This is a genomic window from Frankia alni ACN14a (assembly GCF_000058485.1).
Classification (GTDB): Bacteria; Actinomycetota; Actinomycetes; order Frankiales; family Frankiaceae; genus Frankia; species Frankia alni.
Window position 1 is genome coordinate 4013808 of the sequence record NC_008278.1, and the last position, 56951, is coordinate 4070758.

The window sequence follows — 56951 nt, forward strand, 5'->3', positions numbered from 1 at the left end:
TGCCACGCAGCCCATCCAACGACGCAGCCCCTCCACGGCCCCCGCACTGCCCGCGCTCCCTCGGCGGCGTCGACGGCGCACACTGAGCGGGCGGGCCTACTGCCGTTGCTCCCCACCCGCCGTCACCAGCGCAGACCCCGACCGGCATCTCGCCGCCGGGGCCCGTCCCACCAGGGAGACACATGGCCACCCCGCAGGAGCGCCGCGCCGCCGACCAGCAGGACCGCTACGCCGAGCACCGTCGCGCCCAGGTGACGATCCTCGCCGCCGCCGAGCACCTGGACCCCGCCGACCTCAGCCTGCGCGCCCGCCAACTGCGCGACACCGCCCAGGCGATCCTGCGTCGCCGCCTCAGCGTCAGACTCCCCGTCGACGCCGTCCCGGGCACGTAGGCCGCGTAGGTGCACGCGACCGTGGGAGCCTGCGGCGTTCCTTGATCCTCACCGTCGAGGTGGGGCAGGATCGTGGAGGTCGAGGTCCTGCCCGGCGCCCTGGCGCGGTTCCGCGGAACCGCGCCGCGTCGGCCTCGGTCCCAGTCCCGGTACCCACAGGCCATGGTGCCTTCGTGTCTTTCTGTGCCTGCCTGCGTTCGGCGGATCGCCGCCGGTCATCGCGACGGCGTCAGCGGTACCCGATCGCGCTGGCGGGCGTTCGAGGCGGCCAGCGGCGGTGCGCCGGCCGGTCTGGACATCGCCGCCACCCTGGAGTGACCGTGCTCGCGGGTGGTGTCGGGGGCGGGGACGGCGGGTCCGGGGTCCAGGGCGCCGAGCGCCGCCGGGTCGCAGGCGTCGGCGAGCAGGTCCAGGGACAGGCCGAGGACCCCGGCAAGTGCGGCGACGGTGAAGAACGCCGGCGTCGCGATGCGGCCGGCCTCGATCTTGCGCAGCGTCTCCGGGGACACCCCGGCCGCGGCGGCGACCTCGACCATGCTGCGCTCGCCGCGCGCGGCCCGCAGCAGCCCGCCCAGCCGCTCGCCACGTTCCCGTTCCGCCCTCGTCAACGGCGCCCGTACCATACCCGTGATACTAATACCGTTATAGTTATTGGGTTCGGTGGGTGCCGACGCGGCGCAGGCGCGGCGTCGGCGCACGCGGGGAAAGGATGGTCGGGATGGTGGAGCTGAAGTCGGCCGCTGCGATCGAGGCGATGGCCGCGGCCGGGGAGGTCGTCGCCCGTGCGCTGGGCGCCACCCGCGACGCTGCCGCCGTCGGGGTCACCCCCCGCGAGCTGGACGCGGTCGCGCACGCGGTCATCCGCGACGCCGGGGCCATCCCGGTCTTCCTGGACTACCAGCCCGGTTTCGCCCCGACGCCGTTCCCCGCGGTCATCTGCGCCTCGGTCAACGACGTCATCGTCCACGGCATCCCCGGCGACACCCCGCTGCGCGACGGCGACCTGGTCAGCATCGACTGCGGCGCCGAGCTCGACGGCTGGGTCGGCGACGCCGCGATCAGCTTCACCGTCGGCGCCGGACGCCCCGACGACGCCGCTCTCATCGACACCACCGCCGCGGCGCTGGCCGCCGGCATCGCCGCCGCCGTCCCCGGCGGCCGCCTCGGCGACATCGCCGCCGCCATCGGCGCCGTCGGGCGCGCCGCCGGCTACGGCATCCCCCGCGACTTCGGCGGGCACGGCATCGGCCGGCACATGCACGAGGATCCCAGCGTGCCCAACGACGGCCGGCCCGGACGGGGCATGCCGCTGCGCGCCGGGCTGGTCCTCGCGCTGGAACCGATGTTCTGCGCCGGGGGCCGCGACAGCTACCGCACCGCCGCCGACGGCTGGGCCCTGCACACCATCGACGGCAGCCGCGCCGCCCACGTCGAGCACACCGTCGCCATCACCGCCGACGGTCCGCGCATCCTCACCACCACCGCCTCGGCCACCACCGCCTCGGCCACCACCGTCTGAGCACCAGCGTCGGAGCCAGCGCTGCCAACCGCCACCGGTCGGCAGCACCTCGCGTCGCTCCGCCCGCACCCCGAGCGGATCGCGCCCCTGCTCGGCGCGGGTGGCGCCCGGTCCGTTGCGGGTCGCCGCCGCGGCGGTCGATAGTCGGAGCTGACCGTCCCGGCACCCGCCGCCGGGCTGGTGGCCACCCCAACCCGACCCCGGACCCCTCGGAGCGTGCCGTGACGTCGCCGTCAACCGCCCTGCAGCCCTTCACGATCGACGTCCCCGACGCGGTCCTCGACGATCTGCGCCACCGGCTGCGCCGGACCCGGTGGACCGAGCAGATCCCCGGCACGGGCTGGGACCTGGGCACCGACGTGGACTACCTGCGCGGGCTGTGCGCCTACTGGGCGGACGGGTACGACTGGCGCGCCGCCGAGGCCCGCCTCAACCGCTGGCCGCACCTGCGCACCGTCATCGACGGCACCACCGTGCACGCCCTGCACGCCCGCTCGCCGCACCCGGGAGCCGTGCCGCTGCTGCTCACCCACGGCTGGCCCGGGTCGATCGTGGAGTTCGGCGGGGTCATCGACCGCCTCGTCGACCCGCCGTCCTACGGCGGCGACGCCGCCGACGCCTTCCACGTCATCTGCCCGTCCCTGCCCGGCTACGGCTGGTCCGGGCCGACGGTCGAACGCGGCTGGCACGTGCGGCGCATCGCCGACGCCTGGGCGCAGCTCATGACCCGCCTGGGCTACGACCGCTTCGCCGCCCAGGGCGGCGACTGGGGCGGGGCCATCACCGCCCACCTGGGCGCCTACCACCCCGACCGACTGATCGGCATCCACCTCAACCTGGTCCCGCCGCCGCCGATGACCCGCGAGGAACGCGCCAACCTCACCCCCGAGGAGATCGCCGACCTCGACTTCGCCCGCCACTTCGCCCAGTACGAGACCGGCTACCAGGCCATCCAGGGCACCAAGCCGCAGACGCTCGCCCACGCCCTGGCCGACTCCCCGGCGGGGCTGGCGGGCTGGATCGTGGAGAAGTTCCGCACCTGGTCGGACTGCGACGGCGACGTGGAGAAGGCGATCAGCCGCGACGACATCCTCACCAACATCACGACCTACTGGGTGACGGAGACGATCGGCTCGTCGATCCGGCTGTACTACGAAACCCGCGCCGCGGGCCTGCTCGGCGCCCCCGAACGGCAGATCAGCACCCCCACCGGTGCGGCGATCTTCCCGAAGGAGATCTACCGGCCGGCACGCGCCGTCATCGCCCGCCACTACAACCTGCGGCGCTGGACCGTGCAACCCCACGGCGGCCACTTCGCCGCCCTCGAACAGCCCGAGCTGTTCACCGCCGACGTCACCGCCTTCTTCCGCACCCTGCGCCCCTGACCCACACCCCCAGGCCGACCGACGACGCGGTTCCGCGGAACACCATGATCGTCGAAGTCGCAGCGTGGCCGGATGCGGCGGCGGAAAAGGGGGTGACGGATCGCGGCGGGGCCGGCAGCCTGACCGGATGATCCGCACCCCCGACGGCCCCGACCCGGCGCCGACCCCCAGCCCCGACCACCCCGCCTCGTCCGATCACCCCGCCTCGTCCGACCACCCCGCGCTGCCCGGCGAGTTGCGTTGGCGGCGGCCGGGCGGCGCCGACCAGGCGCGGGTGCTCGCCGTGCTGGACGACTGGTGGGGCGCCCTCGGCGGTGAGGCCGGTTCCCGGCAGCGGGCCCTGCTGCTGCCCCGGCTGTTCTTCCAGCACTTCGCCGACACCTCCCTGCTCGGCGAGGCCACCGACGGCCGGCTGACGGCCTTCCTGATCGGTTTCCGTTCCGCCGCGCAGCCCGACGCCGCCTACATCCACTTCGTCGGCGTCGACCCGGCCCTGCGCCGCCGCGGCGTGGCCGCCGGACTGTACCGGTGGTTCTTCGCCCAGGCCGCCGCCGGCGGCGCCCGGCGCGTCGATGCGATCACCAGCCCGGGCAACGCCACCTCCGTGGCCTTCCACACCGCGATCGGCTTCCGGATCATCCCGGGGCGGCGCACGGTCGACGGCGTCGACGTCCAGGTCGACTACGACGGGCCGGGGCTGCACCGCATCGCCTTCACCCGCCCCCTCACTCCCGCCGACACGGCACGGGCGTCGGAGTCCTGAACCGCTGCGCGCGGCTGCGGGGGTCGACGGGGGCCGCCGGGTGCGGTTGCGCCGACGACCCCACTGTCCACGGCCACGACCGAAAACCGGCGGCGGTCCCTCGGTCACAGCGGACGAGCCGCGTGTACCCCGGGCGGACGGACCGGGGTTCTGTCAGGACAGGCGGCGGGTCCGCCAGAAGCAGGACCCGGTCAGGAGCAGGGCGAGGGCGAGGAAGAGGCGCTGTTTCGGATCCTTGCAGGGCCCAGTCACGAGGTCTTCCAGGATGAGCAGGCGGGGCGTTCGGCGATCCCGAGGGTGAGGGCGAGCTGGGCCCGTTGGCCACCCGAGAGGGTCGCGGCCCGCGCAGTCGGGTCCAGCCCGAGCTGGCGAATCCGCGCGCGGGCCAGCTCGTCGTCCCAGCCCGGGTTGAGCCGGGCGCCCAGGCGCAGATGATCGGCGACGCTCAGCCCGGCGTACACCGGGGGCCTGCAGGACGGCGCTCACGCTATGTCCTGCGCCGCGGCGGACCGGAAGGTGGTCGTGAACAGGGCCTCGATGCTCTCGTCGTCGAGGCCGGCCCGGCGGGCCCTGGCCAGCCAGCGTTGCAGGTCCGCCCGCAGCAGCCCGTGCGCGGCGAGCGTGGAGTCGGTCAGCGTCCGCGTCACGAACGTGCCGATCCCGGGCCGGGCGGCCACCAGACCGTCGCGCTCCAGTTCCCGTCGATGCATCCCCAGCCGCAGCGTCCCGCCTTGACGGGCACAACTTCCTCGGTACATTAGTCAAGTAACTAACCGACGAACATGGGTCGCCGACGATGGGGGAGTCAATGTGCTCGATGACGCCACACCACTGTTCACCCAGATCGCCCAACGACTCACCGAGGAGATCGCCGACGGCACCCTCGCCGAGGGTGCACGGGTGCCCTCGACCAACGAGCTGGCCGCCTACTACCGGATCAACCCGGCCACCGCGGCCAGGGGCCTGGGCGTGCTGACCGACGACGGGCTGCTGGAGAAGCGCCGCGGCATCGGCATGTTCGTCGCGCCCGGCGCCCGGGCGCGGCTGCTCGACGAGCGCCGCCGCCAGTTCGCCGAGCGCTACGTGCAGCCGCTGGTCGCCGAGGCCGGCCGGCTCGGCATCGACCCCGACGAGCTGGTGGCACTGATCCGCCAGGCCAGCCCCACCCAGACAGGCATCGCCCGGTGACCGCCACGATCTCGGTGCGCGGCCTGACCCGCCGCTACCGCCACCACCTCGCCCTCGACGATGTCGGACTCACCGTCGACGGGCCGTCCATCACCGGCCTGGTCGGCCGCAACGGCGCCGGCAAGACCACACTGCTGCGCATCCTCGCCGCCCACGAGCTGCCCACCGCCGGGCAGGTGCGCGTGCTCGGCGCCAACCCGATCGAGAACGACGCCGTCCTGCGCCGCATGGTCTTCGTGCGCGAGGACCAGAGCTTCCCCGACATCCGGGTCCGCGACGCGCTGAAGGCGGCGTCGTGGTCGCATCCGGGCTGGTGCGCCGAGCTGGCCGAGACCCTCGTCGGCGAGTTCGAGCTGCCGACCGACCGGCCGATCAAACGGCTGTCCCGGGGCATGCGTTCGGCCCTGAGCATCGTCATCGGCCTGGCCGCCCGCGCCGAGGTCACCCTGTTCGACGAGCCCTACGCCGGCCTCGACGCCGTCGCCCGCCAGCTGTTCTACGACCGGCTGCTCGCCGAGTACGCCGAACACCCCCGCACGATGCTGCTGTCCACCCACCTCGTCGACGAGGTCGCCGGGCTGCTGGAACGGGTGGTGATGATCGACCGCGGACGGATCGTGCTCGACTGCGCCGCCGACGACATCCGCGGCGGCTGGACGATGGTCAGCGGCCCGAGCGCCGCCGTGCAGCGCCTCGTCGCCGGACGCCCCACCCGCGGCCGGCGCACGATCGCCTCCCAGGAGTCCGTCGTCGTCGCGCAGGCCCTCGACGACACCGACCGCCTGCGCGCCCGCGAGCTGCGCCTGCGGGTGGAACCCCTGTCGCTGCAGCAGGTCGTCGTCCAGGCCTCGGCGCTGGCCACCGAGCAACCGACCGAGGAGAGCCGCCCATGACCACCGGGCGCACCATGCTCACCATCGCCCGCTTCCATCTGCTGCAGCGTTTCCTCTACCTGGTGCTGCCCTGGGCGATCCTGGCGTTCAGCTTCGCCGTGAACCTCGTCGTCTCCGCCGAGCTGCCGGCGGATGCCAACCACTCCGGCGGGCTGGCCACGATCTACATCTACGTGTTCGCCGGCGGGCTGCTGGCGACCTTCCGCTCCCTGCCGTTCGGGCTCGCGCTCGGGGTCAGCCGCCGCTCCTACTACCTGGGGACCGCCGGGCTGGGGATCGCGCTGGCCGCCGTGTTCGCCCTCGCCCTCACCGCGGCGCAGGCCGTCGAGCGGGCCACCGGCGGCTGGGGGGTCACCCTGCACTTCTTCGACCTGGCCTACCTGCTCACCGGGCCGTGGTACCAGACCTGGCTGACGTCGTTCGTGGGCCTGGTGCTGATGTTCGTCTACGGGATGTGGTGGGGGCTGGTGTACCGGCGCTGGAATCTGCCCGGCCTGGTCGCCTTCCTCGCCGGGCACCTGGTCGGGCTGCTCGCCGCCGCGCTCGCCGTCACCTGGACCCACACCTGGGCCGGTGTCGGGGACTTCTTCACCGCCCTGAGCGCCGTGGGTCTCACCGGGGTGCTCGCCGTCCTCGCCGCCGCGCTGCTCGCCGGCGGGTTCACCACGATCCGCCGGGTCACCGTCTGAGAAACCCGGGGGCCCCGACGGCGCTGTCGCGGGTCCCGACGACGTCGAAGAACGGCGTCTCGGTGGCACCCGGGCACAGCGCCAGCACCCGCACTCCCGCCGGGCGCGTCTGCGCCCACGACGGTGACGCCGGCCGCCTCCCCGGCCTCGCCCGGGGCCCGAAGCCGGGGTAGCTTTCTGCGATGTACGTACCGGTGCCCTTCTCGGCCGACGCCGCGACCATCGCCGAGATCCTCGCGCACCCCGGGGCGGCCGACCTCGTCACCGTCACCGACACCGGGCCACTCGCCTCGGTCGTGCCGTTCGTCCTGGACCCCACCCGGGGTCCGCGCGGAGCGCTGCTGGGCCACCTCGCCCGCGGCAACGACCAGTGGCGCACCGGCCGCGACGGGCCGGCCCTGGTCATCGTGGGCGGCCCCGACGCCTACATCTCCCCGTCCTGGTATGCGGCCAAGGCCGAGCACGGCCGCGTCGTACCCACCTGGGACTACATCCGGGTTCACGTCCACGGCCGGCTGCGCGTGCACGACGACCCCACCTGGCTCGCCGACGTGCTGCGCCGGCTCACCGACACCCACGAGGCCGCCCACGCCGAGCCCTGGTCCGTCGACGACGCCCCACCCGACTACCTCGCCGGGATGCTGCGCGCGGTCGTCGGCGTCGAGGTGGTCATCGACCGGGTCGAGGCGGCGGTGAAACTCAGCCAGAACCGCCCGCCCGCCGACGTCGAGGGGATCCTCGCCGGGCTGCGCGCCCGCGGGGAGCACGCCACCGCCGACGCCGTCGCCCACCACCGCCCCCCGACCCCGCCCACCGGGCCACGCCAGCCAGGCCAGCCACGCCAGCCACGCCAGCCACGCCGGCCAGACCGGTCAATCCAGCCAAGCCAGGCGACTGCGCAGGACGCCCAGGACGCGCCCATCACGCCGACGCCGCCGGCCGCCGACGGGTGACCCCCACGCGGGGGAGGCGCCGGGCGCCCACCGCCGCCGGTAGGCCCACGCGGCCGGGTCCGCCCCCGCGCCCCGCCGACCCCGCAGGCCCGCGCGGCCCCGAGACGCCCCGAGACGCCCTCGGCGCGCCCCCCACCCGGACTCCCGCCCGCCCTGACCAGGCCCGCGGCACGGGCCCGCCCGGCAGCGGGGCACCCGGCCCGATCGGGCCATCAGGGCCCATTACACGCCTCACGTTCCACCTACAAGAGGAGGAATGTCCCGAATGGACAACGCGGGGGCGGTGTGGAGTTCGTCGAACCTCTGTACAGACCCCCCCGGGGGCGCGGTAGCGTGCCCACCGTCACGTCGTCCACCGATCCGGCTACACACCGGTAGGACCGTCGCCGTGGACGGCTCGCCGCGTACCCGACGTCAAAGCCCAGCTCCGGCACCCGCAGCGGGCCCGCCGGGGCGAGGCGGGCGCGGCGGGCGGCAGCCCACGACCACCCGACGGTGACACGACGTGACGGACAGGGGTGGGCGTGCCCGCGGCCCGCGCCGCCGCGGCAGCCGGCCGCGCCGACGCCGGTGCGCCCGGCCCGCCCGGGCCCCGGTCCAGCCCGGACGTGACAGCGGGCGCGAAAACGGGCGGTCCGGCCGGCGGTGTGCGCCGCCGGCCGGGAGGTGGAGGGGATGCAGGGCATGGACGCGGTGGAACTGCCGGGCGCGCAGGTGCCGGACCGCTTCGGCCTGTCCGCCGCCGCCCGCGCCGCGGCGATGATCTCCCGGGAGATCGCCTACGCCGACCCCGACCCGCTCGCACTCAGCGAGTTCGACGACCGCCTCTACCGCTACGCCACCACCCTGCTCAGCGTGTCCCCCACCAGCCTGCTCGGCCCGATCGTCGGCGACTGGCGCCGCGTGCAGGCCGCCCTGGCGCGGCGGCTGTCGCCCGCGGTGCACATCGAGCTGACCCGCGTCGCCGGCTACCTGTCGTTCTACCTGGGGGTGCTGTCCGCGGACACCGGCGCGGACACCTCCGCCCGCCGCTTCGCCACCCTCACCGAACAGTTCGCCGCCCAGCTCGACGACCGGCTGCTCACCGGCACCTCCCGCAGCCTGGACGCCGCGATCGCCTTCGCCGACGGACGCCTCGACGCCGCCCGCGCCGCCGCCGCCCGGGCCGCCGCCGTCGAGCATCCCTACCTGCACGGCTGGGCCGCGGCCGCCGAGGTCACCCTCGCCGCGGCCGCCGGGGACGAATCCGGCGTCGACGCCGCGCTGACCCGCCTGCGCGACCGCCCGGTCGTGCGCGGCCTGCGTCATCCGGGCTGGCCCGCCTTCGACGACGTCCGCGAGGCGTGCGTCGTCGCCGACGCGATGGCCCGGCTGCAGGTGCCCGGAGCCCGTTCCGCGGCGTGGCGTGCCGTGGCGATCACCACCCCGGGCACCCTCGAACGCGGCTGGGCGCTGGCCGCGCTGGCCACCACGCTGGTCAACCACGACCCCGCCACCGCCGGCGGTGTCCTCGACGAGATGGTCGCCATCCTCGACGCCCGCCCGTCGCGGCTGCTGGCCACCCGGGTGCACGAGGTCCTGCTGCTGATCTCCTCGCCCCCGGTCGACCGCGCCCCCCGCACCGCCGGCGCCTCCTGAGGGGAGCCCGGCCGGGTCGGGTCAGCGCGGCGGGGTCGGATCAGTCAGCGACGTCGGCGAGGGCGACGACCTGGGCGGGGGACAGGCGCACGAGCAGCTCGCCGGGCACGCCGTTGCGCGCGCCGTACTCCTCGGCCCGCTGCGCACCCATGTAGCGGGCGGCGATGCGCGTGGCCCAGTGGCGCACCTCGGCCAGGTCCTCGGACAGCGCCACCGGCCCGGTCAGGGTGACGAACGAGTACGGCGGCCGCTCGTCGTCGACGCAGAGCGTCGCGACCCCGGTGCGCCGCAGCGCCCGGCCCTTCACCGACTCCGCCCCGGTGTTGAACACGATGTCGCCGCCGTCGAGGAGGAACCAGATCGGCACCACATGCGGCCGCCCGTCGGCACGGACGGTGCCGAGCTTGCCGGTACGCGTGCCCGCCGAGACGAACTCCCGCCACTGCACCTCGGTCATCGTCGCCATACGGGCACCCTATGCCGCCCACGACGCCGCCCGGCCAGGCCACGCCCGCCGCGGACTCCACGGTGCCCAGGGCACCTGTCGCCGGAGGGTCTCGACGCTTCCCGGCGCCGCCGGGGCGCGCACAACCTGCGGCAGCGGGCCCGCCGACTGCCGGCAACGGGCCCGCCGACTGCGGCAACCCGCATGCCGAGCCCGACCGGTGGGCGGTCCCGGCTTCGGCCGTCTCAGGCCGACGCCCGGTACGCCTGCTCGCCCGACCCGCTGGGATCCACGACGAACGAGTCCGCCGAGTCCGCGGCGGTCCCAGCGCTGCGGCCCGAGCCACCGCGAGGCAGACCACCGCCAGGCAGACCACCGCCAGGCAGAGCGCTGCCGGCCAGGGCGCTGCCGGCCAGACCGGTCGTGCTCGAAACGGCGGTGCCCGGGGCAGCGCCGGTCTGCGCGCCACGCGCACCGGTGGCGCGCAGACGACGGCCTCGACGGACCAGCAGCCGCTCGGCGAGGGCGTCGGCCCGTTCGATGTCGTCCAGGGTGGCGCGGGTCCGCCGTTCGACCTCCAGGATCGCGGCGAGCAGCTCGGCGGACAGCCGGGTGCGTGCGGCAACCCGGGCCACACTCGGTGGCAGCGACGCCGTCGCACCCCCCGGCCCGGCCGTCCCCCCCGGTGACCCGCCCGCGCCCCCCGCCTCCGAACGGTCAGCGTCGAACCGGCCAGCGTCGGGATCGGCACGGCCCGGACCCGGCCCGCCCGGACGGCCGCTGTCCAGCCGCGCCCGGGCGGGCGAACGGCCGTGCGCTCGGCCGGGCGCGGGGGGAGCCCCGACCTGGACGGGCCGCGCCGCCGTCGATCGCGCCGCCGTCGGGCGGGCGGACTCGGGCTGGCGGGCGGGTGCCGGCGGGCGGGCGGACGGAGTGGACCGGGCGGTGAGGTGCAGCAGAGCCATGCCTCAGTGATACCGCGCCAGATACGCACCGCAACGCCTTGACTTCTCCGCGCCGCGCGGGATCACCCTTTTCCCACAGGACATCCACAGGGTCACGTCGAGTTACCCACCGGCCCGTCGACAGGGTTGTCCACATCCCGATCATCGTGTGATGAACATCACAGATCGCCGGGTCGGGCGAGGATCCGCCGACGCTCGGCGCCGTCCACCCGCGACGGGGGGTCGGATCGGCGAGCATGGACCCATGACCCGGACACGCCGATGACCGGTGACGCGGAGGACCGGTGACGCGGTGGACCGACGGGGCGGACCGACGGGCGGATGACCCTGGCACGCCCATGACAGCGACACCGCTGCCCGGGGGGCGCGTCAACACGGTCGTCCGGATCGGGGACACCGTGCGTCGATGCATGCCGGACCGCGCCGAGTTCGTCCACCGTCTCCTTCGCCTGCTGGCGGACCGCGGCTTCGAGGCAGCGCCGCGGCTGCTCGGCGTCGACGGCCAGGGCCGCGAGATCCTCACCTACCTGCCCGGCCATGTCGCCTGGCAGGACGACCAGCCGGCCGCCGTCACCGCCGACGACAGCCTTGCCCGCCTCGCCGAGCTGGTTCGCCGGCTCCACGACCTGACCGCGTCGACGGCGCTGGCGCACGGCGGCGAGGTCGTCTGCCACAACGACCTGGCGCCGCGCAACACCGTCTACCGGCCGGTGGCCGGGGCGCTGCGCCCGGTGGCACTGCTGGACTGGGATCTGGCGGCGCCCGGCCGACGCATCGACGACGTCGCCCACGTCTGCTGGCAGTTCCTCGGACTCGGCCCGTCGGCGACCGACCTGACCGAGGTGATCCGGCGGATCGCGGTGATCTGCGACGCCTACGGGCTGCGTCACCGTGACCGCCTGATCGCGACGATCCTGTGGTGGCAGGACCGATGCTGGCGCGGCATCGAGCGCGGTGCGCGGGCCGGGCAGCCCGGCGCCCTGCGCCTGCGCGAGGCCGGCGCCGTCGAGGAGGTGCGCGCCGCGCACCGCTGGGTCGCCGCCCATCGCGGCCGCCTGCAGGCCGGGCTCGTCGGGCGCCGCCCGCCCGGGGACGGCGGCGGTGGGGGCAGGCACCGGGGCCGGGAGGGTGACGCGGTTGCGCGGAACCCGGGTCACGTACACGGAAAGGATATCGATCACGACGTAGGGTGGTGATGATCTTCCGGGGTGGTGGTGCGCAGGAGCTGGAGCCGCGGCGGGAAGGCCGGCCGCGGCCTGTCACCAAGCCGTTCACGAAGCCGAAGCACCCTGTTACAGTGTGCCCCAACGATCGGGGGATCGCATGACGGAACGGGATGACCCGCGCGCCCAGCCGGACGGCGGCGACCCACAGCCACAGCCCTTCTACGGTCAGCCGCAACCTCCCTACCCTGCGTACGGGGACGCCGGCGCGCCGGGCGGCTACGACGGCCCCTACGGCCAGCCGGCCGGCGGGCCGGTCGCACCCTGGCAGGGCCAGCCCTACGGCGGGGCGTATCCGCCCACCGGCGGCGCCTATCCACCACCGGGCGGCTACCCGATCGGCCCGCCGCAGCCGTTCCCCACCACCGGCGCCCCGGGGCCGCTCGCCCCGCAGAAGTCCGTCGCCGTCGCGCTGCTGCTGACCTTCCTGTGGTTGGGCGCGGGGCACCTCTACGCGGGCCGGACCACCACCGGCGTCATCCTCCTCGTCGTCGACCTGTTCCTGTGGATGCTGTCGTTCTTCATCATCACGTTGATCCTCACCATCCCGGTGTGGCTCATCCTGTGGGTAATCGCCATGGTCACCTCGGCGACGGCGGTCAACGACTACAACACCAGGATCGGCTACCCGCGGGCCTGAGCGACGCCCACCGCCGCGGGCGGTCGGGCCCGGCGCGCGGCCGGGGTGGCGGCGCAGGTCAGCCGGCCGGGTGCGCGCCGCTCGGCGCGGGTGCGCGGGCGAGGTCGCCTCGACGAGGCGGGTGGCGTCGGCGTCACCCTGCTCGGCGGCATGTTGTGCACGGTCCATCAGCTCAGACCGTGCACAACGTGCCGCCCTGCAAACGTGCCGCCCTGCAAAGAGGTCTACTCCGGCAGAACAGTGCGTGGCGGTGGGTCGACACCGATACCGCGCAGCGCCTCGTCGACGAAGGCGCCCTTGGCGTTGGTGTAGGCGTTGCGGTTGTCGCGGTGCGCCATGGCCAGGCGCTGTTTGAGCCGGGCGTACCGCCCGCGCAGGTCCGCGTCGGCGCGCAGCGCGTCGCGGAAGGCGAGCAGCGCGCGAGCGTGCGGATCGGCAGCGGCGAGCACGTGCAGGTGATGGGTGCGCGCGGCCGGACGGGGGCGCAGCAACCACAGGCGGTAGCGGCCGGCCGGATCCTGCGGCCAGTACAGCCAGCCGTCGACGGCCAGCGCCGGCAGCGCGCCACGCGCGGCGTCGAGGTCGTGCACCGGGGCGAGCAGGTCGACGACCGGCTTCGCCGGCAGGTCCGCCACCGCGGTGGAGCCGATGTGCTCCACCGCGCCGGCGAGCAGATCCCCGAGGATGTCGGTGACCCGGTCGCGCTGCTCGGCGAACCGGCCGGCCCATCCCGGGTCGTGGGCGACGAGGTCGACCGGCTCGTCGGTGCCATCCCCCCGCCCGCGCACGGCGCTCAGCGACGCCAGGGAGAGCGCGACGTGCTGCGCGGCAGCGGTTCGGTGGCCGCCCAGATGCGTCGCCAGCGCGCCGTCGGGGTGTCCGGGGCGCCGCGCAGCCGCGCGGAGATCGACACCGGGCCGGTCCCGCTGCGCGCCGCGGCGCGGGGACGGTGGCGGCCCAGGGCGCGTGCCTCGCCGACGGCCGGCGTCACCGTCCCGTCGGCACCCTCACGGTCGGCCGCGGTCGGCTGGCGCGGTGGCGCGCCGGACCCGCCCGGCGCGTCCGCGGCGCCGGCCGCCTCGGCCGTCCCGGCCGCCTCGGCCGTCCCGGCCGCCTCGGTCGTCCCAGCCGACTCGGTCGTCCCGGTCGTCTCCGCGCCGGCCGGGGCGGCAGTCTCGGCGACCGGCGGGATCGAGGCGGACGCGGGTGAGGCGAGGGAGCCGCAGGGCGAACCGAGGGAGTCACCGGGCTGCTCGGCCAGTGCCGCCCGGGTGGCGTCCCACCAGCTGGTGGCATCCTCGGCGCACAGCCGGTCGACCTCGGCGGCCAGCCGGGCGGTGAACGTCCGCACATCCTCACCGGGCAGCGGACGCAACGGCCGACCGAAGCGCACCGTCACCTGCGGGCGGCCCGGCAGCGGCCACGACCGCCCCCGCGGCATCGCCGCGAACGCCCCCCGCACCCCCACCGGCACCACCGGCACCCCGGCGTTGATCGCCAGATAGGCCGCGCCCAGCCGGAACCGGCCCCGCGCCCCGTCCCGCGACCGCGTCCCCTCCGGGAAGATCACCAGGTTCCAGCCGTCGCGCAACAGATCCATCGGCGTCGACGACGGCGCCCCACCGCTGCGATCGATCGGCACCGTGGCGAACGCCAACGCGCTGGACGCCCCCCGCCACACACTGTCGAAGAAGTAGTCCGCCGCCGCCGTCACCGCGGTCCGCGCACGCACCCGCCCGGGCAGCGCACACAGCAGCATGGGCGCGTCGAGATGACTGGTGTGGTTCGACACGATGATCACCGGGGTGTCGCGGACCTCGTCGAACACCTCCGCGCCATGCGCGTGCGCGGTCAGCGAGGCGTGCAGCAACGGATTCATCACCCCGCTGAGGAACGCCGCCCGCGTCGTGCGCGCCGCACCACTGCGCGCCCACCCCGTGGGGAACTCCCGCGACGCCGGACGCGCCGCGCGGCCCGCGTCCCCGACCGGCGCCCACGGCGGGCCACCCCGACGAACACCCCGCGCGGCCTCGCGCAGCCCCACACCCCGTCGCGGCCTACCCATCCCGATCACCCATCCGTCCCGAGCACCCTCGTCCTACCGGTCCATCCACCACGACCCGCAACCGGCCGCCGCGCGGCCCCCGCCGGCGCACCGCACCCCGCGTGCCTCGCCGCGGTGCCGCTCACCGCACGTCGGCGATGAGCTGCGGCGGGCTGTGCAGATAGGTGATCGACGGGTCGCGGCCCACCGCACCCGCCACGATCTCCAACGCATCCGCCAACGTCGACGCCGCCCGGTACCCCAGCCGCGCGCACGCCGCCCGATCCCCACCCACGAAGACCACCTCGGCCAGATGCGCCCGCGCCGGCGCCGTCTCATACCAGCGGTGGAACGGATGCACCCCGTGATGCGCCAGCGACGTCCGGTACAACGACGCATACCACGGGTCCGTGGCGTACTGCCGCTCGAACTTCGCCTCGATCGTCGCCGGATCACTCGACTCGGCGAGCACCTCCTCGTAGAAATCCACATACGACGGCTGATGCAACTGGGAGAACCGCGCCGCCACCGGATGGTAGACGATCATCGCTCCGTTCTCCCGGACGACGGGCCGCCCCCGATGGCGGGCGAAGACGTCGCCGAGCGCACCGTGCGCGGCGAGCACCGGATCCGCCGGCGCCCCACCCTGATACGCCCCGAACGGGGGCAGCCCCACGACGACGACGTCGCTCTGCCCGTCGACGTCGACCCGCTGCTGGGCGTCGAGCGCCTCCCACGCCGCCACCGCCACCGCCTGCGGCGCACCGGCCGTCACCGAGGTGATCGCATAGTCGGCGGCCAGATCGCGCAGCACCCGCGCCCGCCCCCGCCCCCCGAGCAGCTCCAGGCCCCGGCCCACCCCGAACGCCAACGCCGAATCAGCCGGCGACCATTCCCACTCCCGGCGGGTCAGAAACGGCGCCGGCCCGAGCGCGGCGTTCACCGTCGCCGTGACCGCGAACACCGGCACCGCCGCGCCCAGCACCGCCCCCACCCGCTGCGCCGCCGCGCCCTGCACGACTGCGCCGTCCACCGTCCCGCCGCCGCCCGCACCCGCCGCGGCGGCCTGCGTCACCGCCGCCACCGCATGCACCGCGCGCAGCGACGCATACGACGACAACCCCTCGACCAGCGCACCGAGCCCACCCTGCCCGGGGCCCTGCACGATCCCGACGGCGACGAGCAGATCGGCCTCGGCCACCGCCCGAGCGACCTCGACCGGCTCGCCGGCGTCGCTGCGACCGACCTCGACGAGGTTCGCCGCGTCCTCGGCGTCGTGGCAGGCCAGCTGCGTCGGCCAGAACGACCGGAACACCCGCTCCCCGACGATCCCCGCCACCTCGGCGGCACCCAGACGCCGGTGCAGCCCGTTGGCCACCACCAGCGTCACCTCGTCGACACCGGCCGCCGCCGCCACGGTCAGCACCTGCTCCAGGATCCGCCCGCGTACGTCCACCCCCCGCACCCGCGGCTGCGGAGTACGCAGATCGTCCACGCTGATCGCCAGACGCATCCCCGGGCGCAGCAGCGCCGACAGCGGCGCGCTGCCCACCGGCTCGGCCAGCGCCGCGCCGATCGCCGCGTCGACGTCACCGACCCCCGGGCGCGGCTGCGGCGGATACACCACCCGCGTGCCCAGCGGGAACCGTTCCAGCAGCACCCCGGCGCCGGAATGGACCAGCAGCGGGGGAGTCCGCTCGTCGACCTCGAGCACGAACCCCGGTCTCACTGTCGCGATCCTCTCCACGTCCGCCCCGATGAGCCACACCCTGCGTGCGCCCAGTCCACCCCCGCCGCCCCCGCCATCCCGATCATCCCGGGCATCCCGGCCCTGGGCGTCCGCCCGGCCGCGGTCATGACGGCGCCGCCGGATCGAACGCCACCCGCACCGCACCGAGGCGCCCCGCGTCCCACGCATGGGCCAGCGCGTCACGCCACCGGGTCAGCGGATAACCACCGGTGACCAGCCCGTCCAGCGGCGCGGTCGCGGCCAGCTCCCACGCCCGCGCCAGCACGTCGCCCGCCCCCGGATCGGCGCTGGTCCGCGCCGCCCCGACCAGCTCCAGCCCCCGCGCCCACAGCGGCGTCAGATCCACCCGGTCCGACGGGGTACCGGCCACCACCACCCGCCCACCCGCCCGGGTCGTGCGCAGCGCCGTCGCCAGCGCCTGGGCGCTGCCCGCCGCGTCCACCGCCACATCCACCCCGCCGAGCAGGAACGACCCGCCCGACGACGGGGTCACCCGCAGCGCATGCGTGCCGCGGCGCACCCCGGCGACCGCCCCGGCCGGGTCGAACACCGCGTCCGCGCCGAACCGGCCGGCCACCTGCGCCTGACGCGGATGACGCGCCACGACGGCCACCGACCCGGCGTCGGTGAACGCCCGCAACGCCAGCACCGTGCACAACCCGACCGCCCCCGCGCCGACGACCAGCACCCGCGCCCCGGGCGCCACCCGGGCCCGATCGGCGGCGTGCACGGCGCGAGCCAGCGCGTCGAGGAGCACCGCACGCTCGTCGGGCAGACCCTCGGGCACCGCGTGCAGCTGACCACGATGGGCCAGCGTGACCCGGCTCCATCCGCCGCCACCGACCCCGACCTCAGCCGCCCGCGCCCCCACGCCCGCCCCCGCCTCGGACGGCGAACCTGCCCCCGACAGCGACACGGATCCGGCCGGCGGCGCCACCGGATCGACGACGACCCGGGCACCCGCGGCCAGCACCCGGCCGTCGGGAAGGGCCACCTGCTGCTCCACCCGGCCGACGACCTCCCGTCCCGGCACGAACGGCAACCCGACCACCGCCGTCAGATACGCCGACGCCCGACCGGTCACCAGCGCCAGATCCGCCCCGCCGATCCCCGCCAGCGACGGCCGCACCCGCACCCAGCGCTCATCCGGCGGCCGCGGATCATCACGGTCCACATACCGCAACGGCACCGCCCGCCCCAGCCCGCCCAGCGCCCCGGCACCCGCCTGGGCGACCAGCCGGGCGGCGACGTGGCGCGCCGGGGAGTCATACAGCTCCAACCCGCGCGTCACCACCCACCCCCCGCACCGCCCACGCCACCGCCAGCACCGACGGCACCGCCAGCACCGACGGCGGCACGGGCCCGCGTCGCCGCGGCCTGCCAGCCCCGCTCCACCCGACTGCCCACCACCAGCCGCGGTTCCCCCGCCGCCGCCGCCCACTCCTCGATCGGCCAGCCCGCACCGCGCGCCACCTGGTGCAACGCCACATCCGGGTTCACCGCCACCGGATTACCCACCGCGCGCAACAACGGCAGATCCGACTGACTGTCCGCATACGCCCACGACGCGGCCAGATCCGCCCCCGTGCTGCGCGCATGATGGCCCAGATACGCCGCACGCGCATCCCCGACCAGCGGCGAGGACGCCAACCGGCCGGTGAGCAGCCCATCGCCGCCCACCTCCAGCCGGGCCGCGACGATCTCGTCGAACAGCGGCGCGAACGGCCGGGTCAGCACCTCCACCGCCCCGGTCAGCAGCACCGTGCGATGCCCCGCCGCCCGATGCTCCCGCACGCGGCGAATCCCCGCCGGCTTCACCCGCCGCAGCAGAATGTCCCCGGCCACCTCGGCGACCAGCCGCTCCAGCTCCTCCGGATCGGCCCCCGCATAACGGGCATACACCGCGCGCATCAGATGCCCCCGGTCACGGCGCTCCGCGCGCACATACCCCGGCAGCGCCGCCGCCAGCCCCGCCAGCTCCCGGGCCCGCCGCCGCGGCCCGGCGTCGGCCAACCGCATCCACAGATACGACTCGATCACCGTCGCGCTCGCCACCGCACCGTCGAGGTCGAACACCGCCAGCACCCCGTCGCCGGCAGCCAGATGCCCCGACAGCCGCCGGCGCGGCGCGGCCTCACGCGGACGACGCAGCACCGCCGTCACCGCCGGGCAGTGCACCTGCTGCAGGTAGTGCCGCCAGTCGAAACACGCCGGGTCGAACCCGAACTCCACCTGGTCGGCCGGATCCAACGCCGCGTGCAACGCCGCCGTCGCATCGTCGACGTAGACCAGCTCCGCCTTCGTGTACGCCCGGTACACATCCGAATAGCGGCGCAGGAACGCCACCCGGCTCTGCGCCCGTTCCAGCTCCCCGGCCAACGCCCGCGTCCGCGCCGACGCCGGGACCTGCGCCAACGCCCGCCCGGCCAACCCCACCAGCCGCTCGGAATGACGCAGCCGCGCCTCCACCGCCGCCGCCCCCGCAAACGGCCACGACGGCACCGCGATCGCCCCCCGGCCCCGCTGCGGCAGCGGATCGGCCAGGAAGTACTCCCGCACATGGGCGTACAGATCACGGAACAGCAGCGGGTTACGAAACCCCGAACACACCGTGTAGTAGGCCGGCCGCTCCACCGGCGGCACCGTGGCCGCCGCGGCCAGCGTCGCGTTGACGACCAGGTCCACCGGGATGATGTCGACGACCGCGTCCGGGGAGGCGGGGAAGTCCGGCAGCTCCCCGCGGCCGTAGGCCAGGATCAGCGGCTCGGCCATCTTGAACCCCTCGATCCACCCGGGGAACGGCCGCGCCAACGCACTTTCGATGATCGAGGGCCGCAGGATCGTCAACGGCAACGCGCCGTGATGCTCCTCCAGGAACCGTTCCCCCAACGCCTTGGTGAACGTGTACGCATCGGTCCAGCCCAGCACCTGCGCCCGCTGCCCACCGGCCTCGACCAGCCGGCGCGCCACCCACGCCCGGCGCAGCTTCTCCGCCTCCGCCGACACCGTCTGCGCCCCGGCCGCGGCGAAGCGCCGCTGCGCCTGCGTGCGAAAACGCGCCGAGTTCTCCGGCGAGCGCGAGGCGTCCTCGGTCTGCTGACGCACCCGCGACGCCGAATCCTGCTCCACCCGCCAGTCCACGTCATGGACCAGCGGACCCTCGGCGATGTGCCCCGAACGCAACCCCGCCACATACGCCGTCGACACGTGCACCAGATGCGGACGCGCCCCCGCCGCGGCCAACGCCCGCAGCAGCTCCTGCAGCCCGCCGACGTTGATCCGGAACCCGTCGTCGATCGGCGGGTCGAACGACACCTCCCCGGCACAGTGGATGACGACGTCGATGTCGCCGGGCAACGCCGGCAGCCGCGACAGGTCACCCTCGACGACCTCGACGCGGCGCGCCACCAGCTCGGCGAGCCCCGCCGCCCCGAGCCGCTCACGCAGCTGGCGAAACGCCGGCTTGCGCGTCATCCGCGCCAGCCGCGCCACCCCCGTGTGACTGCCCCGCGGCCGCACCAGCGCCACCACCGAGGTGTCGGGGAAGTCCGACAGCAACCGTTCCAGCAGCGCCTCGCCCATGAACCCGGTCACCCCGGTCACGAACACCCGCCTACCCGCGAGCCGCTCGCGCAGCCCCACCCTGACCTCCGCTGCCGTCACCGCCGACACCCTCATCCGGGTACCCGCACCCGCCGTAAGTCCGGATGGGCGGGTGCACATCCGGTGGGCAACCCTAGGCGACGCCTCGCCCCCGCGGCGCCAACCTGCTCATCACGGGTGCGTGCCCAGGCCGCGGTACGCAGGGAAACCTACCGTCCGCACCTCTGCGCGGTGACGGGCAGCCCCACGATCCGGCCAGCCGAGTGGACAACCACCCCACCCGTCTGCTTCCCCAGCGCGGGGCCACCACCGGGCCACCCCACGGTGGGGGTACCCCCGTGGACCCCCCGAACGGGGGCAGCCGACCCGCAGCAGAGAAGACGACCCGCCGCGGCCCGGGGACCCGAGACAGGGGCCGACGCCCCGCCCCGGCGCGGCGGGTGACCGCCCGCTCAACGGGTGGGCGCCCGCTCAACGGGTGGGCGCCCGCTCAACGGGTGGGCGCCCGCTCAACGGGTGGGCGCCCGCTCAACGGGTGGGCGCCCGCTCAGCGGGTGGGCGCCCGCTCAGCGGGTGGGCGCCCGCTCAACGGGTGGGCGCCCGCTCAGCGGGTGGGCGTCCGCTCAGCCGGCGGCGACCGCGCCCAGGGCGGACACCAGCCGCGTGCACGGCCCCGCCAGCCCCCACCGTTCGCTCAGCGCCAGCACCGCCTGCGGATCGGCCGGGCTGACCGGCAGCCGCCCGTCGACGTCGCCGACGTCGCAGTCACGCACCACCGCGACCACCCCGACCGCGGCGTCGAGATAGTCACGGGCGGCCAGCAGCCGCCGCCGCGCCGCCACCGGCACCCCCTGCACCTGCCCGCCACCCCGCCCACCCGGCGCCACCGCAGCAGAAGCAACCGAAGCCGGGGGAGTCGAAGCCGGGGGAGTCGGGGGAGCGGCCGCCGGCGGTGGCGTGTCGAGCGCGGCGAGGATCGCCGCCAGCGACCCGAACCGGTTCAACAGCGCCGCCGCGGTCTTCGCGCCGATCCCGGCGACGCCGGGCAGCCCGTCGCTGGGATCGCCGCGCAGCACCGCGAAATCGGCGTAGGCCCGCCCCGGGATGTCGTAGCGGGCGCGCACCGACGCCTCGTCGACCACGGCGAACTTCTCCACCGCGTACCGCACCCGCACCCCGGCGGCGTCGTCGACGAGCTGGAACAGATCCCGGTCCCCGGTGAGGATGTCCACCCCACCGCCCCGAGCGCCGCCGCCGTGGCGGGTCGCGAGGGTGGCGATGACATCGTCGGCCTCGAAACCCGCCGCGGCCGCCCGCGCGATCCCGAACGCGTCCAGCACCGCATCGATGATCGGAAGCTGGACGGTCAGCTCGTCGGCGACCTCCTCGACCTCCCCGCCCGCCGCACCGTCTCCGCCCGCCCCCACCCGGCCCGCCGCCGCGTCCCCGACCACGGCGCCACCAGGCGCCGAGACGCCGGCCCGCCCGGCGGGCACAGCCACCCGGTGCGCTTTGTACGACGCCAGCAGCGCCACCCGGAACGCCGGACGCCAGTCGGCGTCGAAGCAGGCCACCAGCCCCCGCGGGCGAACCTCGACGATCTGACGGGCCAGCACGTCGAGCAGACCCCGCACCGCGTTGACCGGCGTCCCGTCCGGCGCCCGCACCGACCGCGGCACCCCGTAGAACGCCCGGAAGTACAACGACGGGGCGTCGGCAAGCAGCAACCCGCCGCCCGGCGCACGCGCCGCGCCGGTCGCCACCGGATCCACCGCCGGGCCTCCCGCCATCACCGACCCCCTACCGTCCAGCCCCCCACCGTCCGCGCCGCCCCACGCCGCCCGACGGCCGTATCACCACCATCACGACGGCAGCGCCGCGCCACCGCGCCCCACCCACACCTGATCCCGACCGTACCGGCTGTCCCACCGGGACCAGGCAACGGACCAGAAACAGCTCCCTCGCCCCGCGCCGACCTGCGTACGCTCCGGATCGTGCTGGAAGATCTCGACCGTCGAATCGTGCAGATGCTGTGCCGAGATGGGCGCATGAGCTTCACCGACCTCGGCCGGGCCACCGGCCTGTCGGTCTCCGCCGTCCATCAGCGCGTACGACGCCTGGAACAACGTGGAGTGATCACGTCCTACACGGCGCTGGTCGACCCCTCCCAGGTGGGTCTGCCCCTGACCGCCTTCGTCTCGATCACCCCGATCGACCCGAGCCAACCCGACGACGCCGCCGACCGGCTCGCCCACATCGTCGAGATCGAGGCCTGTCACAGCGTCGCCGGGGAGGAAAGCTACCTGCTCAAGGTGCGCGTCGCCAGCCCCGGCGACCTGGAGGTCCTGCTCCAGCGCATCCGCGCCGCGGCCAACGTGTCCACCCGCACCATGGTCGTGCTCTCCACCCCCTACGAGGGCCGCCCCCCCGCCCTGTAGCGCGGCGCCCGCTTATCCAGAGGGATAAATCGGGCACGAAGCCCTCTGGATAAGCAGGACCTCAGGTCGGGGGATGCCGGTCAGCCGGTCAGTCGGGACGGCCGGTGAGCGCGACGCCGGTGGCCGCATCGAACAGGTGCAGCCGCCCCGGGTCGAACCACAGCTCGACCTGCGCCCCGCGCACCGCCGTGCTCGCCGCCGCCAGGCGCGCCACGACCTGCTCCCCGACGCCGGGCACAAGGGCGGCGCCGGCCTCGCGTAGCACCCGGGCGAGACCGGCGGCCTGCCCCGACCCCACGGGCAGCGCAGCGTAGACGTACTTGTCCGACCCGACCGACTCCACCACCTCTGCGACCACGCTCACCCGACCGCCGGGCCGATCGGCCCCGACGACCGCGACGTCCTCGAAATGCTCCGGACGGATCCCGAGCACCAGCGACGCACCCCCCGCCCCCGCGGCCGGCGGCGCCGACCCCACCGCACCCTCCCCACCCACATCCACCGCCGCCGGCCGCGCCGCACCGGCGGACAACGCCCGACGCAGCCGATCGTCCAGCGCCACCGCGCCCAACGGCGAGCGCAGCACATCGCCCTCCACCGACGCCGGCAGGAAGTTCATCGCCGGGGAACCGATGAACCCGGCCACGAACAGGTTCACCGGCCGCTCGTAGAGCTCCACCGGCGCCGCGACCTGCTGCACCCGCCCCGCCCGCAGCACCGCCACCCGATCCCCGAGCGTCATCGCCTCGACCTGATCATGCGTGACGTACACCATCGTCGTACCCAGCCGCCGCTGCAGCCGCGCCACCTGCGTCCGCGTCGCCACCCGCAGCGTCGCATCCAGGTTCGACAACGGCTCGTCCATCAGGAACACCGCCGGCGACCGCACGATCGCCCGCCCCATCGCCACCCGCTGACGCTGACCCCCCGACAGCATCCCCGGCTTACGGTCCAACCACGGCGTCAGATCCAGCAGCTCCGCCACCTCGCGGACCCGCTGCTCGATCCGCGCCCGCGGCACCTTCGCCAACGACAACGGAAACCCGATGTTACGCCGCACCGTCATATGCGGATACAGCGCGTAACTCTGGAACACCATCGCGACATCCCGCTCGGCCGGCCCCAGCCCGTTGACGACCCGACCCCCGATCCGCAGCTCCCCGTCGCTGATGTCCTCCAACCCGGCGATCATGTTCAGCGTCGTCGACTTCCCGCACCCCGACGGCCCCACCAGGATCAGCAACTCCCCGTCGGCGACCCGCAGACTCACATCGTCGACCGCCACCTGCCCGTCGGCGAACCACTTGCTCACATGCGCCAGCTCGACCTCCGCCATGACCGCCCGCCTATCCCTTCACCGCACCGGACGTCAGCCCGGCGACGATCCGACGCTGGAACACCAGCACGAACACGATGATCGGAATCGTGATCACCACCGCCGCCGCCGCGATCGACCCGATCGGCTGGGTGAACTGCGACGCCCCGGTGAAGAACGCGATCGCCGCCGGCACCGTCCGCGACGACTCCGTCGACGTCAACGAGATCGCGAACAGGAAGTCGTTCCAACAGAAGATGAACACCAGAATCGCCGTCGTCACCAGCCCCGGCGCCGCCAGCGGCACGATCACCCGCGTGAACGCCTGCCACGGCGACGCCCCGTCCACCGCCGCCGCCCGCTCCAGATCCCGCGGAATCTCCCGGAAGAACGCCGACAACGTGTAGATCGCCAGCGGCAGCGAAAACGTCAGATACGGCACGATCAACCCGATCCACGTATCGAAGATGCCGATCTGACGCCACAGGTTGAACAGCGGACTGACCAGCGAGATCTGCGGAAACATCGCGATCAGCAACGCCAGGCCCACCAGCAGCCGCCGCCCCGGAAACACCAGCCGCGCCACCGCATAGGCCGCCATCGCCCCCACCACCACCGCCAGCACCGTCGAGATCAACGCGATCCCCACCGAGTTCACCAACGCCCGGGTGAACAGCGACGCGTCAAAAATCCCCCGGTAGTTCTCCCACGTCCAGTGCCGCGGCACGAAACGCCCGTCCCCGACCGACGCCGGCGTCTTGAACGACAACGACACCAGCCACGCCAAGGGCACCAGCGACACCACCACGATCACCGTGTTCACCGCCACCCACCCCGACACCACCGACCCCCGCCGCCCACCACCGCCACGCCCCCGACCACCCCGACGCCCCCGCACACCGAAACGCCCCCGCACACCGGCCGCCCCCTCGGACGCCATCCCGCCCGCTGCGCCGGCCCCGTCACCCGCCACGGTCGTCACCGGCCCGCCTCCTGCTCCCCGCCGGGCGCGGCGGTCCCGAACCCCTTCACGAACACGAACGCCACCAGCGCCACCACCAGAAAGATCAGCACGCTCAACGACGACCCGACCCCCAGATTCAGCGCCGTGAACAGGTTGTCGTACCCGAGAATCGACACCGACCGGGTGTCATACGACCCGCCCGTCAGCACGTAGATGTTGTCGAAGATCCGGAAGGCGTCCAGAACCCGGAACAGCAACGCCACCAGAATCGCCGGCTTCATCAACGGCACCATCACCCGGACGAACCGCGCCCACGGCCCCGCCCCGTCCACCCGCGCCGCCCGCAGCAACTCCTCGGGCACCAACGCCAACCCCGCCAGCAGCAACAACGCCATGAACGGCGTCGTCTTCCACACCTCCGCAACGATGATCACCGCGATGCCCCACGTCTGCGACGTCAACGGCGCCGCATCCCCGAACAACCCCGACAGATACCCCGTCCCCGGCGTCCAGGCGTACTGCCAGCCGAACGCCGCGACCACCGTCACGATCCCGTACGGAATCAGGATCACCGTACGCACCAACCCCCGACCCACCACCGCCCGATGCATCACCAACGCCAACGCCATCCCCAGCACGAACTCGACCGCCACCGACACCACCGTGATCACCACCGTGACCGCCAGCGCCTTCCACCACAGCGACGACCCCAGCACCGTGGCGTAGTTCCCCAGCCCCACGAACGACGACTGCGCCGGGAAACGCAGGTCATAGCGCCGCAACGACAGATAGACCGCATAGCCGATCGGATAGCCCGCCGCCGCCACGATCACCACCACCGCAGGCGCACACAGCAGCCACCCCAGCCGCCGCTGCGCCCGCTGCTGCGCCGTGAGCCCCACCCGACCGGCCATCACGGCACCAACCCCTTCGACTCCAACGCATCCTCGATCGCCCCCCGCAACCCGCCCAGCGCCGACACCGACACCGAACGCGGCGGGGACAACCGGTCGGCGATCTGCAACGACACGCTCTGATACGCCGGCGTCTGCGGCCGCACACTGGCGTTGCGCAACGCCGCGTAGATCGCCGCCGCGAACGGATACCCCCCCTCGACGAACGCCCGATCCGAATACAACGCCTCCAACGTCGGCGCCAACCCCCCGTCGACCGCCGTACGGATCTGGTTCGCCCGACCCCGCAGGCACCCGATCGCCGCCCGCGCCTGACCCGGATGCCGGCTGTACGACGACACCGCCAGGTTGTAACCCCCCACCGTCGTGTGCGACGGCTGACCGGCCACCAGACTCGGCCACTGCGCCCACCCGATCCGACCCACCAGATCCGGCGCGTTCGCCCGCGCCGACGGATAGACGAACGGATAGTTCAACTGGAACGCCGCCGACCCCGTCTCGAACGCCAACCGGTTGTCGTCCTCCCGCTGGTTCGACCACGACGGATCCGCCGCCCCCGAATGCGCCAACGCCGCAATCGCCTCCACCGCACGCCGCGCCGGCTCACCCAACGCCACCCGCGTCCCGTCCGCCGACAGAACCGACCCACCCGCCGAGGCCACCAGCGAGTTGAACAACACCGTGTACCCCTCGTACTGGGCGCCCTGCACCTCCACCAGATGCGGCTTTCCCGCCGCCGCCAACGCCTTCGCCTGCGCCAGCATCTGCGCCCACGTCGCCGGCGGCCGCGCCACCAGATCCTTGCGATACCACAACAACTGCGCATTGGTGTTCAACGGCGCCGCATACAACCGCCCCCGCCAGCTGCCCGTGCGCACCGCCACCGGCAGCGTCCCCGCCGTGATCGCCCGCGCCGACGCCGCGTCGAACGGCACGATCCACCCCGCCTCGGCGAACTCCGCCGTCCACGTCACGTCCAACGCCAGAACATCCATCGAGGAGTCCTGCGCCGCCAGCCGGCGCACCAGCTGCTCCCGCTGCCCGTCGGCATCGTTGGGCAACACACTGATCGCGACCCGGTAGGCGCCGCGCGACCCGGCCGAACAGTCCGCCGCCGCCTTCGCGAACGACCCCGACGACTCGTTGTACACATACCAGCGCACCGTCACCGGCCCCCGCGCCGAACCCGACGCCCCACACCCCACCAACGCCACCACCGCACACACCGCCACCACCAGCCCGACCCGGCCCCGCACCACGCAGCGTCGCACCGCCCGACACCCACCCCGGCTCGCGACCCTCGGCACCGGCCCGACCTCCCTTCCGGCCTTCTGGCGAACATGCGGAAGTCCACACCCCGCCCCGCGACGAGGCGACCACCACTCATCCCGCCACACCCGACCACCCACGGCGCAGCTGCCGTGCCCCATCTCACGCACCGTAAAACCCCTATGACAGCAATACGCACCAACCCGGCCACCAAGAAAACCGAACACACCCACCGCGTCCCACCCCTCACACCCCTCACACCCCGCCCAACCCGCCACCCCGACACGCCCCCGACCGCCCACCCCACAGCCGACCACCCCCACACCGCCCCGGCGACCAGCCGACCCGACCACCGGGCAGACTCACCAGCGTGACCGGCCCCCACACCCCCCGCCGCACCGTGCTCTACCGGGGCGGCCACATCCACACCCCCACCAGCCCCACCGCCACCGCCATGCTCACCGACCACGCCACCATCGCCTGGATCGGCTCCGACGACACCGCCGCCACCCTCGACGCCGACACCGTCATCGACCTGCACGGCGCACTGATCACCCCCGCCTTCGTCGACGCCCACATCCACACCACCGCCACCGGCCTCGCCCTGACCGGCCTCGACCTCACCGCCACCCCCACCCGCACCGCCGCCCTCGACGCCCTGGCCGCCCACGCCCGCCACCACCGGCACACCACCGTCTTCGGCACCGGCTGGGACGAGACCACCTGGGCCGACCCCACACCCCCCACCGCCGGCGAACTCGACCGCGCCACCGGCGGCGCCACCGTCTACCTCGCCCGCGTCGACGGACACACCGCCGTGATCTCCACCGCCCTGGCCGCCGCCGCCGACGCCGCCACCCACCCCGGCTGGCACCCCGACGGCCTCGTCACCGGCCCCGCCCACCACGCCGCCCGCCGCACCGCCGACACCACCCTGACCCCCAGCCAACGCCGCCACGCCTGGCAGACCACCCGCACCCACGCCGCCGCCCTCGGCATCGCCGCCCTGCACGAGATGGCCGGACCCGACGTCTCCTCCGCCGACGACCTCGCCGGCCTGCTCGCCCACGCCCGCACCGTCACCGGACCCGACATCGTCGGCTACTGGGCCGGCGACCTGCCCACCGCCGTCGAACTCGGCGCCGCCTGGGGCGGCGACGCCTTCGTCGACGGATCCCTGGGCTCCCACACCGCCGCCCTGCACACCCCCTACGCCGACCACCCCCACACCCACGGCACCCTGCACCTCGACGCCGACGCCATCCGCGACGCCGTCTGCGACGCCACCGACGTCGGCCTGCAGACCGGTTTCCACGCCATCGGCGACGCCGCCATCACCACCGTGCTCACCGGCCTCGAAGCCGCCGCCGCCAAGATCGGCCTCGCCCGCCTCGCCGCCGCCCGCCACCGCCTCGAACACGCCGAGATGACCACCACCGACCACCTCCCACGCCTGGCCGCCCTCGGCCTCATCGTCAGCGCCCAACCCGCCTTCGACGCCCGCTGGGGCGGCAAACACGGCATGTACGCCACCCGCCTCGGCCCCACCCGCGCCGCCACCATGAACCCCTACGCCGCCATGACCCGCGCCGGCATCACCCTGGCCTTCTCCTCCGACGCCCCCGTCACCCCCCTGGACCCCTGGGGCGCCATCCGCGCCGCCGCACACCACCACACCCCCACCGCCCGCATCTCCGCCCGCGCCGCCTTCACCGCCGCCAGCCGCGGCGGCTGGCGCGCCGCCCGCGCCGACGCCGACGGCCACGGCATCCTCGCCCCCGGCCACCCCGCCACCTACGCCGTCTGGGACCACCACGGCGACCTCGTCGTCCAGGCCCCCGACACCCGCATCGCCGCCTGGTCCACCGACCCCCGCGGTGCCGTCGCCGGCCTGCCCGACCTCACCGGCCCCACCCCCCACTGCCGGCGCACCGTGCTGCGCGGCCGCATCCTGCACGACGCCCCGCGCTGACCCACCGCGAAACCATCCCCATAGTCGCACACATGTTCGATATCGTCGAGGGGTGAACCACCGCCGCCCGCCCCGCAGCGGCCCACCGGCGCACCCCCACCGCACCGCGAGGCCACATCGTCACCACACGTCGCGCCCCCTTCGGGTCAGGGGCGGCGTGGTCAGCGCGGCCCGCGTGACAGAAACTGGTCGGGTGACCCCCACGCCGGCCACCCCCAGCCCCACGGCCCAGGCGGCCGGCGACACCGCCGCCACGCCGACGCCGCCCGCCACCGTCCCCGCCCAACCCCGCACCGGCGTCGAGCCGCCACGGGGGAGCGACCCCCCACCCCTCGCACCCGCCGCAACCTCCACCGAACCCGGCCAGCCCGGGGGAGAGCAGCCCGCGCAGGACCGGGCCACGGGGGACCGGGCCGCCCGCCGCACCCGCCGGCGCGCCACCCTGCGCCGACGCACCCCACCGGCCCTGGCCGCCCTGCTCGGCGGCGCCCTGCTCTACCTCGCCACCCCACCGGTCGGCGCCTGGCCCCTGGCACCGGTCGCCGTCACCGTGCTCACCCTCACCGTCCGCGGCCGCCGCCTACGCGCCTCCTACGCCCTGGGCCTGCTGTTCGGCCTCGCGTTCTGCCTGCCACTGCTGCGCTTCGTCTCCTTCGTCGGCGCCGACGCCTGGATCGCCCTCGCCGTCGCCGAAGCCGCCATCCTCGCCCTCGTCGCCCCCGCCACCACCCTCGCCTGGCGCCTGCCCGCACCCTGGCTGTGGACCGGCGCCGTCTGGGTCGCCCAGGAGGCCCTGCGCGGACGCGCCCCCTTCGGCGGCTTCCCCTGGGGCCGGCTCGCCTTCACCCAGTCCGCCAGCCCGCTGACCGGACTCGCCGCCCTCGGCGGCGCACCCCTGCTCACCGCCGTCGTCGCCACCACCGGCGCCCTACTCGCCCTCGCCTGCCTGCACGCCCACACCCTCACCCGCACCACCACCACCCGCCGGCGCAGCGCACCACGACGCCTCGCCCCACCCCTGCTCGGCGCCACCGCCCTCACCCTCGCCGGCCTGCTCGTCCCCCTGCCCACAACCGCCGAACACGGCACCCTCACCATCGCCGCCATCCAGGGCAACGTCCCCGCCGACGGCGGCATCCACGCCCTCGGCCGCGCCTTCCAGGTCACCGCCAACCACGTCGCCGGCACCCGCCAACTCGCCGCCGACGTCGCCGCCGGCCGCCGCCCCGCCCCCGACCTCGTCCTGTGGCCCGAGAACTCCTCCGACCTCGACCCCCAGCGCGACCCCACCGTCGCCGCCGCCCTGCGCGGCGCCGCCCGCACCGCCCGCGCCCCCCTGCTCGTCGGCGCCGTCCTCGACGGCCCCGGCGCCGGCCACGTCCGCAACGCCGGCATGATCTGGACCGCCGACGGCTTCACCGGCCAGATGTACGTCAAGCAACACCCCGTGCCCTTCGCCGAATACCTCCCCGGCCGCGCCCTGCTCACCCGCCTCATCGGCCGCTTCGCCGACGACATGCCCAGCGACTTCCTCGCCGGCCACAACCCAGGCGCCCTGCACGTCGCCGGCACCACCATCGGCGACGTCATCTGCTTCGAAGTCGCCTACGACGACCTCGTCCGCGACACCGTCGACCACGGCGCACAGATCCTCGTCATCCAGACCAACAACGCCTCTTTCGGCCGCAAGGGCGAAAGCCAGCAGCAACTCGCCATGTCCCGGCTGCGCGCCGTCGAACACGGCCGCGCCACCGTCCAGGTCTCCACCAGCGGCGAAAGCGCCCTCATCGCCCCCGACGGCACCCTGCTGGCCAAGACCGGCCTCTACGAACCCGGCATCCTCACCGCAGCCCTGCCCCGACGCACCAGCCGAACCCTCGCCGACCGTGCCGGAATCCTCCCCGAGGCGGTGCTGCTCACCCTCGGCCTGGGCGCCATGATGGCGGGAGTGATCCGCCGCCGAACCCGCCCCACCGGCGACCCGGACCACACCGGCACCACCCCGCAGGCACCACGACCCCACGAGACGACACCCACGGTGACGCCCGCCGGGCCGGCCTGACGGATATGGCCCCCGATCAGGAAAGGAACCGCGTGGATCTCCACCGCGTTGTCGTCTGCGTCCCCACCTACAACGAGCGGGACAACCTCCCGGACACCGCCCGCCGCCTGCGCGCGGCGAACCCGACGGTCGACCTGCTCGTCATCGACGACGCCAGCCCCGACGGCACCGGGAAGATCGCCGACGAACTCGCCGACAACGACGACCACATCCACGTCCTGCACCGCGACGGCAAAGCCGGCCTCGGCACCGCCTACATCGCCGGCTTCACCTGGGCCCTCGACCACGGCTACGACGTCATCGTCGAAATGGACGCCGACGGCTCCCACCAACCCGAACAGCTACCCCGCCTGCTCGCCGCCCTCGCCCACGCCGACCTCGTCATCGGCTCCCGCTGGGTACCCGGGGGAGAGGTCCGCAACTGGCCCCGCACCCGCCTGCTGCTCTCCCGCGGCGGAAACATCTACGTCCGCGCCGCCCTCGGCATGCCGCTGCGCGACGCCACCGCCGGCTACCGCGCCTACCGCGCCGACGTCCTACGCGACCGCGACCTGACCGGCGTCTCCTCCCAGGGCTACTGCTTCCAGGTCGACCTCGCCTGGCAGGCCTGGCGCGCCGGCTACCGCGTCACCGAAGTCCCCATCACCTTCGTCGAACGCGAACGCGGCACCTCCAAGATGAGCAACGCCATCGTCGCCGAAGCCTTCTGGCGCGTCGCCTGGTGGGCCGCCACCACCCGGCGGCGCCGACCAACCCCCCGCACCCCCCACCTCGCGGCCAACCCCACCCCGCGCCAACCCACCACCGACCCCGACGTCCCCGCCGGCCACCCCGACAACGTCACCACCAGCCGCGGCGCCTGACCACCACCCACACCCTCACCCCTCACCCACCGCAACCACCACATCACCCCCGAACCATCACCTCAGGCATGCCAAAGGGTCGGGCACGTACATCCCGTGCCCGACCCCGCAACCGCCGCCAAACAGCCCCGCTACGCGGTACGCCGACCCTCACCGGTCCCGCGCAGCACCGCCAACCGCTCCGCCAGAACCTCCTCCAGATCATCGGTGGTCCGGCGCTCCATCAACATGTCCCAGTGCGTACGCGGCGGCTTCGACTTCTTCGGCTCAGGCCGCTCACCATCGACGATCACCGACGCCCCACCGCAGACCTTGCACTCCCACACCGACGGCACCTCCGCCTCAGCCGCGAAAGGCATGGTGAACTGGTGGCCGTTGGGGCAGTCGTAGGACGCCGACTGCCGTGGGGCAAGCTCGGTGCTGCGGTCAGTCTCGTAGGACACTGCACCGAGACGGCTTCCCCGCAGGATGCGCTCGCCCATATAACTCCTCCGAGCGTCGAGACGTGTGCAACTACCCCTCGACAACGTTCTGGCCAGCCGAGACGTTCCCGCCGAGGAAGGACCCGTAACACAATCATGAACGCGCAGCGTCCCCACCCCACAGCGAAACGCCCCACCCGCCCCATCCGCACCCTGCACACCGCCACCCTCGGCATCACCCGCGCCACCGTCGGCGCCCTCGTGCTCACCCGCGCCGTGGACACCCTGCGCATCACCGGCGTCGACCGACTCACCGCCACCCGCCTGGCCTGGGTCGCCCGCCTCGCCGGCATCCGCGATCTCGCCCTCGGCGCCGGCCTGCTCGCCGCGATGACCACCGGCCGCGACACCACCACCTGGCTGTGGGCCGGAATGATCGCCGACGCCGCCGACGTTTCCGTCTTCGCGACCTCCACCGCCCGCGGCCACCTGCCACCCGCCATCGGCACGATCATGGCCACCGCAGCCCTCGGCGGGGTCGTCGCCGCGGCCCCCCTGACCCGCACCGGACCAGGGGAGTGACCCACCCCACCAGCCCAGCCCGCCGCACCAGCCCACCGGCCGAACCACCCCAGAGAGGACCCCGTGACGCCATGACCACCAGCGACCACGCCACCGGCACCACCCCCACCGGCCCCAACCCCGCCGACACCGTCAAGACCGACGAGCAGTGGCGCGCCGAACTCTCCCCCCAGCGCTACGCCATCCTGCGCCAGGCCGCCACCGAACCCCCCTTCACCGGCGCCTACACCTACAGCAAGGAAACCGGCACCTACCGCTGCGGCGGCTGCGGCGCGGCACTGTTCACCTCCGACACCAAGTACGACTCCGGCTCCGGCTGGCCCAGCTTCACCGAACCCGCCGTCGCCGACGCCGTCGAACTCGTCGAAGACCGCTCCCACGGCATGGTCCGCACCGAGGTCCGCTGCGCCCGCTGCGGGGGACACCTCGGCCACGTCTTCGACGACGGCCCCGGCCCCACCGGCCAGCGCTACTGCATGAACAGCCTCGCCCTCGACCTCGACCCACACTGACCCACCCCGTGGACCGGGTCGCCGCCGGTGCCCCCAACGCACCGGCCGGCCCACCCACCGACCCTCAGCGCCGCGCCAACCCCGCAGACACACCGCCGGCAACGGCGACGGTCCCGGCTCGGCCAGACAGAAACCCTGCACCAACCGCACCCCGGCCGCCGCCAGGTAGCGCACCCGCTGCGCCGTCCCCACCCCCTCGGCGACCACCTCACCACCGAGTCATCTCCAGCAACCGCACCAGCGCCCGAACCCGCCAGCTCCACGTCCAACCCGACCAGCATCGCATCGACGAACCACCACCCCGGCCCACCCGACCCCACCGGAAACCGGGCCAGCGCCCGCGCGCCCCGCAACCACCCACCCGGCTACAGCCTCACCGGGACGACCCACACCCCCGAAAAACTGTCGGTGCCCCCGCCTACCCTCACCCCCATCCCACCACCGACCCCGGGGGAGGCACACCATGGAAACCGAACTACAGTTCGACGGGCACCGGCGGCACACCGCCTGGATCCGCGACACCATCCACCGCCACGGCTGGGCCGTCCAGGCCGTCCTCGCCGAACCCGACACCGGCGAACCCGACCACGCCTACACCATCGGCCTCACCGCGCTGCACCACCCCGAACTGCTCATCGCCGGCCTGCACCCGCACGACGCAGCCGCCCTGCTCAACCAGCTCGCCACCCGCATCCGCGCCGGCGACCCCCCGCCAGCCGACACCACCCTCGACGACCTCGCACCCCCCAGACGCCACCACCTGCTCACCCTCGACGCCGCCGCCAGTGACGAGCTGCTCCTCCACGCCAACGCCCTCTACCAGCACCCCGACGGCCCACCCGTCGCCGCCCTCCAGATCATCTGGAGTGACCCCACCGGCAGGCTGCCCTGGGAAGCCGGCTGCACCGGCGACGCCACCCACCAGCCCCTCGCCGGCCCACCCCCCGACCCGCCCCACCGCACCACGGGGGACAGGCCCCACCCCTGACACCACCCCACCAGCACCGCCGCGGCGCCCTGTCCCCATCGCACCGCCGCCGAGCACGTGCCCACCCAGACCACGCCGGGAGAGTCAGACGGCGGGGGAGTCAGACGACCGCCATGCCAGCCCCCCGCCGGCGCACCGCGAGCACACTGTCCCGCCGCACCCCCACCGACCCGTCCGGCCAGCGCGCCGACCGCTCGAACTCCTCACACGCCACCACCTCCCACCCACCCACCGCCAACGCCAACGACGCCAGCACCTCACCCGCCGACGGCAACACCAGCCCCGAATCACCACAACCCGCATGATCACCATGACCCGCAGGGCCCGCCGCATGCCCAGCCACCAGCAGCATCCCACCCACCACCACCGCACCCGCCGCCGCCCGCAGAATCTCCACCCGCGGCAACTCCACCTCCGAATGCAGAAACTGCGCCGACACAAGCTCGAACACCCCCACCGGAAACACCACCCCCAGATCCATCCGCCGCCACACCACCCGCCCGTCCACCCCGGCCGCAGCCGCCGACGCCGCCGCCCGGCCCAACGCCACCGCCGACACATCCACCCCCGTCACCCGCCACCCACGCCGCGCCAGCCACACCGCATCCCCACCCTCACCACAGCCAAGATCCAACGCACGCCCCGGCGTCAACCCACCCACCACCCGCACCAACGCCACATTCGGCTCACCACTCCAGATCTGCGGCGCACCGGCGTACCGCGCATCCCAGAACTCCGCCGCCGACCTCCCACCCGACGCACCCAACCCCGCCTCCACCATCACGACCACCCTTCACAGCGAACCGGCCGAACGAGACACACCGACCCGCACACCCTCACCCACCACCCCCAGCCACCCCAACAAACCTTGCCGACCCGGCAAAACCGACAAGCCAGGGAAGCGACCTCCCAGCAGCCAAAAACCCCACCAACCACTACCCCACCAACCACGCCGATAATGCACATTATGTCAAGTAGAGCCGAGCCGACCTCCCCCTCGATCGCATCGCTTCAAATCCGGGACGACAGGCGGCCTCGGCAACGGGATCTTCACTGGGCCCCGGAACTTCGCCGGCCCGCACAGCCGGCCAGTTTTCCCACGTCCGAGATCCATGATCCATTTTGATCAACTTAGGGCGGCCGCAGTCGAGCACTCACATGTCGATCATGCGATCGCTCCCCCGCGCCTCAGGTGCGTGTGGATGTTGTGTTTTTGATCTTGATCGTCCGGCATCGTCAACATCGTTGATTATCTTGATGAAGAGCAATCGGTCGGAAGGTGTCGGGCTCGAGCCAGCGACTCGTTTTCACCTCCCGCCGTCTCGTGTACGCGAGGATCCTGGGGTGGGTAGCGAAGAGGAGCCGTTGCCGGGGAATGTCACGATCGGCGTGGTGCGGGTGGGTGGGACCGTGCGCCGCCCGGTCGGGCCGTGGACGGACGCGGTGGATGCGCTGCTGGAGTATCTGCACGCGGTGGGATTCGCCGGTGCCCCGCGCCCGCTGGGGCGAGATGGGCAGGGACGTCAGGTGGTGGAGTACATCCCCGGAGAGGTCGGGGCCGCAGCCGGCACGTACTCGGCTGTGGAACTGGTCTCGATCGGACGGATGCTGGCGGACCTGCACCGGGCCCTCGCCGGCTTCGTGCCGCCGGCCGGGGCGGTGTGGAACAGGATCATCCCGCCAGACTCGGAGGACGTCGTCTGCCACAACGACGTCGCGCCGTGGAATCTCGTCAGGTCCGCCCGGGGCTGGACGCTGATCGACTGGGACGGGGCCGCGCCCAGTTCCAGGTTGTGGGATCTCGCCTACGCTGCCCAGGCCATGGCCGGCCTGCGCGCCGATCGACCGCAGGCGGAATCGGCTGTACGGCTGCGTGCCTTCGTCGACGGCTACGGCCTGGAGGAGGCGGCCCGGCCGGCGTTGGCGAGCATGCTGGGCCGGCGCGCCCGGGCGATGTACGACCTGCTGCGCGACGGCGCCCGACGGCAGCTCCAACCATGGGCCAGGATCTGGACCGAGGACGGCCCCTACTGGCTTGCCAGCGCCGACTACCTGGACGCCCGAGCCGACCTATCGGCAGCCGCCCTGCGATGAAGCCAGGTGCCGGGTGCCGGGTGCCGGGTGCCGCGACGAGAATCCCCCACCCTCGGGTGCGTTCCTGTCAGGTTGATGGAGAATGATCTTGACGGTGGAATCACGTCAACGACGTTGATTATCTTGATGGGATCGGCTCGGATGCTGTGGGGTCGACGCGCTTCCTGCGGGGTGCTCACCGCTCCCCGAAGGCGTAGATCACCTCTGCGGTGAGGAGGCGGTCCGCGTCGGTGCGGAGCCGATCGGCCAGGGCGTCGGTGTAGTCGCGCCGGAACGTTTCCGCCTGTTCCGCGCTGAGGGTGGCGATCGCGTCGTGGTGCGGTCCGCGGGTGTGGGCCTCCCAGGCGTGCTCCAGATCACGGGAGGAAAAGCGGATGGTCTCCCCCACCTGCTTCGCCGAGGTGAACCCGGCGTCCCGCAGCGCCTGACGGCATCGCGCCTGCGTTCCCAGCGCGCTGGCCGGGTCGGTGAGGGCCAGGCCGTGGCGGCGGGCATGGTTGCGAAAGAGCCTGGCCGCGACCGGGAAGCCCGCCGCCATCGTCGAGAAGCCGATCTGCCCACCTGGTCTCAGCAGCCGGCGCCATTCCCTCAGCGCCGCCTGGACCGGCAGGTAGAGCAGACCGGCGGAGCAGAGGACCAGGTCGAACGAGCCGTCTGCGAACTGGGGCAGAGTGGTGGCGTCCGCCCTGACCAGCTCGATGGTCAGGAGTCCCGCCGCGTCGACAGCCTGCCGCGCTCGGGTGAGCATGCCCGCGGAGACGTCGACGCCCACCACGTGTCCGGTCGGCCCCGTGGCGCGGGCGGCGGCGATCGCGGCGAGCCCGGTACCGGTCGCGGCATCCAGGATGCGCATGCCGGCCATGGGGGCGGCGAGCGCGACGAGCCGCTCGGCGTAGCGGACGTGCCAGGTGTGGTTGCTGTATGTCGCGGCGCGCCGGTCGAAGACGGTCTCGACGCTGTCCCGGGGGTTCGGCGCTGTCACAGAAGATGGTTATGGCACAGGGCGCGCAGCCGGGCCGGTCGATTTCCATCACTGCTGCGACGAAGCGAGATCCCGGGCCAGGTCGGGGTGTGACCTTTCCGCGGTGGTCGGTGGGCAGGCTCGGTGGGCAGCTCAGTGGGCGGCGTCAGACCAGCGTTGCAGGATCGACACCTCGGCGACGAACCGGACCCCGCTGGCGGTCGCCCAGTAGGCGGCCGTGGCGGCGAGGGCGGTTCGCAGCAGGTCGGCGGCGGCCTCGGCGTGCGCGGCGGGGACGTGCAGGAGCAGTTCGTCGTGCAGGCACAGCACGATCTCGCCGCCGAGGGCGGGCAGTTCGGCGCGGACGGTCACCGCCCAGGCCTTGAACAGTTCGGCGGCGGGGCCCTGGATGACGGCGTTGCGGGCGAAGCGGCCGCGGGCCTGCTCGGTGACCCCGCCGACGGCCGGGGAGGCCTCGTCGGGTGGCGCGGGATCGGTCAGGCCCCGGGGTGGGCCTGCCGCGCGGTCGGGTGGGCCTGCCGCGGGGGCGAGGCGGACGAGCCGGCCGCCGTAGGTGCGCAGGTCACGGCCGGAGCGGCCGGCGGCGTCGGCGGCGTCGAGATAGGCCAGCGCGGTCGGGTAGGCCCGGCGCATCCGGCGCAGGGCTTCCCCGGCCGCGCCGGTGGTCTGGCCGTACATGGCGGCGAGCATGGCGACCTTGGCGTGCGCCCGGTCGCGGCCGAGCTGCGCGGCGACGGGGGCGTACATGTCGTCGGCCTGGGTGGCCGCGGCGAGGGCGGGGTCGGCGGAGACGACGGCGAGTACCCGGGGTTCGATCTGGCCGAGGTCGGCGCGGACGAACACCCGGCCCGGTTCGGCGACGACGGCGCAGCGCAGGTCGGCGGGCAGGTTGTGCAGGCCGGCCTGGGCGGTCATCCGCCCGGCGGCGCCGTCGCTGCCGTGCCAGGCGCCGCGCAGCCGGCCGTCCGGGCCGACGTGGGTGTCGAGCCAGCGGTGGCCGTAGGTCGTGGCGATCCGCTCGGTGCGCCGCCAGGCCAGGAGCGCGGCGACGGCGGGGTGGGCGTCGCGCAGCGGTTCGAGGCGGCCCGAGCGGGTGTCGGGGACGTCGACGCCGACCGTGCGCAGCGCGGCCCGCACGGCGGCGGGATTGCGCAGGTCGACGGGTCCGCGCAGGTGGGCGAGGACGGGGGCGTCGCGGCGGCGGCGGGCGGCGAGTTCGTCGGCGTCGGTGCGCGGCGGCGGGCCGACGAGGTCGGCGAGCAGCGTCTCGGCGGTGGCGCGGTCGACGGGCAGGCCGTCGCGTTCGAGTTCGCGGGCGAGCAGCTCCGCGGCGGACTCGGCGCGGGCGGTCAGCACGGCGAGGCTGATCCGGCCGGGACGGGCGCGTCGGTCGGCCAGGTCGCCCAGCGCCGCCAGCTGACGGTGCTGGGCCTGCAGCGCGAGCGCGGCGAGGGCGGCGGCGCGGCGCAGCGCCTCGGCCGGCCCGGCGGCGCGGCGCAGCCAGCCCGCGTCGAGCTGGCCGTCCCCCGCCAGTGGACCATCCTCTCCCCCACCGATGCCGACTCCCCCACCGATGCCGACTCCCGCGGGGCCGGCGCTGATCTCCTCGGGGCCGGTGGGGTCGGGGCCGCGGCGGGTGGGGGGGTCCTCGCCGGTGCCCTCCCACAGGCCGAGCTGGCCCGGCGCGACCCTGGTGGTGGGGCCGGGGGGTCGGGCCTGCGGGGGTGCCGGCAGCCCGGCGACGGCGGCCCACACGGCGGGCGGGTCGTCACGGCGCCCACCGTGCAGCAGCCGGTGGACGGCGGCGAGGTCCCAGCAGGCGGCGAGGCGCACCTGGGTGGCCAGCGGCGCCACCGCCGACGCCGACCACCACACCCAGCGCGGGGCGCGGCGGCGCTCGATCTCGGCGAGCAGGCCGGCGGCCTCTGCCGACTCGGGCGCGGACACCACCACGGTGACGGGTGCAGGCAGATCCGTGCCGCCGGGTGGATCCCCGCCGTGGCCGGCGGGCGGCTGGTGGGCCAGCGCGAATCCCACCGTCGGAAGGACCACGAGCGCCAGGGGCTGGCGCGGGACGAACTCCCCCGACCACAGGCCCGCGAGCGGTCCCGCGGCCGCGTGCGGCGGGCTGGCCGGCGTCATCGTTCGATTCTGACCGCCGGGTCCGACAGTTCGCGCCGGCCGGTGCCGAGGGCTGGCGGGCAGCCCCGCGCTGCCGGGCGGGCGAGCCTGGCCGGTGCGGGCGGTGCGGGCGGTGCGGGCGGTGCGGGCGGTGCCGTGGTCAGATGGACCGGCATGGTGGCCGGGAAAGCGGAAATGCCCCCGTTGGAAACGTGGAGCGGTAAGAATCCCCGTCGACGAGGGATGGGCGTACCACGGGGGAAGGGTGGATTCATGGCGGGGCGGGACAACGAGTACGAACGTCCCATCCTGCTCGACTGCGGTGGGTGCGACGCTCGGTGGACGGCGCTGACCGCGGCGCACTGCCCGACCTGTCATGCCACGTTCGCGGGGGCCACGACCGGTTTCGACGCCCACCGGGTCAACGGGGTCTGCCAGCCCCCGCAACGGGTCGGTCTGCGCCAGGACCGGGGCTACTGGCTGGTCGCGGGCGAGCAGCCGCCGGGCCGCGTCCTGTACCGCTCCCGGGAGAGGGCCGGCGGGCACGGTGATCCAGGCGGATCGGCCGGGCCCCCCGGCGGCGAGGTTCGGATGGCCGGCTGACGGTCGCCCGCGTCAGCGAGCAGGCTCGGCCGGGCGAGCAGGCTCGGCGGGGCGGGCCTGGCGGGCGGCGATACGTTCGGCGGTCGGCCAGCGCACGTCGTGGGCCCAGCCCAGGCGTTCGAACCAGCGGATGAGCGCAGCGCTCGGGTCGAGCTGACCGGGCAGGACGCCGTGGCGGGCGCTGGTGGGGTCGGCGTGGTGCAGGTTGTGCCAGGACTCCCCCAGCGACGGCACGGCCAGCCACCAGACGTTGCGCGACTGGTCGCGGGCGGTGAAGGGCCGTTCGCCGATGAGGTGGCAGATCGAGTTGATCGAGAACGTGACGTGGTGAAGCAGGGCGATGCGTACCAGGGAGCCCCAGAACAGGGCGGTGAGCGCGCCCTCCCACGACATGCTCCACAGTCCGCCGGCGATCGGCGGGATCAGGACCGAGGCGGCGACGCACCAGGGGAACGCGGTCGCGACGGCGGCGACGTCGCGGTCGGCGAGCAGATCGGGGCAGAAGCGTTTCGGGCAGGTGCGGTGGCGGTTGAACAGCCAGCCGACATGGGCGTGCAGGAAGCCCCTGGTCACACCGACGGCGCTGCGGCCGAAACGCCACGGTGAATGGGGATCGGCGGCGGAGTCGGAGTACTTGTGGTGGCGGCGGTGGGCGGCGACCCAGTCGGTGACGCTCATCTCGACGGCGAGGCTGCCGGCCAGGGCGAGGCCGATGCGCAGCGGCCGGCTGGCCTTGAACGAGCCGTGGGTGAACAGGCGGTGGTAGCCCACGGTGATCCCGAAGCCGGAGACCAGGTACATCACCGCGGCGATGACGACGTCGTGCCAGCCCAGTCCGTGTCCCCAGGCCACGGGCACCGCCAGGGCGACGGCGAGCAGCGGGACGACGAGGAACAGCAGGAGCAGGATCTGCTCGAGGGGGGTCTTCAGGCCGGGGGCGATGTCGGGGCGGGCGGGCGGGCCCGCGTCGACACGCTGGATTGTCGATTCGATCGATTCGGAGGACACATATTTCCTCTCACGAGGGTCGTCGGATACCCGGCAACCCTCGTCGGTTCTCCGAGCCGGGTCACGGGTGCTGGCCACCGGAAAGCCGGTTCGGGTCCGCCTCAACAGTAGACGGGGGCGTGCCCGCCGGTCGGCGGCGGCGCGCGTCAGGCACGATCGGGGGACCATGACACTCACCGACCACCTTCCCGCGTCCTCACCTCCGGTCGCCGGCGCCGCCGTCGATGTACCCGGCGAGCCGGACCCGGACACCCTCTACGACGCCTTCACCGCCTGGGTCGCCGAGCAGGGCCTGGAGCTCTATCCCGCCCAGTCCGAGGCGCTCATCGAGATCGTTTCGGGGTCGAACGTCATCCTGGCGACGCCGACGGGGTCGGGGAAGAGTCTGGTGGCGGCCGGGGCGCACTTCGCGGCGCTGGCCGCGGGGCGCCGCACGTTCTACACCGCGCCGATCAAGGCGCTGGTGTCGGAGAAGTTCTTCGCGCTGTGCGCGATGTTCGGGGCGGCGAACGTCGGGATGATGACCGGTGACGCCTCCGTCAACGACACGGCGCCGATCGTCTGCTGCACGGCGGAGGTGCTGGCGAACATCGCGCTGCGCGACGGGGTGGACGCCGACGTCGGTCAGGTCGTCATGGACGAGTTCCACTACTACGCCGATCCGGAGCGGGGGTGGGCGTGGCAGGTGCCGCTGCTGGAGCTGCCGCGCACCCAGTTCGTGCTGATGTCGGCGACGCTCGGCGACGTGTCGATGTTCGAGGCGGACCTGACGCGGCGCACCGGGCGGCCCACGGCGGTGGTCCGCTCGGCGCAGCGGCCGGTGCCGCTGTTCTACCGGTTCGTCACGACGCCGCTGCACGAGACGATCGGGGAGCTGCTGGAGACCCATCAGGCTCCGGTGTACGTCGTGCACTTCACCCAGGCGCAGGCGTTGGAGCGGGCGCAGGCGCTGATGAGCGTGAACGTGTCGTCGCGGGCGGAGAAGGAGCAGATCGCGGCGATGATCGGAAGGTTCCGGTTCGCCGCGGGGTTCGGCAAGGTGCTGTCCCGGCTGGTGCGACACGGCATCGGGGTGCACCACGCGGGGATGCTGCCGAAGTACCGCCGTCTCGTCGAGCAGCTCGCGCAGGCGGGGCTGCTCAAGGTGATCTGCGGGACGGACACGCTCGGGGTGGGGATCAACGTTCCGATCCGCACGGTGGTGTTCACGTCGCTGTCGAAGTACGACGGGACGCGGGTGCGGCTGCTCTCGGCGCGGGAGTTCCACCAGATCGCCGGGCGGGCGGGGCGGGCCGGCTACGACTCGGTGGGCAACGTCGTCGTGCAGGCCCCGGATCATGTGGTGGAGAACATGCGGGCGTTGGCGAAGGCCGGCGACGATCCGAAGAAGCGGCGCAAGGTGGTGCGCAAGAAGCCGCCGGAGGGCACCGTCGGCTACGGGGAGCCGACGTTCGAGCGCCTCGTCGCCGCCGAGCCGGAACCGTTGACGTCGCAGTTCACGGTGACACACGCGATGCTGCTCAACGTCGTCAACCGGCCCGGGGACGCGTTCGCGTCGATGCGTCACCTGCTCACCGACAACCATTCGGACTCCGCGACGCAGCGCCGGCTGATCCACCGGGCGATCGCGATCTACCGGGCGCTGCTGGCCGCCGGCGTGGTGGAGAGGCTGGACTCCCCCGACGAGCTGGGCCGCACCGTGCGGGTGACCGGGGATCTGCAGCTCGACTTCGCGCTCAACCAGCCGCTGTCGCCGTTCGCGCTGGCCGCGTTGGAACTGCTCGACCCGGCGTCGCCGACGTACGCCCTCGACGTGCTGTCGGTGCTGGAGGCGACGTTGGACAACCCCCGCCAGGTGCTGCACGCGCAGCTGAGCAAGGCGCGCGGCGAGGCGGTGGCGGCGATGAAGGCCGAGGGCATCGAGTACGACCGGCGGATGGAGCTGCTGGAGGAGGTGACCTACCCGCAGCCGCTCGGTGAGCTGCTCGGCGCGGCGTTCGCGACGTACCGGCGGGGTCATCCGTGGGTCGACGACTACGAGCTGGCGCCGAAGTCGGTGGCCCGGGAGCTGTTCGAGCGGGCGATGACGTTCGCCGAGTACGTGGCGTTCTACGGGTTGGCCCGCTCCGAGGGGCTGTTGCTGCGCTACTTCGCCGACGCCTACAAGGCGTTGCGCCAGACGGTGCCGGAGGACGCGCGCACGGACGAGATCGTCGACCTCACCGAGTGGCTCGGGGAGCTGGTGCGCCAGACCGACTCGAGCCTGCTCGACGAGTGGGAGCGGCTGAGCAATCCCGATCCCGACGCGGCCGCCGGGGCGGGCCTGGGGGCGGTCGACGAACGGCCGCCGGCGGTGACGGGCAATGTCCGGGCGTTTCGGGTGCTGGTCCGCAACGCGTTGTTCCGCCGGGTGGAGCTGGCCGCGCTGCGCCGCTACGACCTGCTCGGCGAGCTCGACGGCCCGGGGGCCGGCGTCGGTCTGGGAGCCGGCGTCGGCCTGGGGGCCGGCGTCGGTCTGGGGGTGGGATCGGCCGGGGGGGACGGTCCGGTGTTCGACGCGGCGGGTTGGGAGCAGGCGCTGGCCGGCTACTACGCCGAGCACGACGAGATCGGCACCGGCCCGGACGCGCGCGGGCCGGGGCTGCTGCTGCTCGACGAGCGGCCCGGGATGTGGACGGCGCGGCAGATCTTCGACGATCCGGCCGGGGATCACGACTGGGGCATCAGCGCGGAGATCGACCTCGCCGCCTCCGACGAGGCCGGGGTGGCGATGGTGCGGGTGACCGCCGTCGACCGGCTCTGACGCGGCGGCGGCGGGCACACCGTCGGGCCCCTTTCGACCGGAGTCACCCCGCGATCCGGGCCGGGGTGCGCAACCTGGGCGGTATCGTCACCGTGTGAGTACCGTACGGGTCTTCCTCCTGGATGACCACGAGATCGTCCGCCGGGGAATTCGGGAGATGCTCTCGGAGACCGGTGACGTCGACGTCGTCGGCGAGGCGTCCACCGCGGCCGAGGCGCTGCGCCGGATCCCCGCCACCAGACCGAACGTGGCGGTGCTCGACGCGCGACTGGAGGACGGCAACGGCATCGACGTCTGCCGTGACCTGCGCTCGGCGCATCCCGAGATCGGTTGTCTGATCCTCACCTCCTACGACGACGACGACGCGCTGTTCGCGGCGATCATGGCCGGCGCCGCCGGCTATCTGCTCAAGCAGATCAAGGGCACGGATCTGGTCGGCGCGATCCGCACGATCGCCGCCGGCCGCTCCCTGCTCGACCCGGCGGTCACCCAGCGGGTGCTGACCCGGCTGCGGGAGGGCCCGGCGGAGGACCGCAAGCTCGCGGCGCTGGGCGAGCGGGAGCGCCAGATCCTCGTGCTCATCGCCGAGGGTCTGACCAACCGTCAGATCGCCGGGCGGATCCACCTGTCGGAGAAGACGGTCAAGAACTACGTCTCGGCGATCCTGGAGAAGCTGGAGCTGTCCAGCCGCACCCAGGCCGCCGTCTACGCGACCCGCATCGACAAGTAGCGCCCGGCCCGACGCCGGGCCGGGCGCTACCGGGCCGGGTGGCCCAGGCCGGTGCGGCCCATCCCGGCGCGGCCCAGTCCCGGCCAGCGCGCCCCACGGCCCCACTCCGGCCCCATCCCCCACGTCGACGACGACCCACGCGCCGCGGCGCGTCGGTCGCTGGTCGTCGGTCGCTGGTCGTCGCGCCCACGGGCCGCGCAGGGGGTCTGCCGGGCAGGGGGCCGTGCCGTGCGGGGCGCCGTGCCGAGCGGGGCGGCCGGTCAGTCGAGGTGGCTCTGGACGGCCTGCAACGCCTCGGCGACGGTGACGGCGGTGCGGATCACCGCGGCGCGCGGCCACGGGTCGGCGCGCGCGGCCATCGCCCGGTGGATGGCCACCGTGGCCTCGGACGGGTCGGGGCCGGCGGCCATGCGCCGGGCGATGCGGGCCGCGGCGACCTCGGGCGCGGTCACGCAGTGCAGCTCCACCAGGTCCGCGCAGACGTCGGCGGCGACCGCCGCGGCGGCGTCGCGGTGGCGCGCGCTCGACCAGGAGGCATCGAGGACCACGCTCTCCCCCCGGCACAGCGCCGCGCGGGCCCGGCGCAGCATCTCGGCGTAGGTCGCGTCGGTGATCTCCGGGGCGTAGCGGCCGACGCCGAACTGGGCGTCGAACCCCCCGGCATCGGCGTCGGCACCGGCATCGGCGGCCGGCGGCGCCGTGTCGGCGGCGGGCTGCTGGTGCGGGGCTTCGGCGGGCGGCTCGCCCACGAGCTCCTGGCGGATGATGTCCGAGCGCAGCAGCACCCAGCCGTCGCCGACCTCGGCCAGCCGACTGGCCAGTGTCGTCTTGCCGGTGCCGGGCAGCCCGCCGACGACGACCAGGCGGACGCGCCCGGCCCGCAGGTGGCGGTGGGCGACGGCGAGCAGCCGGCGGGCGTTCTCCGCGGCGTCGGGATCCCCCTGGCCGCCGCGGATGCAGGCCACCTTCGCCCGCACGAACGCCCGGTAGGCCACGTAGAAGTGCTGCAGGGACCGGGGATGCACCTCGCCGCTGAACTCGCGGTAGGCCTCCAGGAACTCGGCGGCCTCCTCGGGGGCGCCGAGCCGCTCCAGGTCCATGGCGAGGAAGGCGACGTCGCCGAGGACGTCGCCGAAGCGCAGCCGCGGGTCGAACTCGATGCAGTCGAGGATGCGGGGGCCGTCGTCGAGGCAGAAGATGTCGTCGGCGAGCAGATCGCCGTGGCCGTCGCGGATCCAGCCGGCCCGGGTGCGTTCGGCGAGCAGCTCGGCGCGGCCGGCGAGGTAGCGCAGCGCCAGGCGGCCGATGTCGTCGACGACCGCGGCGTCGAGCTGGGTGCCGCGGTAGGCGGCGATGCCAGCCATCCCCTCGCGCCACAGGTCCTCCAGGGTGGCCTGTTCCCCCGCGGTGGCGATCAGCGGGGACGTCTCGCACCGCTGGTGGAACACCGCCAGCGCCCGGGCGACCGAACGCAGCGCCGGGCCGAGCAGGTGGCCGCGGCGCACCAGGGTCGACAGCCGACGGCTGGTCGGCATCCGCCGCATGACGACGAGATGGTCGATCACCTCGCCGGAGTCGTCGCGCAGGTCGGCGACGCCGAGGTAGACGTCGGGGGCGAGGCGGCGGTTGAGCGCCACCTCCGCCAGGCACACCGCCTCCCGGGTCCGCCGGTCGGTGAAGTCGAGGAATCCCAGGTTGACGGGCTTCTTGCGCTTGTAGACCCGGTCGGCGGTCAGATACAGCACGGCGCTGTGCGTCTCGCGGGTCTCGGTGGCGGCGAGTTCGGCCAGTGACGGGGCCGGTAGTCGGGGGGGCACGGACGCGCCGGCGGAGGGCCCCGGCCAGGTCGGCGCCGTCTCGCCGCCCGGCCTGGTGTCGCCCGGCCTGGTCGCGGCCGATGGGGCGCCGGCCGGGGAGGCGCCCGGCGCGGCGATGCCGGCTGACGCGATACCGGCTGACTCGATACCGGCTGACTCGATACCGGCTGACTCGATACCGGCTGACTCGATACCGGCTGAGGAGATGCCGGCTGGGGAGGTGTCGGCCGAGGAGGCGCCCGGCGGCGAGCTGCCGGGCGGTGAGCTACCGGCCGACGACGTGCCGGTCGGCGACGGGCTGGCGGCGTCGCGACTGTCGCCGGCCCCTGCGCCGGGCAGGGCATCCCGCACATACTGGACGGTCATGGCCTCTCCCGGAGTTGCGTGAAAGTCTCACGATCCTGACGGTCGACGCCCCGTTCCACCGTCGAACAGTCGAACACAGGCGTTCGATGGTTCTCCTTCGTCATGCTCGCCGTCCGTAGGCGATCTCACGACCGCCAGAGGTTGCCTACCCGGGGGACGTTCGGACCACCCTCGGTGGACATCCGTCCCGGATCAGGGCCGTGCCCTGCACGCCCGGCCACACCGGCCGAGTCTGGGGGCCCCTCGGCCGGCAGGCGGGGCGACCCTCAGCGGTCCTCGAACTGGCGCAGGAACGCCACCCGCTCGGCGCTCGCCCGGTCGACCGCGGCCTCGGCCCGGGCGAAGGCGTCGTCGTCGACTAACAGCTCCCCGCAGTACCGGTCGACGAGTCCGGCGAGGGTCAGCAGGATCGTGCGCAGCTCGGCCGGGGTCGCCGCGATCCACGGCCAGGTATTCTCCCGCATTCCGTGAACCGCGTGCAGAATGTCCTGGACGCTGAGCGCGCGTGGCCGGGGTGCCAGCAGGCCGTGGACTGCCGGCGGGGAATCGGCCGACCACATCCCGATCCTGGCGCCGAGCGCCCAGGACGTCCACGGATCGCAGGCGACGTCGAACATTCGTCGGCCGCCCCGGAACTGTACGTGCCAACAGGTCCGTTTGGCGAGGAAAAGGCCGTACTTCTCGGCCAGCGGCTCCAGAATCTCCATCGCCGCCAGGTCGAACTCGGCGCCGGCTCGCCCGCCGGCTCGCCCGCCGGCGCCGTCGTCGCCGTGCTCGTGTCGCATCGCCAGCCACCTCAGCCTTCCGGTCCGAGCCCCCGCCGATCGGTTGCGCGGGCCGGCGGGGCACGCCTGCGTCGCCGGGCCGCGCCAGCGACGCCGACGGCTTTGAGAACCCGCGCTGAACTGTAGAAGACAACCGGGGATCGTGTAACGGAAACCGAGCCGCTTGTCCCCGGGATCGTAGATTGTTGGCCCGTCCGACCAGGGCCGCGCAGGTCAGCCGCTCCCGGAAATCCGAAACGGGACGACAAACAGGTCACGAGTCGACGGGGTTGACCTCTGAACGACAAAGAGAACCGCAGGTCAGCCGATCGAAGCAGTACCACGAAAACCGACGGTGACCCAGCGGGGACGCATCGCCGGCGACAGGACAACCCGACGGTTCCACCACGGACGGGCCATCTGGAGACCACGAAGGACCCACAGACCATCTCGACCGGGCGGGCATCCCTGCCGAGCGCCGCGCGCGGGCAACCAGCCCGGCGACCGACGGCGGGCCGCAGGTCACGCCCCCGACAGTCGCAGGTCGTGCACCGGACAGCGGACGGGGGGCAAACGGTGGTCACGCGCCGGGGCGACCTCGGTAGCATCGCCGCAATCACCGCGCCGGCGCGCCTGCGGGCGAGCCGCCGACCAGGTCCGCGGCCCGCCTCGGACGGGCCGGGCGCGGCGCCCGGCCGGAGAGCCGGACCCGCACACCCTGGGAGCACCGATGACCTCGCCATGGCAACCGCAGGACCAGCCGCACGGCTACCAGGGGCAGCCTGAGCACCCCGACCAGAAGCCCGCCGCCCAGGGCCAGCCCGGATACCCCGAGCAGCCGCCACCCGGCTACCAGCAGGGCTATCCGCATCAGCAGGGCTACCCGGGCCAGGACGGCTATCCGAGCCCGCCTCCCGGCTACCAGGGGCAGCCCGGCTACGAGGGACAGCCCGGCTACCAGAACCAGCCCGGCTATCAGGGGCCTGCCGGTTACCAGGGACAGCCCGGCTACGAGGGACAGCCCGGTTACCAGGGACAGCCGGGCCAGCCCGGTTATCCCGGGCAGATGGGCTACGGTCCGCCCCCCGGCTACGGACCGCCCCCCGGGTACGGCGGCGCGGCGCCCTACGACCCGTCCGCCCCCTTCGGCCGGCATCCGCTGACCGGGGAGGCCTACTCGGACAAGCAGAAACTCACCGCCGGGCTGCTGCAGATCCTGCTCGGCGGCGTCGGTGCCGGCCGCTGGTACCTCGGCAACACCGGCATCGCGCTGGCGCAGCTGTTCACCTGCGGCGGGCTGGGCGTCTGGGCGTTGATCGACGGCGTGATGATGCTGACGGGCAACGTCCGCGACCGACACGGCCGGCCGTTGCGTGACTGAGCCGCCTCCGGCCACGGACCCCGCCGACGCCGACGCCGAGGCCCGACCCGAGTCGCCGCCGGCGGCAACCGGGCCGGGCCGGCGCCGCGCCGCGGTCTGGGGGGTCGTCGCGGCGGCCGTGGCCGGCCTGACGTACCTGGCAGGCCATGATCCGCACGACCCGTCGACGGTGATGCCCGGCTGCCCCATCCACCGTGCGACGGGCCTGGACTGCCCGGCCTGCGGAACCCTGCGCGCCACCTACGACGTGCTGCATGGACGGTGGGCGGCGGCCGGCCACGACAACGTGTTCGTGCTGGCCTGCGCCCCGCTGCTCGCCGGCCTGCTGGCTCGCCAGGCCCGGGCGGTGCGCGACGACCGGTACGCCCCCCTGCCCGCGCCGCTGGCCTACGGGCTCGGCGGCGCGGCGCTGGTCTGGATGGTCGTGCGCAACCTGCCCGGCTGGCCGCTCACCCCCGGCTCGCACGGCTGAGCGCCGTCCGCCCGTCTGTCGGCCGATGACGGACCCCGATTTGGATGATCATCTTGGCGCCCCGCACCGTCAACACCGTTGATTATCTTGACGTCGGCATGACGGTTCGGTCGTCAGAGGGGGGTCGGGGTCGCGTCCGGCGGCGCGGCGTGGTTCCGCGGAACCGCGCACGGATCAGAAGTGGCTGCGCACCCTAGCGACGGTCGGGCTCGGAGCCGACCAGGCCGGAACCGGCCTGCGCCGGCTGATCCGGGATCCCGACGGCTCCGGCGTCGACCGCGGTGCCCGCGGCGGCCTCGATCCCGGCCTCGGCCTCGGCCGGCGCGTCAGCCCCCGCGCGTACCGGGAAGGCCAGCGCCTCCATCTGCGCGCGACGGTCGGGCGGGATGACCGTCGGGCGGCCCTCGACGAGGTGGACCAGGATGCTGTCGCACAGGCCGAGGCAGACGCCGTCGCGGAACAGGCCGGCGCTGTGCACGAACGACGTCGTGCCGATCCGGCCGACCCCGCAGCCGACGACGTACGTCGCGGGATAGCGCGCCTCGGCCAGGTAGTGGATGGAGATGTTGGCGACGACGAAGGTGAAGTTGTCGAACGGCACCGGCCTGCCGCCGGTGAAGATCCGCCAGTCGAGCGTGATGCGGGCGTCCTCGTAGAAGGAGGCCAGCGCGACGTTGTTCAGGTGACCGTTGCCGTCGAGGTCACTGAACCGCGCCTGGACGGGGTGACTGAGCGGGTAGCTGGCGAGGCTGAGCCGCTCGGGATCGCGTCTGGGGTCCATCTCGCCACTGTGCACATCCGCGGCGTCGACGGGGCCGCGGTGCAAGCAATCTCTCATCGGCAGGCTCCCAGCGGCGGACTCATCCCGTCTGACCTGCGCCCGGCGGTCCTAGCCCGCGTCGTGCACCGGGACGCCGTCGATGATCGTCAGACGGACCTGGCCGGCGGACGGGTCACGCAGGGCCGCGCGCAGGGGCCGGCGCAGCAGGCAGAGATCGGCGCGCGCACCGGGGCGCACCCGGCGCGGGCGGGACGGGTCCGCGGGGTCGCCGAGGAACAGCGCCAGGGCCGCGGGGGCGTCGAGGCGTTCGTCGGCGCCCAGGACGATCCCGGCGGCGGTGCGCCGGGTCATCGCGGCGGCGACGGCCCGCCACGGGTCGGGATGACCGAACGGGGCGTCGGTACCGGCGGCGAGGCCGATGCCGGCGCGCACGAGGGAGGCGGCCGGGTACAGCGACGCCGGATCCTCGTCGGTGACGTCGACGAGGTAACGGTCGCCCCGCTCGGCGACGAAGTTGGGCTGGGTGACCACGACGAGCCCGGCGCGGCGCACCTGCCCGTACAGCTCGCCGGGCAGGACGGCGCCGTGTTCGAGGCGGTCGCCGCGGCGCGGGCCGGCGAGGTCGAGCGCGGCGAGGGTGAGCACCGTCTGGACCCGGGTCACGCAGTGCACGGCCACCGGGTGGCCGGCACGGTGCGCGGCGGCGAACCGGGCGGCGAGGGTGTCGAGATCGGGCAGCGTGTCGTCGTCGAGGATCACCTTCACCGGCCCGCCGACGACACGGCCGCCTTCGGCCGGGGCGTCCGCAGCGACGGTGGGCTGCGGTTCGGGGCGCATGACGGTGGGCTGCGGTTCGGGGCGCATGAGGGTCAGCCGCTGCGGCAGCTCGCCGGTCGCGGCGGCCGCGGCGAGCGTCCGGTGGTGCTCGGGGGTGCGGCCGGGGGTCGCGTCGGTGAACCCGGTGATCCCCGCGGCGACGGCGGCGCGGCCCACGGCGGCGAGGTCCACGGCCACCGGGGGCAGCGCGGCGGCGTGGCGGCGCAGCCAGCCGTCCATCCGCCACAGCCGCCCGGTGGGCGCCCCGGAGGCGTCCCGTTCGACGCCCGGCAGATCGGCACCGTCGATGCCGGCCAGGCGCAGCGCCGGCGAGTTGAACACCCACAGGGCCCCGCCGCGGTGCTGCACCCGCACCGGCCGGTCGGGCAGCAGCGCGTCGAGGAGGTGCCGGTCGAGGTCGCCGGCCACCGACGGGTGGTAGCCGACCGCCCGTACCCACCGCTGCGGACCGGTGCCCGGCGCCGCGCGCAGCGCCGCACGCAGCCCGGCGGCGTCGACGACCTCGGGCGGCCCCGCCCGCACCGACGACGCCGACGCCGCCAGCGACAGCAGGTGCACATGATGGTCGTGCAGGCCCGGCAGCAGCGCGCCACCGGCGGCGTCGAGCACGTGCTCCCCCGCCCGGGGGCGCAACGGCTCGGCGCTGACCTCGGCGATCCGTGCGCCGAGAATCCGCACGTCCGCGACCCGCGCGGGCGGCAACGCCCCGCTCAGCGCGGTCTGTGCGGTCAGCGCGGTCAGCTCCGCCCGGCGCACGAGCAACGTCCGACGCTGCGGTTCCTGCGCGGAGCGGCCCACCCCCGCCACCCTACGGCCACCGGCCACCGGCGCGGCGGGCCGCGGACCGGGACGACGACGGGCACGGTGAGCTACTCTCCGGCATCGCTCTGTACCCGCTCGATCCGTACCAACGTCGATCAGCGCATCGTCGATCAGCACATGTCGATCCGTTCGACGTCGATCCGTTCGACGTCGATCCGTTTCAACGTCGCGAGCCAGGCCGGCCGCCGATCCGGGCCGGGCGTCGCCGGGCGCGACCGACCGTGGGGAGGCCGCGGTGCAGGTGAGCAACGCGCAGGTCCTCGACCTCGACGACCTGCGCGCCTACCGGCCGCCGCTGGACGCCCACTTCCCGGTCTACCGCGACCTGGTTGACCACCTCGCCGCCCTCGACGAGTCCCACCTGCATCCGGACGACCCGACCAGCCATGTCCTCGCGGCCTGCGCCGGCTACGCCTACGCCGAGACCGCCTCCACGCTGCTCGACCCGGACCTGCCGCGGGGAGTCAACGCGGTCTCGGCGGCCATGACCCGGCTGGGCCTGCCCGGCTGCCGGTGCCGGATCATCACCGAGCAGGTCGACGCGATGCTGATCCGCTCGACGGCGTTCGTCGTGCAGAGCGCCGACACCCGGGTCGTCATCGTCGCCTACCGCGGCACCGAACCATCGGACCTCCTCAACTGGGGCACCGACCTGGACGTCCACTCCCGCGAGCGCACCCGCGTCCGGCTGGCGGGCACGGCCGTCGACGACCTGCACGCCGGGTTCCACCGCAACGTGCGCGCCACCGCGTTCGAGGTGTTGCGCACCCTGCGGCGGGCGATGGCCGGCCGGTCGATCTACGACACCGACGGCGAGGTCGCCGCCAGTCCCCGCGCCGGCGCCGGCGGCACGACCCGCGTCGGCGGCGCCGGGAGACGGCGGGGGGCGTCGGCGCGGCCGCCGGCGCTGTACCTGACCGGGCACAGCCTCGGCGGGGCCATGGCCGTCATCCTCGGGCTGCGGATCATGACCGATCCGGTGTACGCGGAGCTGCGCCGGGCGTTGCGTGCCGTCTACACCTTCGGCCAGCCGATGATCGGCGGCGACGGGACCGCGGCCGCGTACGCGGCAGTGGTCGACCCGGCGCCGATCGCCCGCTTCGTCTACCGCCAGGATCCGGTCCCCCACCTGCCGCCGGCCACCGTCGGCCGCTACCGGCACATCGGCCGGGAATGGCGCTACGGCGGCGGCAGGTGGACCGACACCACCGGCCGCCCGGCGGGCCAGATGCTCAGCGCGCTCGGGTTCGCCGGGGCGCTGGCCGCGTTCCCGCTCGGCCAGGTCCGGCCGCTGGGTCGGCTGTTCCCGTACACGATCAGCGACCATTTCCCGCACTACTACGTCGACGCGTTGGCCGCCGCCGACGTCTGCGAGTTCGGCGACGACGAGCTCAGCGCCGGCCCCGACGGCCGGCCCCGCCCACGCCGCTGACCGCCTGCCGCCCAGCCGGGACGGTGCACCGGCCCGGGACGGACGGGGAAAGCGCGGGCGCCGGGCGGGTACGCGGCCGATACTGCCTATCCATGGGCAAGACCTACGGGCGCCTCGACGGCCGGCTGCGCGGCTTCATCGAGGAACAGGTCGTCTTCTTCGTCGCGACGGCGCCCCTGTCCGCGCAGGGCAGCGTCAACCTCTCCCCCAAGGGCCGCGCCGGGACGCTCACCATCCTCGACGATCGGACCCTGGCCTACCTGGACTTCGGCGGCAGCCACGCGGAGACCCTCGCGCACCTGCGCGAGAACGGCCGGATCACGCTGATGTGGTGCGCGTTCAGCGGACCCCCGACCATCGTGCGGGTGCACGGGCGCGGCGAGCCGGTGTTCCGTGACGACCCGCGCTTCGCCGCGCTGCTCGCCCGGTTCGACCCGCGGGCGGCCGACCCCAGCGGGCTGCGGTCGATCATCGTCGTGACGGCCGAGCGGATCAGCGACAGCTGCGGCTACGCCGTGCCGTTCCTGGAGTACCGGGAGGAACGAAGCCTGCACCGGGAGTACTTCGGCCGGCGGACCGACGAGGAGTTCGCCGCCTACTGCGAACGCAAGGAGTACAACGGCACGAGCATCGACGGTCTGCCGGCGTTGCCCCTCCCTCTGCTGCCCCTGCCCGATCCCTGGGTTGGCCCGGCCGAGACCTTGAGTGCCGAGACGCGGAGTGTGGAGAACCGATGAGATTCGCCGTCCAGCATGCCGTGGCCGATCCTGCCTGGTCGCCGCGGATCCTCACCCCGGACGCGGTGACCGGCTTCGCGCGGGCCGCGGAGGAGTCGGGTTTCGCCGCGCTGGGGTTCAGCGACCATCCCGCGCCGTCGGCGCGCTGGGTCGACTCCGGCGGGGAGGGCAGCGCCGACCCGCTGGTGTCGCTGGCCTTCTGCGCGGCGGTGACCAGCCGCATCCGCCTGTTCACCTGGGCGCTGGTGGCGCCCTACCGCAGCCCGCTGCTGACCGCCCACCAGGTGGCGACGCTCGACGCGCTGTCCGCCGGGCGCCTGACGCTGACCCTCGGCGCGGGCTACCTGCGCTCGGAGTTCGGCGCGCTCGGCGTCGACTTCGACGGCCGGCTCGCCGCGTTCGACGAGACGGTGGACGTGCTGCGCGCGAGCTGGGAGCAGCCGAGGCTGACCCACAGCGGCGCGCTGCTGCAGACCCGCGGCACCAACATCCAGCCGCGGGTCGTCCAGCAGCCGCACCCGCCGCTGTGGCTGCACGGCAACAGCGCCTGGGGGCGGGAGCGGGCCGTCCGCTACGGGCAGGGCGTCGTCACGCTGCTCACGAACGACACCCTGGCCCGCACGATCCGCACGGCGGCGGTGCCCGGCGTCGACGGGTTCACCCGGGTCGTCGACGACGTCCGCGCCCGGCTGGACGCGGCCGGGCGCCCGCGCGACGCCGTCGACGTGGTGGCCACCGGCATGTGGCCGCAGCTCGACGCCCGCCAGGGCTGGGACGCGGCGGCCATGCTCGACGACGTCGCGACCTACGCCAAGCTCGGCGCGGACTGGATCGTCATCGCGGTCTGCGGCGACGACCCCGCCGCGGCCGAGGACACCGTGCGCCGCTTCGGCGAGGAGATCGTCGCCCACGCCGCGGACCCGGTGTAGCCCGTGTCGGGTCTGTGCGCGGGTCGGGTGGTGATCGTCACGGGGGGCGGCAACGGGATCGGGCGGGCGCATGCGCTGGCGTTCGCCGCCGAGGGTGCCCGGGTGGTCGTCAACGATCTCGGCTGCGACCGAACCGGCCGCGGTCGCGACGACGGGCCCGCGGCCGCCGTCGTCGAGGAGATCCGCGCGGCCGGCGGGCAGGCGGTGGCGAACAGCGACGACGTCGCCGACTTCGCCGGGGCCGGGCGCCTCGTCGCCCAGGCGGTCGAGACGTTCGGGGGCCTCGACGTTCTGGTGAACAACGCCGGGATCCTGCGCGACCGCACCCTGGTCAACATGACCGAGACGGAGTGGGACACCGTCGTGCGGGTGCACCTCAAGGGCACCTTCGCCCCGACGCACCATGCCGGCGTCTACTGGCGCGACGAGCATTCCGCCGGGCGAGGGCGGGCCGGGCGCGTCGTCAACACCAGTTCGCCGTCGGGGTTGTTCGGCAACATCGGCCAGACGAACTACGGCGCCGCCAAGACCGCCATCGCCGGGTTCACCATCACGGCCGCGTTGGAACTCGCCCGCTACGGCGTGACCGTGAACGCGATCGCTCCGCTCGCGCTGACCCGGATGACCGACGGTCTCACCGGCGACCTGCCCGAGGCGCAGGCGGCGAGGATGACCCCCGGGCACATCGCGCCCCTGGTGGTCTGGCTGGGCAGCGAGGCGTCGGCCGGAGTGACCGGCCGGGTGTTCGCCGTCGTCGGCGGCAGCATCACCGTGTTGGAGGGCTGGGTGGCCGGCCCGGCCGTCGACCTCGACGGCGTCTGGGACCCGGGCGCGCTCGGCGAGGTCATCCCCGACCTGGTCCGCGCCGCCGCCCCGAACGCCGACCTGACCGGCACCCGTCCCCCGCGTGACGCGTCCACCCACCACTGAGCCGCCCCCGTGCCCGTCGCCCGCGTGACGCCCACCCACCGCTGATCCCGCCCGCGCCGAGGTGGCCGGCCGGTCGGCGCCGGCCCGCGCTGAGCCAGCCCGCCGGCGCCGACGACACGACAGGGTCCGACCGCACCACCGAGATGATCACCGGCAGGCCAGCTCGTCAACACTGTTGATTATCTTGTGGGTGGGGACGGGGACTGCGGTGCGTTGTGCACCATCGCCGGGCCGGACCGGACAGAACGCACCGCAACCGACCCGGCCGTGTTCGGCCGGGTGATCACTGTGGCGACGGGGGCCGTCAGACGGTGCCGTCGAGGAGGCGTTGCAGGCCCGGCGCGCACAGGTCGACGATCCGGTCGCGTTCGGCGACGCTGATCGCCTCGGTATGCACGATCTTGCGCAGGACGCCGAGGCCGAGCAGGTGGGCGAGGACGAGCTCGGCGCGCAGGGCGGCATCCGGGCCGGTCAGCCGCGAGCGCAGCCGGGCGACGACCTGATCGCGGAAGTTGTCCCGTAGCAGGGTCGCGTGCTCGCCGTGCTGGAGCGCGAACGCGACCCGGATGAGCGGGTCGCGGCGCTGCTCGTGCGCGTCGAGCAGGGCGTGCAGCAGGTGGCGGCCGAGGTCGGGCAGCGGCGCGTCGAGCAGCCGGTCGATCTCGTCGCCGAACCGGGCGACCCGCGCGAAGAGCTGCTCCTTGCTGCCGAAGTACTTCAGGACCAGCGGAGCGCTCACCCCGGCGTCCGCCGCGATCGCCTTGAGCGTGATGGCGGCGTAGGGCTGGCGGGCGAACGCCCGGCGGGCCGCCGCGATGATCGCCTCGCGGCTGACCTCGGCGTCTCCCCGCGTCCGGCTTCGCCCCCCGGACGCTGCCCCCGTCCCGGACGATGCTGCCACCGGGGCCGATGCCCCCACCGGGGCCGATGCTGCCGGACGACTGTGGGCGG

The 56951-nt window shown here is 74.1% G+C and carries 52 protein-coding genes and 1 pseudogene (1 of these 53 only partly in view); 28 read left to right on the forward strand and 25 right to left on the reverse strand.

What is annotated here, in order from left to right; all coding sequences use genetic code 11:
- Positions 1–182: 182 nt before the first annotated feature.
- Positions 183–392, forward strand: coding sequence for a hypothetical protein (locus tag FRAAL_RS16345; protein WP_011604876.1), 210 nt, complete (start codon positions 183–185; stop codon positions 390–392).
- Between the two features lie 389 nt (positions 393–781).
- On the opposite strand, the pseudogene FRAAL_RS30965 reads toward FRAAL_RS16345, so the two are convergent.
- A pseudogene (locus FRAAL_RS30965) lies at positions 782–1015 on the reverse strand (helix-turn-helix domain-containing protein); the annotation flags it as partial.
- A 95-nt stretch (positions 1016–1110) separates the two neighbouring features.
- On the opposite strand from FRAAL_RS30965, the gene map reads away from it, so the two are divergent.
- The 3 genes from map to FRAAL_RS16365 all read left to right on the forward strand — a co-directional run bounded on the left by map (position 1111) and on the right by FRAAL_RS16365 (position 4059).
- On the forward strand, positions 1111–1911 hold the full coding sequence (gene map / locus FRAAL_RS16355) for a type I methionyl aminopeptidase (protein ID WP_041939387.1): 801 nt from the start codon (positions 1111–1113) through the stop codon (positions 1909–1911).
- Between the two features lie 221 nt (positions 1912–2132).
- Positions 2133–3296, forward strand: coding sequence for an epoxide hydrolase family protein (locus FRAAL_RS16360; protein ID WP_011604879.1), 1164 nt, complete (start codon positions 2133–2135; stop codon positions 3294–3296).
- 127 nt (positions 3297–3423) lie between these two features.
- Positions 3424–4059 (forward strand): GNAT family N-acetyltransferase, encoded by a 636-nt coding sequence (locus FRAAL_RS16365; protein ID WP_083866815.1) that lies wholly within the window; start codon positions 3424–3426, stop codon positions 4057–4059.
- A gap of 248 nt (positions 4060–4307) precedes the next feature.
- Here the strand turns inward: FRAAL_RS16365 and FRAAL_RS16370 are convergent, their stop codons facing one another.
- Both FRAAL_RS16370 and FRAAL_RS16375 read right to left on the reverse strand, forming a co-directional pair.
- Entirely contained in the window at positions 4308–4520 is a 213-nt protein-coding gene (locus FRAAL_RS16370; protein ID WP_011604882.1) for a P-loop NTPase family protein, read from the reverse strand.
- 21 nt (positions 4521–4541) lie between these two features.
- Positions 4542–4769, reverse strand: coding sequence for a GntR family transcriptional regulator (locus FRAAL_RS16375; RefSeq protein ID WP_011604883.1), 228 nt, complete (start codon positions 4767–4769; stop codon positions 4542–4544).
- Between the two features lie 100 nt (positions 4770–4869).
- On the opposite strand from FRAAL_RS16375, the gene FRAAL_RS16380 reads away from it, so the two are divergent.
- From FRAAL_RS16380 to FRAAL_RS16400, 5 genes are all read left to right on the forward strand, one after another.
- Positions 4870–5247 carry a GntR family transcriptional regulator gene (locus FRAAL_RS16380; RefSeq protein ID WP_011604884.1) on the forward strand — a complete coding sequence of 126 codons (378 nt, stop codon included), beginning with the start codon at positions 4870–4872 and terminating at the stop codon, positions 5245–5247.
- Complete coding sequence (locus tag FRAAL_RS16385) at positions 5244–6140, forward strand: ABC transporter ATP-binding protein (protein ID WP_011604885.1); 897 nt, start codon at positions 5244–5246, stop codon at positions 6138–6140. The genes FRAAL_RS16380 and FRAAL_RS16385 overlap by 4 nt, the downstream gene beginning before the upstream one ends.
- Positions 6137–6829, forward strand: coding sequence for a hypothetical protein (locus FRAAL_RS16390; protein ID WP_011604886.1), 693 nt, complete (start codon positions 6137–6139; stop codon positions 6827–6829). The genes FRAAL_RS16385 and FRAAL_RS16390 overlap by 4 nt, the downstream gene beginning before the upstream one ends.
- Before the next feature lie 182 nt (positions 6830–7011).
- Entirely contained in the window at positions 7012–7782 is a 771-nt protein-coding gene (locus FRAAL_RS16395) for an FMN-binding negative transcriptional regulator (protein WP_011604887.1), read from the forward strand.
- Positions 7783–8466: 684 nt separating this feature from the next.
- A complete protein-coding gene (locus FRAAL_RS16400; RefSeq protein ID WP_041940623.1) occupies positions 8467–9420 on the forward strand; it encodes a hypothetical protein in 954 nt (317 codons plus the stop codon).
- A gap of 40 nt (positions 9421–9460) precedes the next feature.
- Here FRAAL_RS16400 and FRAAL_RS16405 read toward each other — a convergent pair whose 3' ends face one another.
- Positions 9461–9886, reverse strand: a complete 426-nt coding sequence (locus FRAAL_RS16405; protein WP_011604890.1) for a PPOX class F420-dependent oxidoreductase — start codon at positions 9884–9886, stop codon at positions 9461–9463.
- Positions 9887–10110: 224 nt separating this feature from the next.
- A complete protein-coding gene (locus tag FRAAL_RS16410) occupies positions 10111–10830 on the reverse strand; it encodes a hypothetical protein (protein ID WP_041939388.1) in 720 nt (239 codons plus the stop codon).
- Between the two features lie 338 nt (positions 10831–11168).
- Between FRAAL_RS16410 and FRAAL_RS16415 the strand changes: the two genes are divergently transcribed.
- Positions 11169–12026, forward strand: a complete 858-nt coding sequence (locus FRAAL_RS16415) for a phosphotransferase (protein WP_083866817.1) — start codon at positions 11169–11171, stop codon at positions 12024–12026.
- 127 nt (positions 12027–12153) lie between these two features.
- A complete protein-coding gene (locus FRAAL_RS16420; RefSeq protein WP_041939389.1) occupies positions 12154–12693 on the forward strand; it encodes a TM2 domain-containing protein in 540 nt (179 codons plus the stop codon).
- 224 nt (positions 12694–12917) lie between these two features.
- On the opposite strand, the gene FRAAL_RS16425 is transcribed toward FRAAL_RS16420, so the two are convergent.
- From FRAAL_RS16425 to FRAAL_RS16450, 6 genes are all read right to left on the reverse strand, one after another.
- Positions 12918–13481, reverse strand: coding sequence for a GrpB family protein (locus FRAAL_RS16425; protein WP_011604894.1), 564 nt, complete (start codon positions 13479–13481; stop codon positions 12918–12920).
- 5 nt (positions 13482–13486) lie between these two features.
- Positions 13487–14758, reverse strand: a complete 1272-nt coding sequence (locus FRAAL_RS16430) for a lysophospholipid acyltransferase family protein (RefSeq protein WP_041940625.1) — start codon at positions 14756–14758, stop codon at positions 13487–13489.
- Positions 14759–14879: 121 nt separating this feature from the next.
- A complete protein-coding gene (locus FRAAL_RS16435) occupies positions 14880–16466 on the reverse strand; it encodes a lactate racemase domain-containing protein (RefSeq protein ID WP_231861033.1) in 1587 nt (528 codons plus the stop codon).
- Positions 16467–16590: 124 nt separating this feature from the next.
- The gene (locus FRAAL_RS16440) at positions 16591–17778 is read right to left on the reverse strand and encodes a zinc-dependent alcohol dehydrogenase (RefSeq protein ID WP_041940627.1); all 1188 of its coding nucleotides are present in this window, start codon (positions 17776–17778) and stop codon (positions 16591–16593) included.
- Positions 17775–20129, reverse strand: a complete 2355-nt coding sequence (locus tag FRAAL_RS16445) for an SDR family oxidoreductase (protein WP_041940628.1) — start codon at positions 20127–20129, stop codon at positions 17775–17777. The genes FRAAL_RS16440 and FRAAL_RS16445 overlap by 4 nt, the downstream gene beginning before the upstream one ends.
- 584 nt (positions 20130–20713) lie before the next feature.
- Complete coding sequence (locus FRAAL_RS16450) at positions 20714–21880, reverse strand: 5'-3' exonuclease (protein ID WP_050997145.1); 1167 nt, start codon at positions 21878–21880, stop codon at positions 20714–20716.
- Between the two features lie 204 nt (positions 21881–22084).
- Between FRAAL_RS16450 and FRAAL_RS16455 the strand changes: the two genes are divergently transcribed.
- The gene (locus FRAAL_RS16455; protein WP_009738598.1) at positions 22085–22528 is read left to right on the forward strand and encodes an Lrp/AsnC family transcriptional regulator; all 444 of its coding nucleotides are present in this window, start codon (positions 22085–22087) and stop codon (positions 22526–22528) included.
- A gap of 88 nt (positions 22529–22616) precedes the next feature.
- On the opposite strand, the gene FRAAL_RS16460 is transcribed toward FRAAL_RS16455, so the two are convergent.
- Genes FRAAL_RS16460 through FRAAL_RS16475 form a run of 4 tightly spaced genes read right to left on the reverse strand, consistent with a single transcriptional unit; the run spans position 22617 to position 26992 of the window.
- Entirely contained in the window at positions 22617–23864 is a 1248-nt protein-coding gene (locus FRAAL_RS16460) for an ABC transporter ATP-binding protein (protein WP_011604900.1), read from the reverse strand.
- 10 nt (positions 23865–23874) lie between these two features.
- Positions 23875–24783: a carbohydrate ABC transporter permease gene (locus FRAAL_RS16465; protein ID WP_306282253.1), complete on the reverse strand. Its 909-nt coding sequence runs from the start codon at positions 24781–24783 to the stop codon at positions 23875–23877.
- A gap of 38 nt (positions 24784–24821) precedes the next feature.
- Positions 24822–25721: a carbohydrate ABC transporter permease gene (locus FRAAL_RS16470; RefSeq protein WP_050997389.1), complete on the reverse strand. Its 900-nt coding sequence runs from the start codon at positions 25719–25721 to the stop codon at positions 24822–24824.
- Entirely contained in the window at positions 25721–26992 is a 1272-nt protein-coding gene (locus tag FRAAL_RS16475) for an ABC transporter substrate-binding protein (RefSeq protein WP_041939391.1), read from the reverse strand. The genes FRAAL_RS16470 and FRAAL_RS16475 overlap by 1 nt, the downstream gene beginning before the upstream one ends.
- Positions 26993–27360: 368 nt before the next feature.
- On the opposite strand from FRAAL_RS16475, the gene FRAAL_RS16480 reads away from it, so the two are divergent.
- The 3 genes from FRAAL_RS16480 (at position 27361) to FRAAL_RS16490 (ending at position 31887) form a co-directional block, all read left to right on the forward strand.
- A complete protein-coding gene (locus FRAAL_RS16480) occupies positions 27361–28962 on the forward strand; it encodes an amidohydrolase (RefSeq protein ID WP_011604906.1) in 1602 nt (533 codons plus the stop codon).
- Between the two features lie 193 nt (positions 28963–29155).
- Positions 29156–31024 carry an apolipoprotein N-acyltransferase gene (gene lnt / locus FRAAL_RS16485; protein WP_011604907.1) on the forward strand — a complete coding sequence of 623 codons (1869 nt, stop codon included), beginning with the start codon at positions 29156–29158 and terminating at the stop codon, positions 31022–31024.
- Between the two features lie 32 nt (positions 31025–31056).
- A complete protein-coding gene (locus FRAAL_RS16490; protein ID WP_011604908.1) occupies positions 31057–31887 on the forward strand; it encodes a polyprenol monophosphomannose synthase in 831 nt (276 codons plus the stop codon).
- Positions 31888–32018: 131 nt separating this feature from the next.
- Here the strand turns inward: FRAAL_RS16490 and FRAAL_RS16495 are convergent, their stop codons facing one another.
- Positions 32019–32369, reverse strand: coding sequence for an RNA polymerase-binding protein RbpA (locus tag FRAAL_RS16495; RefSeq protein WP_009738606.1), 351 nt, complete (start codon positions 32367–32369; stop codon positions 32019–32021).
- A gap of 96 nt (positions 32370–32465) precedes the next feature.
- On the opposite strand from FRAAL_RS16495, the gene FRAAL_RS16500 reads away from it, so the two are divergent.
- From FRAAL_RS16500 to FRAAL_RS30490, 3 genes are all read left to right on the forward strand, one after another.
- Positions 32466–32891: a hypothetical protein gene (locus FRAAL_RS16500; RefSeq protein WP_011604910.1), complete on the forward strand. Its 426-nt coding sequence runs from the start codon at positions 32466–32468 to the stop codon at positions 32889–32891.
- A gap of 71 nt (positions 32892–32962) precedes the next feature.
- Positions 32963–33403, forward strand: coding sequence for a peptide-methionine (R)-S-oxide reductase MsrB (msrB, locus tag FRAAL_RS16505; RefSeq protein ID WP_011604911.1), 441 nt, complete (start codon positions 32963–32965; stop codon positions 33401–33403).
- A gap of 463 nt (positions 33404–33866) precedes the next feature.
- A complete protein-coding gene (locus FRAAL_RS30490; protein WP_011604912.1) occupies positions 33867–34391 on the forward strand; it encodes a DUF4262 domain-containing protein in 525 nt (174 codons plus the stop codon).
- Between the two features lie 100 nt (positions 34392–34491).
- On the opposite strand, the gene FRAAL_RS16515 is transcribed toward FRAAL_RS30490, so the two are convergent.
- Complete coding sequence (locus FRAAL_RS16515) at positions 34492–35172, reverse strand: SAM-dependent methyltransferase (protein ID WP_041940631.1); 681 nt, start codon at positions 35170–35172, stop codon at positions 34492–34494.
- Positions 35173–35735: 563 nt separating this feature from the next.
- Here FRAAL_RS16515 and FRAAL_RS16520 point away from each other — a divergent pair.
- Entirely contained in the window at positions 35736–36485 is a 750-nt protein-coding gene (locus tag FRAAL_RS16520) for a phosphotransferase enzyme family protein (RefSeq protein ID WP_041939392.1), read from the forward strand.
- Positions 36486–36660: 175 nt separating this feature from the next.
- Here the strand turns inward: FRAAL_RS16520 and FRAAL_RS16525 are convergent, their stop codons facing one another.
- On the reverse strand, positions 36661–37467 hold the full coding sequence (locus FRAAL_RS16525; protein ID WP_011604916.1) for a class I SAM-dependent methyltransferase: 807 nt from the start codon (positions 37465–37467) through the stop codon (positions 36661–36663).
- 132 nt (positions 37468–37599) lie between these two features.
- Positions 37600–39609: a DNA polymerase gene (locus FRAAL_RS16530; RefSeq protein WP_011604917.1), complete on the reverse strand. Its 2010-nt coding sequence runs from the start codon at positions 39607–39609 to the stop codon at positions 37600–37602.
- Positions 39610–39861: 252 nt separating this feature from the next.
- Between FRAAL_RS16530 and FRAAL_RS16535 the strand changes: the two genes are divergently transcribed.
- Entirely contained in the window at positions 39862–40191 is a 330-nt protein-coding gene (locus FRAAL_RS16535) for an FDXHR family putative zinc-binding protein (protein ID WP_011604918.1), read from the forward strand.
- Between the two features lie 12 nt (positions 40192–40203).
- On the opposite strand, the gene FRAAL_RS16540 is transcribed toward FRAAL_RS16535, so the two are convergent.
- Positions 40204–41199, reverse strand: coding sequence for an acyl-CoA desaturase (locus FRAAL_RS16540; RefSeq protein ID WP_011604919.1), 996 nt, complete (start codon positions 41197–41199; stop codon positions 40204–40206).
- A gap of 166 nt (positions 41200–41365) precedes the next feature.
- Here FRAAL_RS16540 and FRAAL_RS16545 point away from each other — a divergent pair, with 166 nt between their 5' ends.
- Together FRAAL_RS16545 and FRAAL_RS16550 are read left to right on the forward strand one after the other, a co-directional pair.
- Positions 41366–44002, forward strand: a complete 2637-nt coding sequence (locus FRAAL_RS16545) for a DEAD/DEAH box helicase (RefSeq protein ID WP_011604920.1) — start codon at positions 41366–41368, stop codon at positions 44000–44002.
- 94 nt (positions 44003–44096) lie between these two features.
- Positions 44097–44732: a response regulator gene (locus FRAAL_RS16550; protein ID WP_011604921.1), complete on the forward strand. Its 636-nt coding sequence runs from the start codon at positions 44097–44099 to the stop codon at positions 44730–44732.
- Positions 44733–44992: 260 nt separating this feature from the next.
- Here the strand turns inward: FRAAL_RS16550 and FRAAL_RS16555 are convergent, their stop codons facing one another.
- Both FRAAL_RS16555 and FRAAL_RS16560 read right to left on the reverse strand, forming a co-directional pair.
- Complete coding sequence (locus FRAAL_RS16555) at positions 44993–46915, reverse strand: bifunctional aminoglycoside phosphotransferase/ATP-binding protein (protein ID WP_231861038.1); 1923 nt, start codon at positions 46913–46915, stop codon at positions 44993–44995.
- 266 nt (positions 46916–47181) lie between these two features.
- Positions 47182–47700 carry a hypothetical protein gene (locus tag FRAAL_RS16560; protein WP_011604924.1) on the reverse strand — a complete coding sequence of 173 codons (519 nt, stop codon included), beginning with the start codon at positions 47698–47700 and terminating at the stop codon, positions 47182–47184.
- A 709-nt stretch (positions 47701–48409) separates the two neighbouring features.
- Here FRAAL_RS16560 and FRAAL_RS16565 point away from each other — a divergent pair.
- Both FRAAL_RS16565 and FRAAL_RS35055 read left to right on the forward strand, forming a co-directional pair.
- Positions 48410–49060 (forward strand): TM2 domain-containing protein, encoded by a 651-nt coding sequence (locus tag FRAAL_RS16565; RefSeq protein WP_011604925.1) that lies wholly within the window; start codon positions 48410–48412, stop codon positions 49058–49060.
- Positions 49053–49532 carry a DUF2752 domain-containing protein gene (locus FRAAL_RS35055; RefSeq protein ID WP_011604926.1) on the forward strand — a complete coding sequence of 160 codons (480 nt, stop codon included), beginning with the start codon at positions 49053–49055 and terminating at the stop codon, positions 49530–49532. Before FRAAL_RS16565 ends, FRAAL_RS35055 begins: the two co-directional genes overlap by 8 nt.
- Before the next feature lie 193 nt (positions 49533–49725).
- On the opposite strand, the gene FRAAL_RS16575 is transcribed toward FRAAL_RS35055, so the two are convergent.
- Together FRAAL_RS16575 and FRAAL_RS16580 are read right to left on the reverse strand one after the other, a co-directional pair.
- Positions 49726–50313 carry an acyl-CoA thioesterase gene (locus FRAAL_RS16575; RefSeq protein ID WP_011604927.1) on the reverse strand — a complete coding sequence of 196 codons (588 nt, stop codon included), beginning with the start codon at positions 50311–50313 and terminating at the stop codon, positions 49726–49728.
- Between the two features lie 108 nt (positions 50314–50421).
- Entirely contained in the window at positions 50422–51948 is a 1527-nt protein-coding gene (locus FRAAL_RS16580; protein ID WP_011604928.1) for an amidohydrolase family protein, read from the reverse strand.
- 259 nt (positions 51949–52207) lie between these two features.
- Between FRAAL_RS16580 and FRAAL_RS16585 the strand changes: the two genes are divergently transcribed.
- The 4 genes from FRAAL_RS16585 (at position 52208) to FRAAL_RS16600 (ending at position 56000) form a co-directional block, all read left to right on the forward strand.
- On the forward strand, positions 52208–53404 hold the full coding sequence (locus tag FRAAL_RS16585) for a lipase family protein (RefSeq protein WP_011604929.1): 1197 nt from the start codon (positions 52208–52210) through the stop codon (positions 53402–53404).
- Between the two features lie 92 nt (positions 53405–53496).
- The gene (locus FRAAL_RS16590; RefSeq protein WP_231861039.1) at positions 53497–54141 is read left to right on the forward strand and encodes a pyridoxamine 5'-phosphate oxidase family protein; all 645 of its coding nucleotides are present in this window, start codon (positions 53497–53499) and stop codon (positions 54139–54141) included.
- The gene (locus tag FRAAL_RS16595; RefSeq protein WP_011604931.1) at positions 54138–55070 is read left to right on the forward strand and encodes an LLM class F420-dependent oxidoreductase; all 933 of its coding nucleotides are present in this window, start codon (positions 54138–54140) and stop codon (positions 55068–55070) included. The genes FRAAL_RS16590 and FRAAL_RS16595 overlap by 4 nt, the downstream gene beginning before the upstream one ends.
- 3 nt (positions 55071–55073) lie before the next feature.
- Positions 55074–56000, forward strand: coding sequence for an SDR family oxidoreductase (locus FRAAL_RS16600; protein WP_011604932.1), 927 nt, complete (start codon positions 55074–55076; stop codon positions 55998–56000).
- A 304-nt stretch (positions 56001–56304) separates the two neighbouring features.
- Here the strand turns inward: FRAAL_RS16600 and FRAAL_RS16605 are convergent, their stop codons facing one another.
- Positions 56305–56951, reverse strand: the 3' portion of a protein-coding gene (locus tag FRAAL_RS16605; protein WP_083866819.1) for a TetR/AcrR family transcriptional regulator. 19 nt of this gene lie beyond the right edge of the window; the window shows 647 of its 666 coding nt (coding positions 20–666); its start codon lies beyond the right edge, outside the window; its stop codon occupies positions 56305–56307.

Excerpts from the sequence above, each read along its gene's own strand:
- FRAAL_RS16575 (WP_011604927.1), bottom strand. The coding sequence starts at position 50,313 with ATGGACCCCAGACGCGATCCCGAGCGGCTCAGCCTCGCCAGCTACCCG.
- FRAAL_RS16560 (WP_011604924.1), bottom strand. The coding sequence starts at position 47,700 with ATGCGACACGAGCACGGCGACGACGGCGCCGGCGGGCGAGCCGGCGGG.
- FRAAL_RS16405 (WP_011604890.1), bottom strand. The coding sequence starts at position 9,886 with ATGGCGACGATGACCGAGGTGCAGTGGCGGGAGTTCGTCTCGGCGGGC.
- FRAAL_RS16470 (WP_050997389.1), bottom strand. The coding sequence starts at position 25,721 with ATGGCCGGTCGGGTGGGGCTCACGGCGCAGCAGCGGGCGCAGCGGCGG.
- FRAAL_RS16395 (WP_011604887.1), top strand. The coding sequence starts at position 7,012 with ATGTACGTACCGGTGCCCTTCTCGGCCGACGCCGCGACCATCGCCGAG.
- FRAAL_RS16545 (WP_011604920.1), top strand. The coding sequence starts at position 41,366 with ATGACACTCACCGACCACCTTCCCGCGTCCTCACCTCCGGTCGCCGGC.
- FRAAL_RS16595 (WP_011604931.1), top strand. The coding sequence starts at position 54,138 with ATGAGATTCGCCGTCCAGCATGCCGTGGCCGATCCTGCCTGGTCGCCG.
- FRAAL_RS16555 (WP_231861038.1), bottom strand. The coding sequence starts at position 46,915 with ATGACCGTCCAGTATGTGCGGGATGCCCTGCCCGGCGCAGGGGCCGGC.
- FRAAL_RS16495 (WP_009738606.1), bottom strand. The coding sequence starts at position 32,369 with ATGGGCGAGCGCATCCTGCGGGGAAGCCGTCTCGGTGCAGTGTCCTAC.
- FRAAL_RS16390 (WP_011604886.1), top strand. The coding sequence starts at position 6,137 with ATGACCACCGGGCGCACCATGCTCACCATCGCCCGCTTCCATCTGCTG.
- FRAAL_RS16430 (WP_041940625.1), bottom strand. The coding sequence starts at position 14,758 with ATGGGTAGGCCGCGACGGGGTGTGGGGCTGCGCGAGGCCGCGCGGGGT.
- FRAAL_RS16465 (WP_306282253.1), bottom strand. The coding sequence starts at position 24,783 with ATGGCGTCCGAGGGGGCGGCCGGTGTGCGGGGGCGTTTCGGTGTGCGG.
- map (WP_041939387.1), top strand. The coding sequence starts at position 1,111 with ATGGTGGAGCTGAAGTCGGCCGCTGCGATCGAGGCGATGGCCGCGGCC.
- FRAAL_RS16530 (WP_011604917.1), bottom strand. The coding sequence starts at position 39,609 with ATGACGCCGGCCAGCCCGCCGCACGCGGCCGCGGGACCGCTCGCGGGC.
- FRAAL_RS16375 (WP_011604883.1), bottom strand. The coding sequence starts at position 4,769 with ATGCATCGACGGGAACTGGAGCGCGACGGTCTGGTGGCCGCCCGGCCC.
- FRAAL_RS16450 (WP_050997145.1), bottom strand. The coding sequence starts at position 21,880 with ATGGCGGGAGGCCCGGCGGTGGATCCGGTGGCGACCGGCGCGGCGCGT.
- FRAAL_RS16500 (WP_011604910.1), top strand. The coding sequence starts at position 32,466 with ATGAACGCGCAGCGTCCCCACCCCACAGCGAAACGCCCCACCCGCCCC.
- FRAAL_RS16400 (WP_041940623.1), top strand. The coding sequence starts at position 8,467 with ATGGACGCGGTGGAACTGCCGGGCGCGCAGGTGCCGGACCGCTTCGGC.
- FRAAL_RS16365 (WP_083866815.1), top strand. The coding sequence starts at position 3,424 with ATGATCCGCACCCCCGACGGCCCCGACCCGGCGCCGACCCCCAGCCCC.
- FRAAL_RS16345 (WP_011604876.1), top strand. The coding sequence starts at position 183 with ATGGCCACCCCGCAGGAGCGCCGCGCCGCCGACCAGCAGGACCGCTAC.
- FRAAL_RS16565 (WP_011604925.1), top strand. The coding sequence starts at position 48,410 with ATGACCTCGCCATGGCAACCGCAGGACCAGCCGCACGGCTACCAGGGG.
- msrB (WP_011604911.1), top strand. The coding sequence starts at position 32,963 with ATGACCACCAGCGACCACGCCACCGGCACCACCCCCACCGGCCCCAAC.
- FRAAL_RS16420 (WP_041939389.1), top strand. The coding sequence starts at position 12,154 with ATGACGGAACGGGATGACCCGCGCGCCCAGCCGGACGGCGGCGACCCA.
- FRAAL_RS16590 (WP_231861039.1), top strand. The coding sequence starts at position 53,497 with ATGGGCAAGACCTACGGGCGCCTCGACGGCCGGCTGCGCGGCTTCATC.
- FRAAL_RS16535 (WP_011604918.1), top strand. The coding sequence starts at position 39,862 with ATGGCGGGGCGGGACAACGAGTACGAACGTCCCATCCTGCTCGACTGC.
- FRAAL_RS16515 (WP_041940631.1), bottom strand. The coding sequence starts at position 35,172 with ATGGTGGAGGCGGGGTTGGGTGCGTCGGGTGGGAGGTCGGCGGCGGAG.
- FRAAL_RS16410 (WP_041939388.1), bottom strand. The coding sequence starts at position 10,830 with ATGGCTCTGCTGCACCTCACCGCCCGGTCCACTCCGTCCGCCCGCCCG.
- FRAAL_RS16460 (WP_011604900.1), bottom strand. The coding sequence starts at position 23,864 with ATGGCGGAGGTCGAGCTGGCGCATGTGAGCAAGTGGTTCGCCGACGGG.
- FRAAL_RS30490 (WP_011604912.1), top strand. The coding sequence starts at position 33,867 with ATGGAAACCGAACTACAGTTCGACGGGCACCGGCGGCACACCGCCTGG.
- FRAAL_RS16415 (WP_083866817.1), top strand. The coding sequence starts at position 11,169 with ATGACAGCGACACCGCTGCCCGGGGGGCGCGTCAACACGGTCGTCCGG.